A 57,458-nucleotide genomic window follows, 5' to 3' on the forward strand; every position below is an offset into this window, starting at 1 on the left:
AGGCGGTGGCGCGCCTTCGCGCCAGCCTTGAGGCCGGCCGATCACCGGTCTACAAAAAAGACAGTTGCTCCCCGGTGCTCCGGCTTGTTGGCCACCGTCGCCGTCGGGCTCATCATCACCCGCCGGCTTGGCATCAGCGTCGGGATGCCAGGACCACGCGACTTCACGTCCGCGCCATGCCGTCCGTCCACATGCCGAAGCACGCTGCGACACGTCGCGGCCACCGCATCCCGCGCTCCACGTCCGTGACGATCGCGAAGCGCCCCTCCTGTCGAGCACGGGACCAAATCAGCATAGCAGGCTTTTCCGAAAAAGCGAATCCTAAATTCGGCCGCCGGCAACGGCGCCGTCCGGCCCGCCTCCCGGCGCGTCCGCTGGCCGCGGACGGCCCGACCGCCTAAGCTGTCCGCTCCTGCACGCCCGCCGCCCGGAAGAACCGAATGCCCCTCGACATCATCTGTTTGCGTGACCGGCCCGACCTGATCCCGCGCGTGTTCTCGCCCGAGCTCGATGGTCTTTGGCCCCCCTTCATGCGTCAGGACCGGACCGCAATGTTGTACTTCGACCCGCCCGTGTTCGACCACTATTTGGACTGCGCCTATGCGGCGCTGGCCGGTAACGAGGTGGTCGGACGCGGCTTCGCCATTCCCTTCGCCTTTGGCATCGAGGGCCGCCGGACGCTGCCGGATGCGGGCTGGGACGAGGTGATCCGCTGGGGTCACGAGGATCGCCTGCTGGGGCGGCAGCCGACGACGATGAGCGCGCTCGAGATCGCGCTGCTGCCGAAGGCGCGCGTGCCCGGCAGCTCGCTCGCCATGCTGGCGGCGCTGAAGGACGGCGCGCGCGCAAAAGGCTTTGCCGAGCTGTACGCGCCGGTGCGGCCGAACCAGAAGCATCTGGTGCCGCGGACGCCGATGCGCGCTTATCTCGATCAGCGGCGCGAAGACGGCCAGCTCGCGGATTCCTGGCTGCGCACGCACATCCGCATCGGCGGCGAGATCGTCAAGATCGCGCCGTGCTCGATGACCATCGTCGGCACGCTCGCCGAGTGGTCGCAATGGACCGGCGTGACCTTCGATCGATCGGGTGAGATCGAGATCCCCTGTGCTCTCGTGCCTGTGCTCGCGTCGGTCGCGCACGACCATGCCGCCTATGTCGAGCCGAATGTCTGGATTCGACATCCGCTCTAACAGACCGCACGAAAGCCGTCCGCCCGTTGCAGATCGTCCGCGCCATGATCAACGCGCCGGCACGGCGCGTTCGTCGAGAAATCCGATCACTGCATCGAACGCCTGCTGTCGATTCCGTTCCATCAGGACCATGTGCGTGCCCTGGCCGATCTCGACCAGGCGCTTGTACGGCGCGCTCGCGAGTCGAACGAACAGGTCGTGCGCCATCTCGAAGCTGACATCCACATCCCATTCCGCCGAGAGCAGGAGAACCGGGCAGTTGATGCTGCCGGGATCATAGGTCGGCCTGGCCGCGGTCCAATGCGCGCGGACGTCCTGTACCGCGCCCGAGGGCGCGCGGATCGCGTCGGGGTACGGCGAGTCCGGATCGGTCGCGAGCGTCGCCTGCGCCCAGGTCTCGAACCAGCCGTCCGGAATCAGCTTGTCCCGCGCGTGCTCCGGAGCGGCGCCGCGCCATGCCGCCTCGAACGCGCGCGGGGTGACGATCCGATAGGCGCCGAGCGGTCCGCCGGCGTCGATGCGCAGCGGCTCGCTCGACAGCCAGAGCGGCGTCACCAGGATCAGCTTCTCGAGCTTCGCGTTCGCCGCGCTCGCGAACATGCCGGCGATCGTGGCGCCCCAGGACATGCCGAGCACATTGACGCGCGGGATATCGCGATGCCGGCGGATGAAATCCACTGCGGCAGAGAAATCGTCCACGGCGGTCCACGCATTGGCCAATGGAGAACCTTCCTCTGGCGCGCGCGACATCTCCGGCGGCCGGCTGGAGCCGCCGTAGCCGCGCGCGTCGACGGCCCAGACGTCGTAGCCGGCCTGCGCCAGCACATCCATGAAGGAGGCGCCATCGACCGCGACGTCGAACAGGCTCGCAGACGAAAAGGTGGCGCCGTGCATCATCACCAGCGTGCGCTCGGCCGAGAAGCGTTGCAGGTCGTGCCGGCGCTTGTTGATGAGCTGAAGCTGGACGTCGGACACCGGACCTTCGATCAGGCGGCGCTCGGAAACGATGCGCGAGGAGAACGTTGCATTATCGATCATGGCCATCTCGGATCAGGCGAAGTGCCAGGCAAACCGGTCGCCGTCGCGGCTGACGCGCCCGGCCGAGGACTCGGCGAAATGGGTGGTGAACACGAGGGAGCCGGTCTCCGCGGCATGGTTCATCGCCCATAGCCGTGAGGTCCGCGCCGCCTCCGGGAATTCGCAATAGACCGAATTCCAGTCCGGATGCGCGACCTGCATCGGATGATGCAGCACATCGCCCCAGAACAGCGCGCGCTCGCCACGCGAGCTGAAGCTGATGCAGGCGTGATCGATGCTGTGACCGGGGCTCGGCACAAAACGGAAGCCGTCGACGACCTCGCTGCCATCGACCGTGATCTCGCGCGCGAGGCCGGCCTCGACGATCGGCAGCACGCTGTCTTCGTAGACCCCCGGCATCGGTGGATGCAGCATGGGTCCGAGCCCGGCCGCGTCCCTGATCGCGGCGTTCGAGCCGTCGCCAGCCGAGAGGGCGGCGACATAGGCGCGCTCTCGGCCCGAGAAAACGTGCCGGGCGTTCGGAAACACCGGCATCCAGCGGCCATCGGCAAGCTGCGTATTCCAGCCCACGTGATCCGCATGCAAATGCGTCATCAGGACGAGGTCGACATCGTCGGGGGCGACGCCGGCCGCCCGCAATCGGTCGAGGAACGGCTCGTTCAGGCGATGCAGAACGGCCGCGCCGGGCCGCTCCTTGTCGTTGCCGGTGGCCGTGTCGATCAGCACCACGCGCTCCGGCGTCCGCACCAGCCAGCTATGGATGCTCAGGCGCAGCGATCCCGTGCGCGGATCGACCGATCCCGGCCCGAAACGGCCGCGTTCGCGGGCAATGCTGGCGGCGTCCACGCCTGGAAACAGAAACTCGCCCTCGACCGCATCGAGACCGATCTCGAAAATCCTGCTGATGGTGGCGTCCCCGACGCGATAGGTCGTGATGTCCTGCATGTTTGGCGGCCTCGATCCGAACGGTGATCTTGTCTGGGCCGAGATCTACGATTAGGTCATGCATTCCTCAAATCGATCCAACTCATGCAGTCCATCGATCATTTCGATCTTCGCTCCTTCGACCTCAATCTGCTGGTCGCGTTCGACGCGCTGATGCAGGAGCGCAGCGTGACACGCGCGGCGGCGCGCCTGAAGGTGGGGCAGCCGGCGATGAGCCATTCGCTGTCGACGCTTCGCGTGCTGCTGCAGGATGAGCTGTTCGTCCGCGTCGGCACGATCATGCAGCCGACCCCCAAGGCTGCGGTGCTGGCCGGACCGGTTCGGGCGGCGCTGGCCCAGATGCAGGCTGCGTTGCACGCCGCACCGGAGTTCGACCCAGCGACCGAGCAGCGCACCATCCGCTTGGGATTCTCGAGCGAGGTCGAGCTGCTGCTGATCCCCGAACTCACGGCGGAGCTGCGTCGAACGGCGCCCGGCGTGCGGCTTCTCAGCCGTCCGACCGAACGCAACGAGGTGCATCGTCTGCTCGACGAGGGCGCCTTGGATGTCGGCGTCGGCTGCTTCGAGGCGGTGGCGCTGCGGCACCGATCCCAGTTCCTGTTCGAGCAGGCGCTGAGCTGCGTCTACAATCCAAAGCGCATCGCGATGAAAACACCGATCGGCCTGGATGCCTATCTGTCGCTTCCGCACGCACTGGTGACGCTGACCAACAGCCTGCAGGGCTGCCTGGAGGCGGCGCTGGATGAGATCGGCACCGAGCTCAACGTGGTCTCGGCCTCCTCGGATTTCCTCAGCGTGCTGGCGACGGTGGCCGCGTCACCGGTGATCACCACGATCCCGACCCGGATGGCAAGGCTCTACGGACCCCGGTTTGGGCTGGCGCTCTGTCCGGCGCCGTTGAAGTTGCGGCTGCCGGCGGTCTCGATGGTCTGGCCGCTGCAGCTCGATCGTGACGCGGCATCGGTCTGGCTGCGGAACATGGTGGCGGACATCCTGCACACCACCGAGCGCGCCGCCTGTCGCGCGGCTGCCGGATAGCTCCGTCGGGACTCCGTGTGCACGTGAGCAGATCGCGACTGCCCCCCGGCATGATTGCAGAGTCTCTCGCGCGATCGTGAGGCGGCGGGCCACGCGACGCACCTTCAGACGATCGGAAAGCCGGGAGCGGCTTAGGCTCTTGGCCACCCCGTGCGCGTTCGGTTAGAAGGCGATTCAGTCGATCTGCCCGTCTTCGTCCGAAGGTAATCCCATGGCCCTGATGCCGGTCTCCGATGCGTTGTCCGCGGTGCTCGCCGGCACCGAGCCGCTGGCTGAGGAAATGGTCGGGCTGGACGAGGCCTATCACCGCATCCTGGCCCGCGACCTCGCGGCGCTGCGGACGCAGCCGCCCGAGGCGATGTCGGCGATGGATGGCTATGCGGTGCGCGCGGCCGACGCAGCCAAGGCCAAGGCGCGGCTGAAGGTGATCGGCGAGGTCGCGGCGGGACGGCCGTTCGATCGCGTGGTCGGGCCCGGCGAGGCGGCGCGGATCTTCACCGGCGGCGTTGTCCCCGCAGGCGCCGACGCGGTGGTGATCCAGGAGGACACGATCGCCGAGGACGGCCATGTCGTGATCACCGAGGCCGCGATCACAGGCCGGCACATCCGGCCGGCCGGCGTCGACTTCCACCAGGGCATGGTGCTGCTGAAGGCCGGGCGCCGGCTCAGCGACCGCGACCTATCCCTGGCGGCCAGCATGAATCATCCGGCGCTGCCGGTGCGGCGGCGGCCGAAGGTGGCGCTGCTCGCCACCGGCGACGAGCTGGTGATGCCGGGCTCGACGCCCGGCCCGGGGCAGATCGTCTATTCCAACGGCTACGCGCTGCGGGCGCTGGTGCGCAGCGAGGGCGCGACGCCGATCGATCTCGGCATCGCCGCGGATACGATGGCGGCGACGGTCGCTGGAATCCGGCGCGCCCGCGCGGCAGAGGCCGACGTCCTGATCACGACCGGCGGCGCCTCGGTCGGCGATCACGACCTGGTCAAGCAGGCGCTGGAGGCCGAGGGCGTCGAAATGGCGTTCTGGAAGATCGCGATGCGGCCGGGCAAGCCGATGATGCACGGACGGCTCGGCGACATCAGGGTGATCGGACTGCCCGGCAATCCGGTGTCGTCCTATGTCTGCGCCATCCTGTTCATGGTGCCGCTGATTCGGCGCCTGCTCGGCCGCGACGAGGCCGTGATGCCGCGCGAGACCGCCCTGCTCGGCCGCGAGTTGGGGGCGAACGATTCGCGCGAGGACTATCTGCGGGCGCAGCTCGAGGAGCGCGCCGACGGCACGCTGGTAGCCACCCCAGTGAGCCAGCAGGATTCGTCGCTGCTCGGGAACCTCGCGCTGTCGCAGGCGCTGGTGATCCGGCCGGCGTTTGCGCCGAAGGCGCCTGCCGGCAGCCCGTGCGAGATCCTGCGCCTGCCGAACTGAGCCGCTTCCCCGGTAAAGCCCGGTCCGTTCATCATATTTTTAGGATTGCGGAACACACATCGAACATATAGTGTCCGTTCATGATTTGTTTTTAGTATGTTGCGGGCGACGCGATGACGGTCCGACTCCAGGGCGCTCTCAGCCGGCTTGTGCTCAAGGCGCAGCTCCTGGACTCGGACAACAACAAACCGGGGACCAGGTCGAAATGCTGACGCGCAAACAGTACGAACTTCTGCGGTTCATCAACGAGCGGCTCAAGGAAGCCGGCGTGCCGCCGTCCTTCGACGAGATGAAGGATGCGCTCGATCTGCGTTCGAAGTCCGGCATTCATCGCCTGATCACGGCGCTCGAGGAGCGTGGCTTCATCCGCCGGCTGCCGAATCGCGCCCGCGCGATCGAGGTGATCAAGCTGCCCGAGCTGTCGCAGGCCGCGGGCAACCGTCGCGGCTTCACGCCGTCGGTGATCGAAGGCAATCTCGGCAAGGTGCGCACCAGCACTCCCGCGCTAGACGATGGCGAGCGCCCTGTCGCGGTGCCGGTGATGGGCCGCATCGCCGCCGGTACCCCGATCGAGGCGCTGCAGACGCGCAGCCACACCATCAGCGTGCCTGCCGACATGCTCGGCAACGGCGATCACTATGCGCTCGAGGTGCGCGGCGACTCGATGGTCGATGCCGGCATCCTCGACGGTGACATGGCGCTGATCCAGCGCAACGAGACCGCCGACACCGGCGACATCGTGGTGGCGCTGATCGACGATGAGGAAGCGACCTTGAAGCGCTTCCGCCGCCGCGGCGCATCGATCGCGCTCGAGCCGGCCAACACCGCCTACGAGGTGCGCATCCTGCCGCCGAACCGGGTGAAGATCCAAGGCAAGCTGGTCGGGCTGTACCGCAAGTACTGATCGCGAATGGGATCGGTCGATCGGCGGCGGGCGCACGCGCTGTCGCCGCCGAGCGAGAAGCCAGCCAAGCTGGAAGCAGCCAGCAAAATACGCCACACGCGAATGCACTTCATGATGTGCAGCGCGGCATGCTCAAACGCTTGTGATCGGCCGCGGGCACACGCGATGCAGATCAGCGCAGAATTGCCGCGAAGCGCGCGCTAACATCACCATCGATGTCCACTCTGATAGAGGCCTGCGCCTGTCCGGGGGGAGCGTGGGTCGGCTATCTCTCAACGAGGAGCGATCCGATGTGTGACTACAGCCTCCATGCGGTTGCGTCCCGTCCCGCCAAGGTCGGCGAGACGTTGATCTCGATGACCTTCCGTGGCACCGCCACCCGCGGCTTCGCGTTGGAGAGCGAGCCGACCGTCGCAGTCTGCATGCTGCCCGGCACCGAGTTGGCCTTCGCCGAGGACGTCCGCTACGACAGCCGCTGGCTCTGGACCCGGACGATCCGCGAGCGCGTCGCGAAGTTCAACAGCATCGAGACGCACATTCCCGATCGCCATCACGACGCGATCGAGTTCGCCGACGGCCGCCACGTGCTGGTGACCCAGCTCTGCGAGGGCCAGCGCGTCACCGTGCTGCAATTGCCGGTCAGCAAGCAGCCGGCAGAGCGCCGCCCGGACATCGCCGAGGACGTGCCGACGTCGCAGGCCACACCGATTCGCCGCATCAGCATCACCTGAGGGTCTGCGCGTCGGCATTTCTGTCGGTCGTGAGCGCGCTTTCGAAGGTGGGAGACTTGGTCAACTTGGGTTCTGCAAGCGCAAAGTCCTCTCGGGCGAATCTCACGCCCCGGCATCGCATCGGATAGGAACGACATCCCTCGGCCGGCATTGTTTGCCGGGGGAGCTTGCTGCCGTGGTCAACAAGATCGATTGGAACAAGGCCGGCCGATCACCGAGCCCGGCCGCTATATGCTTGCGTTCGGATGGCTGACGGTCACGGCTGATGACGTCGCCATCTGGCAACGCTATCCGGGTGCTGCGTTCACGCTGGTCGAAGGGCCCTCGCTGTTCGATGGACCAGACGACACCGAGTATCATCTCGGCACCTTCGAGCTGCCCGGCGCTCAATCCTGCTCGCCCTGCTCCGTCTCCGGCGGCGTCGCGTCCTGAAGCCGCGCGGCCGGCGCACGCGGCGTCAGCGTCGTGTCGAACTCGCCGGCCTCGGCGGGCGCCGGCCACCATGGGCGGTCGGTGCCGCCGGCACGCGCCGGCGTCACGGCGAAGCCTATGCCCTGCTGCACCAGCAACAAGGCGCCCTGCTGCCGCAGCCGCTCGCGATCGATCACGGCCGCCGCGCAGGATGACGGCGCGGCGCGCGCGGTGACGATCAGCGCGACACGGGCGCAATCGTCGGCGAGCGCCTCAGCGCGCAAGGTCATGGCGGCGAAGCGGCCGTCGGCCATCGCGACCACGCAGCCCGCCTCGTCGCAGGAGACGCCATCGGCGAGCGAGGCGTCCGCCGGCAGCCGGGCATCGGCGTCGGCCGCGAGCCACTCCTTGGTGGCGAACACATCCTTGCCGGCGCGCATCACATGCAGGCGTCCGTCACGGCCGCGCACCGCCACCGCGCGCCCATCGCCGGCGACCAGGACGTCGGGCAGCGGCGTCGCGGCCGCCCAGGCGGTGGCGGCCAAAAGCCCCATGGCGCCCAACCAGCGCAGCGGTGTGCGCAGCAGGCCGATCAGGATGACGCCCAGGCTGGCCAGGATCAGCGGGCCGATGCCGAAGGCCGGGATGCGCCCGACCGCGCCCGGCAGCGCCGCCACCCAGCGCGTCACCGCGATCATCCAGTCGATGCCGAGGCCCATCAGCGACCACCAGACGCCATCCAGGCCGAACGGCGCCGCCAGCAAGCCCATCAGGCCGGCCGGCATCACCAGCGCCGAGACCACCGGCATCGCCGCGAGATTGGCGAGCACGCCATAGGGCGTCACGCGATGGAAATGGAAGGCGGCATAGGGCGTGGTCGCGAGCCCGGCGATCAGCGAGGCCAGCAGCAGCATCGCGAGCTCGCGCCCGCCCCACAGCGCGACGCGCTGCGTCGTGGAGCTGTCCGGCGTCGCGAACAGCCTGGGCAGGCCGAACTGCACCAGCGCGACCAGGCCGAGCGTTGCCGCGAACGACATCTGGAAGCTCGTGGCCGAATTTCTTATCCAGCAAGATATTCAACGACTTAACTAGCCTTACGCTTGGCAGTCTGGGACTTTTTCCGGGACTTTGCCACCGCTTCCACAGCGCTGGCTACGTCCTCGTCGAGGACGTGCGCGTAACGCAGGGTGCTCTTGATATCCCGATGGTTCAGGGCCTTTTGCACGAGCTTGAGGTTGCCCGTCTCGCGCAGCAGCTTGGTCCCGAAGTCATGCCGGTAGTCGTGGAAGCGGAAGTCCTCCACGCCGGCCTTGGAGCGCATGGCCTGCCAAGCGCTCTTGGCGCCGCTGATCGTGAGCGGATAACGATGGCCGCGCACCCGGCCGAGCCCCTTGTGGCCGTAAACGGCCACGTACGTGAATACGAATTCTGGGTGCAGACCCTGCAGAGGGAACAGGATTTCCCGGATCGTGTCAGTGATCGGGAACACCACGCGGCGACCGCCCTTCCCGATCCGCACGATCTGCTTGGTCCCGAAGTTCACCTCCGACCACCGGAGCGTAATGCACTCCTTCTGGCGCAGCCCGCTGGCCGCCACGAACCCAAAGAACGGCACGTAGTCGTCGCGCATGGCGTCATCCAAGGCAGTAGCCTCGTCGTCCTGCAGCTCACGGACGCGCTCCTCGGGCTCCGGCAGTAACAAGTCGGTCCAGACCGGCTCGTTCTTGAACTCGGCGCCCTCCGCCTTCGCGAACGAAAAGAGCCGCTGCAGCACCTTAGTCGTTGATCGGTTGACGGTGGCGTTGGAGATCAGCGGCAAGGCGTCACGCTGTTCCTTGGTAAGCTTGCCGCGCCGGGATACGCGATGCCCGCGACGCCATGCCACCAGCTTCTTGGCGGCCGTATGATCGATCTCGGTGAGCGGCTTGGCCTTGCCGAAGTAGTCCACCAGCCGCGCTAGGTTCGTCTCTGTGGCGTCTGGAGCGGCATCGTATTGGCCCTGCTCGTTCCAGAGCCGATCGGCAACGTCATCGATCAGCAGCGAAGCCGCCGATCGCTTCATGGCCTTGACCAGCTCTTTGGCCTTCTCGCGCTCTACGGCTTCGAAGCGTTCTGCTTCTTTGCGAGTCTTGCATTCCGTTGAGCCGTAAAACCGATGGCCACGGAGCACAAAGTCGAATTGGTAGTACGGACTTTTCTTGACCTTGAAGACGGACACGGAGCTTCCTCGCGCGCACGGCTAGCCTCGATGAACTCATTCAAATCCGCCTCAGTAAAGCGGTAGCGTGGGCGCTTTCTGCCGCGACCGATGTTAACGTATCGCAAGCGGCCGTCATCGACGAGCGCCCGGACGTGATCGACAGAAGCACCGAGCCGCTTCGCTGCTTCTCTGAGATCGAACAACATCCACGACGCATCCCAAAGCTTAACATCGTCACCTTGCAGCGCGCAACCGGCTGTATGCTCAAGGCCGCGGACAAAAGCAGCGCGATGATGCTCGCAATGTCCGAGCTGCTGCAATCCGCGGAATTCGCGGGTCAAGCGACTGACCAGAGCACAAGCCGTTGTCGTTGGCGCGGCGAGGCTCTTTTCGTTCCTCTACCCGTCGCCACTCCATCGACAGCTCGCTCGAACGAAAAACACGATTAAGCGCAGAACGGAAGTCGGAAAGTCGAGCCGTCGTAGTGGAGCGTAGAAATACTTGCTCCGGCCGGTTGGCGCGCATAGCCGACGTGGCCCAAAGCCACGAGCCGGCCGAAAGGCAAAGGATATCCGCTACGGCTCCTGGGCGTATGATGACCGACCGGTTCCTGCCTGGGCGTTTATCGGATATGGATATCAGCCGTGGAGGACGTTGTACTGGGTCTTCGGCCTAACGCTCCTAGGTGCGGCCGTTCTCCGCTTCACGGGAGAGGGACCTAAGAACTAGATGCCGATCGGTCTGGCTTTCAGCTTCGATATGTTGCTTCCGATTATCCGTTTGCGCGAGAAACACTACACGGACGTCGACCTGCGGCCGGGTGTGGCTCAGTATTATTTCTACGGTCACAAAATCATGGGCTACGTCCTCGCCTCGTTCGTGATTGCAGCGCTTGCGGCCCTTATGAAATAGACCCTGCGGAAGATCATTGGCTGCCCGTCAACAACAGGGAGCTGGGGTCGGCTGCTCGCGGGTCCCCGCTCCCGGCGGCTTTCCGATCCAGATCGGATGCGCGACGCCTAGAATATCGCGGCGTGAAACCGGCCCGAAATACCGGCTGTCGAACGAATGAGGATGCGGCCCTAGTAGAACGAATTCGCCCTCGATCAGGATCATGCAGCCTTCCTAGGATGGAAGAGGCCGTCCCTTACGATCCGTCACAAGGACGTTTGCCACCATCTTGCCGTTGAAAGAGATGGTGCCTGCCGCTCTGGAGCGGTAGACTTCATCACCGCCGATCGCAGCGATCTCTTTCACCAATGGCATCGAACCCAGAAGGATTCCGCGTGAGGCGATCATCAACTCGATCGTTGGCGGCAGCAACACCAGCGCGATCTCGCTCGCAAGCGAATCCAGTCGAAGCAGAGTGGCGCGCTGTCCGAGACGTTGTAGACGATGAGCGCCTTGCGAACTCGGTTGCGACCGGCGTTGCGGCGAATGCCGCCGCGATCGTCGCCAGCACAATGATTTGCAACCGCGAGCGGGCTGATTTAACCAGCATCGGAGGTCGACCTCCGCCTGCTCGCCTGGGAGTAATCGACGAGATCCTCGATCTGATAGCGGACGTAGCTGCCGTGCTTGCCGTACATCGGCCCCGGTGCCCTGGACCCTCATGTTTTCCAGCGTGTTCTTGGTGAGCCGGAGCTGTCATCGTCCTGCCCGGCGGCCCGGCCGAACGACAGGGATCGAACCTGTGACCGCACCATGTCAAGGTAATCCGGAACACGAATTCTCGCGCAAAATCAAAGCGGAAGAGCCAGTATCCAACTCGGCCCACGTCCCCGCAAGCAATATCACACCAAACGTTCCGACGGGCACTATCCGCAGCTTTTTCCGAGTGCTCCGCATGTCCTTCATAGATCACTCCCTTAGGGCGCTGCCGACCTAGAAGTTGCCGCCATTGGAATTTTGAATTAGCTCGGAAATATCGTCATGGACAGCAATTCGCTCCATCGCCTCCAAAAGTTCGACCCATTCACTCGTCGGTAATGCACCAGAACAATGCCATCGATTAGCCGAAAAGGGTTCTGCCGCCTTTCGCTCAATCCAAAAATCGGAAAGTAGCGTGTTGTTAGCGAGTGTGAAGGGATCGCCTCGCCATTGCAATCGAAGAAGATTCACGTCCTGAGTAAATTCGTATCGGCTCTTCGCCCGCTCACCCAAGAGCGCCTGCAGCCGCTTCCATCCTCGAAATATGTTCTCGAACTCGGGCGCGAATTCGACTGTGACTTGGCTGAGGAACACGTGTTTTGGTGGCCGAATAAATGGCTTGAATCCAAGATCCGCTTGCGCCCAATTCACGATTTCATCCGAGACCAGCTTGGCGTCATCAGTGTTTGAGCAATCGACAGAAAACCCATCACTGTAGGTTTCGAGCCTTTGTATGGCAATCAAGATGTCGCCAATTACCACCGAGCCATCACCAAACTTCGCAACACTGTCGGGTGGCAACGGAAGCGGCGGCTTGATCTGAAACTGGAATCGATCGGCGATCGCAGAGGCCAATATCGCGGGACTTATGCCATGCACTGGTCGAATTTCTTCCCACGAGAAAAGCTTGAGACACCGACCAATGACCGAAGCGATCAACCTCATGCGGCGACTCCCTCTAATGCTGCGCTACCCTTCATTACACGCTCGCCAAGAATTGATGCTCGCTGGAAAGAAACATCTGTGTTAGCTGCGGCCGACGTCGGCGCACTACTTCCTAACCCGCGTCCCTGCAGCGCCGCTGAACTCGCATGAGCATTGGCCGAAGAACTCGATCCTTCTGTCATGCGCTGTCGGAGTTCAAGGAGTCGATTCGCATCGAAACTTCGCTTGCGAAGTGCGCTAGGTGACACATTAGACATGCGAGACAGCCAATCCTCCCACTCCACAAACTGCACGAGTAGCGGCAGATCGAACGCTACTGCAATTTCTAAGCAAGATTGCAGACTGAGCTTTCCGTAATCAGGGTCTTCCAGACGAGAAATAACGCTTTGTGTCTTGTTCGACGCTTTGGCCAAATCCGCCTGGTTCCAGCGCCGCTGCTCTCTCAATGCGCGAATTTGAAAAGCAATATAGGATCGAACCTGATCCATCATGTACTCGTGGCGAAACTCCTCGTCTGATAGCTCTCGAACGAGTTCGTTACTCCAAGGGCAACCAGAACGGGTGACTTCGCTTAGCATCGCCTTCGATTTCCTTTTTTCTGGTTTCGGCTATACTGGCAGCCCCCTTAGGGACAAACCGTCCGCCCTTCTCGATCGCGCAAAGTACGATGGTGAAGACCATCGACGCGCTGAAAAATCCTAAAGGCCGATGCTCGACGCTATCGGCGTTGAAGCGAATCTCTCCAAGTTCGTATCCATGAAGAAGGTCAAAGGGCTCACGCTTCCAACCCGATCTGGGCGTTTGAGCTAGAAATCGTATTCGCGAAAGGAACTTCGCGCGGCATCGTGCCGTCTGGTTATCGTGCCACTTACGAACTTCATCGACACCACGCTCTGAAACATAAGTCCTGATCGTCCAAAGGACCGGCATTTGAATATCGCATTTTTGTGATTCGGCCACAAGCAGCCTGAGGTGGCGCCAATCGCAATTTTGCGATATTGTGAACGAGTCAATAACAACCCGGAATTGCTTAAATATTACGAGCCTAGCGGGGCTTGGCAATAAAGCGCTTGTCTCCAGCTCTGCTCGTTAAGAAGCACGGTGATCCCTGGAGATCCGCGATAGCCCTTGGACAGGGCCTGTCGGGAAAGTAGTGATAGACTGATCGGCCACGGCTGGAATTGGAGCCTCTCATGCCCGGTACGCCGCCCGACCATCCAATGTGCGCTTGCTCAAGGGGAAGTCCCGGCACGCGCCCAGCGCGGTGCCTGCCGAGCCTACATGTGACAAGGAATGCCTCCGCCGCCAACCCATCTGAGCGCCTATGCTCAGAAGGAGTGGCGCGACATTGCACCCGAGCTGCATCGGCTCAACCTGCTGACCGTTCTCGACGTCGGCCAGCTCGTTGCCTTATTACTGCGCCGCTGGGTCCCGGCATTTAACGTCGTTCCGCTATGGTGCGGCCGTTCTCGACGCCACCAGTCTTGTCAGGGCTCAACCGGGATTGCTGGCGTATGAATGGTCCGTGCCAGATGCCGCGCGCGACGGCGACAGAGGGCAGCGCAGGGTTCCTCGAACACACCGAAAAGGCCAATTGCCACATCGAGGCGAACTTCAAAGGCCATTGACGGTCGCGTCTTGATTGGTTGCGGTGTTCGCCCGATCGGTATTGCAGCTGTCGGAGATGGCCGCCTCGCCACTGACCGCGACCGCACTATGCCCTCGTTTCGCGCCGGCCAGGTCGGCAAGGTGCCTGAGCGCCGAGCGGCTGGGCAGGAAGAAATATCCTCCGGCGCGCACCGTAACGAAGTTTTGCATATCGCCGAGCCGAACCGGGCCGGAGACGGTCGGAATGGTGAACGAGCTCTCTTTCGAATGCCAGGCAACGAGCGGATCGGGCTCATTTCTCAATCCGTGGAATGAGGGCGAGCCCACCCACGTCTGCTGCACGAACTCGAACTGCCGATCCAGGTCTGCACACAGGCAGGTAAACAGCAGGCCCTTCTCGACCTTGTCATCCGTCGGTTTCGGTCGGTAGGTGTAGGTTCTTCCACGCCTCAACAACCGATGACGATTTGTGATCGCTTGCTGAGAAGGATCGTCCGGCTGCATGCTGTCGCGGGGATTGGCCCGGCGGATATGTGCACCAAACGGACAACTCAGGCCCTGGGGATCGTCTATCCCGTAGTTGAAATCGTTGTAGGACATTTCCTTGCTCTTCGCGCCGAACGGTCCCTTGCTCGCTTCCGGACGCTCGACCAGCGGTGTCCCGTTCGGCCATCGCCCCATCATTTTCGCCGCGATCCATTCGGCGGTCACGGGGGTGCCCGTGGCCTCGTCTAGGTTCGGGTAGTCATCCTGAACCTGCAGCACCTTTGCATCGAGGAACTTCTTGAATCCCTCGACATCCTGTTCGAGCTGCCGAATCACAAGGAAACTTCCATTGCGGCCAAAATCGCGCGCGGCCGTGTTGGCTCCCTCGAATGACGGGAAACGGCTTGGAATCTCCTGCAGGACGACCGGAAGCCGTTTGCCCGGATCTGATTCCGCACGAACCGAGGCAGTCGGTGGATAATAACCCTGGTTGTTGCGATAGCCGAGGATGAATTCGCCTGGCTCAAGGACATCGCGGGCCGGCGGACGGTTCAAGAACCGCTTCGTTCCGCGGATGACCGGTTGGGAGATGCCGTCGCGGAAACCAAAATGCTCGAACTTGAGCAGATCACGCTTCTTTTGCGCCTCGCTCTTCTCGAATTCGGTAGGGCTGTGACCTGGCACGTCGTGCCCTTTATAATCATCACTGTCGTCGCCCTTCACCACTTCGAGGGCGGCGCTGCCGTCGCGATAGACAATTCGCTCGGTCAAGGGCTCGGTTACGATCGTATGGAGCAGGACACGGCTCCGGTCGCCCAGCGAATCGAGATGGCAATCCAGTATGTCGTCACACTGCTTACGATCCTTGCCGTAGATGAGCAGGATGGCGTCGGCCGCCTTTCCCGCCCCGCCATCGCCCGTCCCTTGACCATCAATCTCGGCGTCCCGCCAATGCCATCGTAGCGATGGCGACACTTCGTCGTCGCCGAGGCCGCGCCCGCGGTTGGCCATACCCATGTTGAACGCGGCCGAAAACGTCGCCAATCCGTCCTGCTTGTCCGGTCCGCTCAGGCCAAGCTTTGCAAGGCCTTGCGCGGTGAAAGCGACGAATGCGGCGCTACGGGTTTTCTCCACATTGGCCGGGAACATGTGATCGCCAAACGTGATTGCGCACGAAGCGGGTGCGTCGTCGATCAGTTCCGGCACGAGACTCTCGAGCCAGTCGGCGCGAGCATTTCGACCGTCCTCGTCGTCGTCAGGCAGCCTTATCAACGCATAGTTCACGCAGTACAGGTGCCGCTGGGCGCTGAAGACCAGCGATTGGACCTCGTTGCTCTCGATCGAATAGTCCGGTCGAGGGATCGAGCCAAAGCAGTCTAGCCATGCACGCGCCTTCTCTTCGGTCATGGCGCGTGCGAGCCCGTCACGGATCAGCGCGTTGTTGCGAATCTGGTCGGTCGTCAGTTTGGGAAACCGGCTATACCAGAACGGCGCCAGCACCTGCTGGCGCCGCACCCAACGCTTGAAGCGGTCGCCGTCCTGCGCGCCACCGTAGATCAGGAACTTCGTGCGAGGGAATCCGACCCCGTTGCTCCAGGCCGCGGTCTGCCCCTGATGAGCCTTCATGATGAAATCTTCAAGATAGCTTTCCCAGCTACCGTCATAGTTCGCCTGGAAGATCAATTTCTCCTGGCCCGGCAGGCGGAACCATTTTGCATAGTGGATGGTGCCCATGTTCAGCACGAAGCCCGGACGGAACCAATGCAGCACCATCTGCTTGATGACCCAAAGTGACAGCGCCAGGGTCAGTCGCCTGAACCAACCGCGTTTCAGCTCGGTGACCGCCATGAAATGGTTGTGCGCGAACCCTGGTGGGTCTTCGACGCGCGCGACCTTGCGAACCGCCTGCAACGGCGGATCCTTGTCGTCGGGAACGTCATGGAGGTCGTGATAGTGGAGCAGCGCGACGAAGCCGGCCGCGACGATGCCGACCAGCAGGGCCGTGCCGGCGATGCCGCCGGTCGTCGCGAGCAACAATCGGCCGGGAAGGCCAAGCCAGGTCGGGCCGACTGCCCGGGATATTGCGACCGACAGCAGCAAATCGACCACGGCAAGGACAACGGCAAAGCAGAAGAACGTCGGCGACCGAATGAACGCGAAAACCGCATCGCCCTTGGTGCGTGGTGTCCAGTCCGAGATCTTCAACCGGTTGCGGCTCGGTACGATCAGATAATCGGCAAACTCCGCCTCGCGTCCCCCCCATCCCTCCGGATTGCGGAAGTTGGTGGCGCGTTCGCTCATGTCCGCCGGGCGCCGAACGAAATCGCGGACATAAGTCAACGCCTGCATTGCGAGGCTTCCGTAACGGGCGTGAAACGCCATCGACGAATCGAGCGCCGCCCTTGCGAAGGCCGCGAGCTTGTCCTGCATGTCGATGTCGGCCACCGAAAATTCGGACGTGCCCGCGAAGTTGAGTCCGATCGTTCCCCATGGACGGGTTTGCAGGTCGCGCTTGTAACGATTGAGCACCGTTTCCAGCGGCACTTTTCCGAGCGGCGTGTTCTCGAAGATCGCCGTCAGGCTTCCGCCGGCGGCAATGTCAGCCGCGGCAACGGAAGCAATGGCGGCTTCCAGCGATCCGTCGACGTTCATCTCGAGCAGCAGCATCGGACACGGTGACGCCGCATCGCCGGCTTCGATCAGTGCGAGCGATGCGAAATGAACGATGTTGGTCTCATCCAGTTGCTTGCGCAAATTGCCCTCAGCGGGGTTGCCGAGCGTGCCGATTTTCGCCTCGATGGCTTCTCGATATGCGCCGTCTGCAAGCGGCGCGCAGATCGTCACCATCGTCTGCGTGCCGGGCGCCAGGGCCGGAGCAAAATCCATGTCCAGCCAGCGCGGAAATGGCCCAACCCATTTGATGCCGCCCCACCAGCCCCAGTTAGTCTTGCGGCGCCGCAGATTATCCTGCGACAGCAAGACCATGAACAACTCGGTGATTTGCTCGATAGCAAGATACTTGCCCAGGCACTCGTGAATGCCGGTGCCAAACAGGAGATCCGACGATGGCGCCGGGCGATCCGGGTTGAACCAGCCGGGAGATTTGATCTCACGGCCGTCGCGCAGCGCCGACATCGTCGAGACGACCACGGTCGCGCCCGCGGGGACCGAACGGCGAAACACTCCCTTGCCGACCTTGGACTTCTCCTTCGCATATCGCCACTGCCCCGGCGCGAGAGCCGGATTCAGGCGTGCAGCTTCGAGCAAGATGGCCCGCAACGCGTGCCGTTCCGGATGCTTCAGTTTGCCGATCCTCTGCTCGTCCTGTTCATCGGCCTTGCGGGCCGCACGCGCTCTTTGCATGGCGTCCTGCATCGCGAAGGGCCGGCGCAGCAATTCCTGCAGGATCTTGCCCGCAGCCAGGGTATTGGTCGGAATGAATCCGGTTATCAGGCCGACCAGGACGGCGCAGATTTTCTCGTCGGTGACGGCGGCCGGGTCCTTCCGCTGCAGCAGGATCAGCCTGCCAAGGATGGTATCGGAGGTATCGGCCGACGCACTCTTTGCTTTGATGTCGGCAATGGAATTGGCGATTACGAGGCGGATGCGCGCCGCGCCATTGAGCGCCAGACGCCGCGTAGCCCGGTCGCCGGTCGGGTCGGCGAACAGCAACGCCGAAATCGACATCGCCCATTCGGCAAACGCGTCGGGATCCTCGACCTTCAATCCGAAATATTCGATGCAGGTCTCAGTGGCGATCCGCGTAATGTAATCCTTCATCACGTCGATCCGTCCGGCGGACGAACGGATCAGCGCCTTGGCAAACCGGTTGCTGAGCCGGGCGACCAGTTCGGCATCCTCCCTGCGGACGGCGACACGCAGCACCTCGTCCTTCGTATCTAGGACGCTTTTGATGATCTCTCGCTGTTTGGCGTGAGGCTCTCCTTCGAGGCCAAGAACGAAGTTCTCGCCACCGGCGAGCTTCGTCATCTCCGGCCCAAACGGCACTTCGAACATTTCCGGCTGCGTCAGTACCTTGCGGACGTCTTCAGCGCGCGTGACGATGACGAAGGAGCCGATCCTGGCGACAGGCCAGAACGTGCGGAGCAGAAACAGTGCAGGCGGAAGCATGGCACCGATCAGCCAGACCTTGAAGCGGTGACGCCAGCTGTCTGCGCCGATCTCATCGAGATTGAAGGGCGGAAAGCGAAGGCCATCCTCCTGCGGATCTTCAGCTTGGGCCTGCTCGATGGCAGCGTAATATTTGGACTTCAACATCGGCCCCCCGACGACTTTTCAAGTACGAATGAACGAATATGATGCGCATCATGCGTTTGCGCCCTGGTCGTCGTTCGTCAGCCAGCCAACCGGGCTGTCCGGAACGCGCTTCAGGCCTTCCAGAAAATGATCGTTCCAGCGGCGGTCGACGAACGGCAGCCAGTCAATGTAGCGACGGGAAAAGTTCGGCTTCACGCGCAACAACTCTCTCAATGCGTCGCGCGCGGCGTCCAGTTCGCCTGCTCTCGACATCGCATTGATCCGGATCATGTGCGCATACCAATAGGCCGGACGGCGGGCGATGGCGTGGTGCGCATGCTCGATCGCGTCGCTCCAGCGGTCGAGCAGCGTGAAGGAAAGCGCAAGCTCGGCAAGCGTGTAGAAATCGTGAAGGTCGTTGGAGTTCAGGCGCAACGCGGCGTGAAGGTGCGGCAGCGCCTGCTCCGGCTCGGCCGAAAGGTTGAAGCTTCCCCCCAGATGTGCGCGCGCGAGCGCAAGGCTGGGGTTCAGCGCGATCGCGCGCTGCAGCAGCTCTCGCGCGGCGATCGGATGCCGCAGCCACATTTCGGCGATCCCGGCAAGCATGTAACCCCGGCCGTCGTCACGATCGGCATAGATTGCCTCCTGCGCGAGCTTTCTCATTTGCAGGATGCGCTCTTCGGCCTGGCGTTCGGCCCAAATCGCCCAGCCCATTGCGAATGTCGACTGGATCAGGGCTTCCGAGGAATGCGGGTCGAGCTCGCGGGCCTCGGCAAACAGCTTCTGCGCCATTTCCGAGTCGGCGCGCGTCAGCCGGTTCAGATGCCAGCGCCCGCGCCAGATCAGCTCGCTGACCGAAAGGCTATCGTGCCGCTTGCTTCGCGTGCGGACCTGTTCGGCATGATCGATGCGGGTCTCCAGATGCGCAACCAGCTCGGTCACGAATTGCGCGAACGCATCCATCGAGGTGAGCGACTTAAGTTCAAAGCGCTGGGTCCACACCGTATGCCCGCTGGACGCATCGACCAGGCTGGCGGCGATCAGATACGCATCGCGGTCGCGGCGGACGCGACCTTCCAGAAGGTACCGGGCACCGAGACTCTTGCTGATGAGCTTGCGATCGGCGTCATCCGGAAATGAAAAGCTGGAATTGCGCGCAATCACCGGCAGCCAGCGGATGCGGGACAGGCGGTCGATCAGCTCTTCGCTTATGCCCTCCGCCAGATAGTCATATTGCGCGTCGCCGGTCATGTTGAGAAACGGCATCACGGCAAGCGCCGAACTGCCCTCGAACCCGATCGGCAGCTGCGAGGTGTCGACGATATGGGCAGGCAGCGGCGCGGCCGCGGTCGGACCGTCCATGCGGGGATTGGCCGCAGGGAGCGTTTCGCGCCGGTCGCGCGCCGCTCGCGCGAGCGCGTTTCTCTGTTCCCGCAGCCATTCCTCGAAGCTGTCCTCGCCGGCGATATCGAGGCCTTCGAGGAATTCGCTGGCGAGAGCCTTCTCCGGCTCGTGCCAGACGTCGACGTCGATCAGGTCGAGGCGGAGCCTGACCCGGTCGCGCTCGCAGATCAGAATCTCGCTGGAATCGCGGTTGAGGAGCTTTCGCAGGTTCGATAGCTCGCGCCTCAGGCTGCCACGGCCTTCGGTGTGCTGGCGTTTGCCCCAAAGCTTGTCCTGCAGCCAGCCGCGCGTGCGCTCGCCGTCCCTGGTCATGGCGAGCATTGCCACCACCGCAACCCCCTTCTTGCTGGGGATTTCTATGCGCTCACCTTCCGGTCTCAAAAGCCGGAAGGGTCCCAAAAGGCCCAGCGAAAACCTCTTAGCCGCCGACATCATTGCCGAATTCGTCCTCACGCCCAAGGCGAGGATAGCATTTTTCACACCTCCATCACGTTTTTTTCACGAGGCAGGAACCCTTTGCTCGCGATTTGCGAACGGATGAGGGGAACAGTCGGGTCCAACTGAAGCGATCCGGAGCCCGAGGGTCTGGGTCGATACAACAGGGGAGCATGAGATGCGTTTACTTTCGCGATTTCTTCCGCGCTTATTGTCAACTTCCATCCTTGGCCTGATCATTTCCAGCCCTACGCACGCAGCCTATCCCATCATCGATGGGGTTGCCGGGTTGCCGTATCCCGAGCTCATTACCGTCTACCCTGATGACTCCGATCCAAATCTCTACTACTTCGTTCCGACCAGTCTGTCATTCGTCTATGAGAAGAAGGCGGATGGCACGCTCCGGCCGCGACTGGGCGTCCAGTATTGGGGCATCACCGGTCCGGACATCGATGGCGCAGGAGGCAATTTCGCATTCTCGGTTCAGCCGACGATCGATAAGGCCAAGGTCGATGCCGTCGTCACGGAATTGAAGAAGGTCAAGCCGAACGCAAAATTTGCCTATCCGGCGCTCGTCTCCAGCAAGATGGAGCTGATCATCAATGGGCAGTTGGTCGCCGACCATCAAGACAAGTCCTCGCCGACGTCTACGACGGGTGGGACGGTCGATGCCACGCAGGGATTTGCAATCGGTCTGTCGCGGCTGGGAGCCCGCGTATTCGCGCAAGGCGCCGCGGCGGACAGCGATGTCTTTGCGGCAAGGTACACCTACAAATTCACGGGCATCGCCAAGCGTCTGCATGCCAAGATCACCATCTACGACAGGCGGGTCTACGATCACTTCAAGGCATCCTCCAGCGGTTCATGGTGGGGCGGCTTCGTCAAGGCGGCCTGGGCGGCCGACTGGCAGAAGCTGACGACCGATGGCTCAATCAAGCTCGAATACCTGGAAGGCGGCGACACCGACACCGACAATTACATGCTCGAGGTCTTCAAGACGATCGTCAATGCGCGCGTGGGTCAGGAGGGCATGTTCAAGCCGGAACTGAAGGCGGGCGGCGTGCCGAATGCAGAAGCGCAAACGCTCGGTTTTGGATTCTCCGCCAGCGCCGGGTGGGAACACTTGGAGGAAACGCACAACTTCGCGTTCGAAATCAATAAGGCGAAGCTCGAGGACAGGGAATTCAACATCGGGCTCTCGTTCAACGCCGTCTGCGCCAAGTACCCCGACAGCTTCGCCGACATCACCAAGCCACCGGGCAAATGCGTCGACAAGAACAACTTCGGGACGACCGTCAAGGAAATCGCATCCTGCATCAAGAACAAGCTGGCGTTCTTCAAGGGTCTGCTGGATCAGGGGCTGATCAATCAGGCGACTTACGACGCCAAATCGGCAAAGGTTCTCGACGAGCCCTGTTACAAGGACGATGTCGGTCCGAACGCCGTGCAGGATATCGCGGCCGCATTTGCCCCGGTCCTCCAGGGGCTCAACGACGGTCAACTTTCCAGGGCCGACGCGGACCTGATTATTTCCCGGTGGATGGACCGGCCAAGCGCAATCGCGACGCCCGAGATTCGCGATTCGATCAAGGGGCTGACCAATGTCATCATCAACGGTCGTTCGTAAACTGGCTTTGGTTCTGGTGCTTGCGGGAGCGGCCGCCGCCAGCGGCGTCCGCTCCGCCAGGTCGGCCATTCTCGTCAAGATCGATGGCCTGCCATATGCCGAAACCTACGACACGTTTCTGGTTGCGACTGACGTGGCGGGGCTGGCCAATCCGCGGCTTGGCATTGTCCCGAAGGTCCTGGAGTTTGAGCGGGACGCGGTGTCGGGACGACCGAAGTTCGGAGTGCAGTATGATCTGTCCGTCGGCAACACGTCTCCCTTCGTATCGCTGACGGCCTCGCTGCGCTATCGCCAGGACCAAACGGAAATCCGATCGGTCCTGACCGCGGCCGAAACGAAACTCGGCATGGGCAGCGGGACCCTGCAGCCGGCTTCACTCAATGCGTTCACCACCAAGATCTCGTTCTTCGTCAAGCTTGCTGACGGCTCCCTGAAGACCCAGGACCTCTCGCCGTCTCCGAGCGCGCTAAATGCGACCTATCCTGTTGTCGTCGACCTTTCATTTCTCGCGAAGCCGCAATTGAAGGACTTGCTCGCCGGTGCGGCTCCCGCAGGTGGCTTCGTCGGCGAGATCGAGGCCGCGACGCCGGCTTTCGAGCGCAAGAACGATGGCGGCGACTGGGAAAATGTAATCGGCTGGGCAGTCGCGTCCAAGGTGCTATCGATTCGAGACCTGACGTTTCCCGGCAACGACCTGGCGAAATCTCGCGTCGACATCAGGTTGGCCATTGCATTGGCTCTTGGCGCGCCTTCGATCGTTTCCACCGGCTCCAGCTATGTATTCGGCTGGGACACGACGCTTCCGGCTCACAAGGCAAAGCTGCAGAAGCTGGTTGACGATGCGAAATCCAGCGGAGCTTTGACCAAGATAGCCGACAAATATCGAAACGGCAGCGTCATGCCGCTCACGGACCTCTGTTCATCCTTCGGAGGTCAGATTGTTGACATCTCTACCGGTTCGCCGGGCTGTTCAGGATTGGCACCATGAAAATCAAGGCAACATTCCTTCTGGCATTGCTGGGTCAAGCGACGTCGGGCGCCGTGCTCGCAGCCGAGCCGCCTGCCGCCATGATGGATTTCGACCGGCAAATGTCGTTCAGCCGTCCGATGTTCGTGTCGGTATTCCGCGGCTACAACGACGATCACACCTATTACGTGTTGCCGAATTCGGTCACGCTCAAGGAGGCTAATGGAGGAGTTCCAGAGCTTTCCCTGGTCTATGAAAGTATCAAGCAGAGACGGAACGCGTTGCTGTCCGTCAAGGGGACCGTGGCCTATGGCCGGGATTATGCCGAGGCGCTCGACGAAATAAAGAGCATGGATCCCCAGGCCCGGTTTGCAATGCCGCAACCCTATTCATTCCAGTTCAGATTGATGACTCCATCCAGCGACGGCCAAGGCGCCGTCATCGAAGGAAGCAAGATCGGTTCGGCCGGTCAGTTTGAATTGATCGCCCGCGTTTCCGACATCACGTCCCGGATATTGCTCCTTCCCAACTCGTACAAATTCGAGTTCATGTCTGTTGTCTACGCGCCCACCTATCGAGGCATCGTCAGGGACGACGATGGCACGGTAAAGATCCGTGACAGGAGCTTTGAGGTCGGCGTCGTCAGCAACGGCGGTTGCGCCTTCAATCCCGACACCTATGTCGGATGGCCAAGCAACCGCTCCGGCTGCATGTTTCCGAAATATGATCCCGTCCTGGTGCGCGGACTGCAGAAGAACTTGCACCGCCTCGGACTCTACAAGTCCGGGATCGACGGCATTTATGGCCCGGCGACGGGCCAAGCCATTCGAAGCTTCCAGAAGTCGAAGACCCTCCCGGAGGACGGAATCCCAAGCGCGCAATTGCTGGCACTGTTGTCGGAAGCTGCCGCCTGATCTGAGGCAGCGCAGAAGTGGGGAAGTCATGGCCAATGGTGGAACGAGCAGAACCGAAGGTTGGCGGGCGCATGCCTTCCGGACGGCAGGGCTGGGTTTTCTCATTGTGCAGTTGGCCCTGATTCCCGGGTCTAGAAGCGCGGCGGCACAGCCAACAGTCAGCAACTATGCGGACCTTCCCGAACTGCCGGGGCCGTTCTCGGAGCTGGAGGACATGCCGCCGTCCTTGAAACAAGCTCCGATAATGAAGACGCCGACGGGTGATCTTGTTGTCCTTCCAACCACGCTGAGGTTGTACCCGGATGAAAGCGGGCTCCATCTCGAATACAACTTGCTGTCGGCTGCGGGCGCAATGCCGGGGCCGCCGGCTCGGCTCGAGCTTTTCGTTCAGACAACCGTCGATCACCTTGCCTCGATTCTCGCTGACGTCGCGAAGGCGTATCCACTGGCGAAAGTGGGCCGGCCGAAGCTAACGCGACCGATCACGGCGGAATTGGGCGTTGCCGGCCCATTCAGCAATGGTCACAGGGAATCGATTTTGGCGCTGGGACTGGATTTCTCCGTCAGCGACATTGCATTTGTGACGTTCGAGCCCACTCAGCTTTTCATGCGGTTGCCATTCAACGACGGCCCCGATCTGCTTTTCGTCAGGGTTGCCTACGAAATTCCCTACGGGAACGGGGGCAAGCAATATGCGATTGCGACGTCTTTCTCACCCAACTGTCGCACGTCACCGGGGTCATTTCTCGATTTGATGTACGCCAGATATGGCTGTCCGGATGCTGAATCGTGGAAGTTTGCTTCCCCCAACTCGCTGTTGAACGAACTCGTGGCCGACTGTGTCGCGAAAGCTGACGTTCCGTCCTCGATGCCGGAAGCAGTTCTCAGCCGCTTGAAGGAATGGCGGAGAAAGAATTGCGTCATAACCCTGTTCTCGGGTCGCCGCCCGGGCTAGTCGCCCGCGTGCTGGGGGTTGATTGGTCCCCCCGCCCCTGACACGAAGCGTAGCTGTTGCTTACCGAAGTATCTCTGATTGGCCTCCATCATCAACACAAACATTCCAGGAGTTGAAGATGCTCTGTAAGATGCGAAGCGAAGTCGTCACTCCGATCTCGGCGAACCTCCTGGTTGCCGGCGTTCTGGCGATCTCATCGGGCCATGCTGTTGCCGCAGACCATAATTTCATTGTCGAAGCCTTCCCCGATGCGGTTCAGGCCTCGATCGAAATCCACCAAAAGCAGATTGCTGCAGCCGCCCAGGGGGTGACGTCGCTGCCGAATTATCTGATTGTCCCCACACTAAATCGATGGCAGCCCGCCAGCACCGTCAAGGTTGCGTTCAGCGGAGGCGACAACGACCTCAGGTCCAGGATCGAGCGCACCGCAAACGAATGGACCAAGCCGGGCGTTGCGAACATCAAGTTCCAGTTTCGCCAGCCAAATGGATCGTTCCTGGAATGGTCTGAGAAGGATCAGCACTACAGCGCCGATATTCGTGTCGCATTCAACTCGGGCGACAGAGGCGGATACTGGTCTCATGTCGGGCGAAACAGCGTCAATGGCGATCTCGTCGGTGGTCGTCCGAACGAGGGCTCCCTCAACCTGGATTCCTTCGACAAGGCCCTGCCAGGCGATTGGCAGGCAGTCGTGATCCACGAATTCGGGCATGCGCTCGGATTTCAGCATGAGCATCAGAATCCGGTTGGCGGATGCGATTTCCGCTTCGAAGACGATGCCGGTTATATCCCGACCAAGAATGCGGAAGGCTGGTACGTCGTCGACGTAAACGGCCGGCGACCCGGCCTGTACACCTATCTCGGCGGCTACAAGAACTACTGGCCCAGGACGAAGGTCGACGCCAATCTGCGTGCCATTCCGGTCTCGTCCGCATACCTGGTGGGGCAGTTCGACAAGTTTTCGATAATGAAGTACGTCTTCAGCGCATTCATGTTCGTGAGCGGCGAAAATAGTCCTTGTTACACGAGCTCTGAAAACCTGACCCTGAGCGACCAGGATAAGGATGGCGCCAGACAAGCCTACCCGTCCGCGCCCGCAGCTGTTGCCAGCGCTGTCTCGCAGAAGAAGACGTTGTTGAACGAGATCCTTGCGAGCCCGCAAATCTCTGCGCCCTTCCAGGCCAACGTGCGCTCTCAACTCGACCTGCTGAAATAGAGAAATAGAGGAGATAGCGCGTCGGTCGGGGAACACCCGAAGCCGGTGCGAGCGTACGTTTGGCGGCGGCTTGAGGCCATCGTTGCAGCGTGGCTTCCCAGAGCGCAAACGTCCGCTCGACATTTGCAATTCAAGGGAGAGAAGCCGCCCGCACTTCCCCTACCCTGACCTTGCCCCCAAGTTTTATCCAGGTCTGAGTTCGTTCGGGCGGTGGTTTTGAAGTGCTCCCGAAAACTAGGCCAGTCGAGACTGGAATTTTCCGGGTAGCGGCGGGAGCTGGCGCGGAGCCTTCGACACAGCGCAGCGCCAGATCCCGCCGCGGATTGCAGGCGGTGGCGAACTCGGATGGCGTCTTCCATCCGAGCTGGGAGTGCGGCCGAGCGTCGTTATAGTCGGCCAGGCAGCATCGCGACGCGGGCCTGTGCGAGCGGGTCTCGTTCAGCAGTTCATCCCGCAGGCGGCCGTTGAAGCTCTCAATGAAGGCGTTCCGCATAGGCTTCTCCAGTGCGATGTAGTGCCAGGCGATGCGGCTCTGATCGGCCCATGTCAGGATGGCATTGCTGGTGAGTTCGCTCCCGTTGTCATTCACCATCATCCCGGGCTTGCCGCGCTCGGCGACCAGCCGATCCAGCTCCCGAGCGACCCGGGCGCCCAAGAGTGAGGTGTCGGCCACCAGCGCCAGCCATTCGCGGGTGCAGTCATCGACCACGATCAGGATGCGGAGGCGCCGGCCATCGGTCGTCTGATCCGACACAAAGTCGAGCGATCAGCGATCATTCGCGAGCAGCGGCACCGTCATTGCGCTCATGTGCCGAGGGCCCGCTTGCGGCCACCTCTGCGGCGCTCCGTGAGCCGTTCCTCCCGGTACAGCCGGAACAGCTTCTTGTGATTGACCAGGTAGCCCTCCCGCTTGAGCAGCACGTGCAGGCGACGATAGCCGAAGCGGTGGCGCTCAAGGGCGATCGCCCTCATGCGCTGCCGCAGTCCGGCATCCTCGGCCCGCCCCGTCTGATATCTGACCGTCATGCGACAACAGCCGATGGCTTTACACGCCCGCCGTTCGGTCCTCCCGTGAACGCCCGCGAGATGCGCGACAGCTTTCCGCTTGGCCGCGGGCGTTACCACTTCTTTCCCAGGAGATCCTTCAGTGCGGCATTTTCCAGCATGACGTCCGCCAGCAGTCGCTTGAGCCGCGTGTTCTCGTCCTCCAGCGTCTTCAGCCGCTTGGCCTCCGAGACGTCCATTCCACCGAACTTGGCCTTCCACTTGTAGATGCTGCCGTCGCTCACGCCATGCTTGCGGCACAGATCGGCGACCGGACGGCCTGCCTCTCCTTGCAAATCCCGATGATCTGTTCTTCCGTAAAGCGGCTGCGCTTCATGCTCTGGTCCTCGTTGGGGCCAGAACGAACTTCAAACTGGATTGTGCCCGAGGGGCAAGGTCACACCGACCCGCCACTTCTGGTCTACCCCAATCAACGGACATATTCCGATACTGTCCAGATTGAAAACGAGCCGCGCGCGGGCGCGCGTATTTCGAAAGCGCGACCGAGACGCTCCTACAGCGGTCACCTATCGATGGTCTGACTCACCTGCCCCAGCATCTTCGAGCCGCGCGAGCACAGCGTATACGGCCCCTAGCAATATCGCCGATTGACGAAACCTGCGCGAGAGCGCCAGCTTGGAAGGGTTTCGGCAGTTGAATACTTTCAAGGCGCATTCGGACAAGAGGTACCTCAAAGCGCTATTGAACCGTAATAGCTTTTCCGGCTTGTCCGAATCAGTGCAGGCTCCAGAACGCCCCGTTGAGCCCATCCATGGCTGGAGACCTGTCAGGTTACCCAGAACACAATCCGCCTTATCGAGGAGCAGCGGGCCGCCTAAAGTGATGGCCGCGCAGTTTATGGTTCGCATCGGTGCGCATTCATTGCGAGTTGAGCTTGCCGTATAGTGCATCAAAGAATTCGTAGCGATCGCGGTGCAGCTCCCCACGCATGCCGATCTCCTTGCCGAGTTCCATCACCTGCCCGCCGCCGTTCGGCTTGTAAGCGCTCCATCGCGGCAGACCAAGTCCGTTGGGGTCGCCGGTCTTCGCAAAGTTCGCCCAATAGGACAACATGGCATCGGCGAGATGCCGGTCGTCCGTTTCCCACGGCCAGTCGCGCACGCCGAGCGTGTTGAAGACATAGTAGAGCTCTGCGCTGTGGTAGACGCCGGGCGCGGTGAGCGGGCCGATCGACGACAGCGGCGCGCCGGGCGGGCGGCGGATGAAATAATAACGGTAGACAGCGGGCCTGCCAGTGGCCGCGGCCCGCTCCGCCCAGGCCCAGCCGCCATATCCGATGATCTCGTCGCCGAACAGCGCCGCAAAGGCCGCCTTGTGCTCATCGGGCGTCGATCCCGGCGGGTAGAGTTTTAGAACCTGCTCAGCTTGGTCCTTGAACTGGGCGCGGACGCGATCGGCATAGGAGGGGGCGCCCGCCGAAAAGCTGACGCGCGCGGTGAACAACGTCCCCTCATCGGCATTCCAGCTGACCAGGAGCGGCACGTCGTTCTGCCGGCCCTTGGAGAAAGCCTGCGCCGGATGCTCGGTCACCACATGACCGTCGACGACACCGAAGCCGTAGGTGATCGGCTCCTTCAAAATGGCCTCCAACAGCTCGGCGGCCGGCCGTGCGCGCAACTCCGCAAGCGAAGGCTCTCCAAGCGAGGCGACGAAATCGGCACCGTCGCGCTCGCCGGCCGCAAGCGGCTTCGGCCCGAAGGCCTTGATCGGCGTCAGCGCACCGCCGCTCTCGCCGATCGCGCGCGCGAACAGGCCTTTCGCTAGCGGCGAGGTCATCAGCGCGCTGATATCGAGCGAGCCGGCCGATTCGCCGAACATGGTCACGCGGCTCGGATCGCCGCCGAAGACCGAAATATTGTTCTGCACCCATTTCAGCGCCGCGATCTGGTCCAAGGGCCCGGTAATTGCCCGACGCATGCGTGTCGGATTCCTTTGTCAGCTCAGGGGTGGCCAGAAAGCCGAAGATGTCGAGCCGGTAGTTGATCGTCACGACCACCACGCCCTTGCTGGCCAAGCGCGCGCCGTCATACTCGGGCTGGGAGCCCGCGCCGTTGAGATTGCTACCGCCTTGGATCCACACCATCACGGCCAGCTTCTCGGCTGCTGATGTCGGGTTGAATGGATCGATGTCGCCGAGCCGGTTGTTCTGCATGCAGCGCGCGCCCCACCCGGTGGCAGTTGGCAGGTAGATTTCGCTGAACGGAAGAAGCGCGCGATACCTACGACGGAAGCGCCCCTTCAACTTTTCACGAACGCGCGGCCAGACTACACTAAAGCGCAATTACGATCAGCCACCGGCATTTCATCTGCTTCACTGAATCGGTTTTCGCATTGGGATGTGTTTGGCAAATTACCGGCAATGGGAGGTCGATCACGTAAGGCCGCTGTCGTCGGCGCGAACGCTGAGCGAGCTGATTGCTCTGTGCCACTTCACGAATCTTCAACCGCTGTGGCGCAGTGAGAATCTAAGGAAGGGCGGGGCGTAGTGCCCCGTCCTAAAACACGCGTACGCACCTGTCTTTTCGACGTTTGGCGCGCATCCCCTGATTGACAGCAACGCCTTTTACTCGATGATGCCGTCCAAGGACTTGGAATGGGAGGCGGTCAAATGGTTGCCAAACTGGCACGTGTCGCATTGCGGGCGGCGCTCCTCGTAGTCGTATTGGCCGCCATGAGCAGGGTTTCTTTTGCTCAATCCCCTCAATGTATGCCGGGCGGAAGCTGTTGTATCAACGGCACTTGCGGCACGCTAGAACAATTCAAGCGGAACGCGACAATCGTCTGCCTGCAAGCGGATGCAATCGAGAACAAATCTCTTCCGCAAAGCATCGAGTGGGCCGGCCGGTGCACGGCGGCGCAAATGATGGCGGGACGAGTTGAAGAGACGCAACTGGCCAACGCCAAAGAACATCGGCAGGCGCTCGAAGCACAGCGTAGGCTTCGCGAAATGGGCGCACCGATGCCGCCAGAAGACCCTATGGTGATCGCGAAAGACGAGATGGTCGCGGCGATCACTGAATGTAGGAATAAGAGAATTGAAGGCACGTTGAAGACCTTTGTTGCGTCGGCCGAGTGTGCCAATCCTCGCATCATCGAAGCGTTTAGCAAAGCCAAGTACCGCTACATGGACCTCATCGCGGCATTCAATGCGAAGCGCCTTCAAATATCCGAGCGCGTTGACAGAGAGGAACTCGCCGAAGCCGACGCACAAACTGAAAGTCAAAGGCTCTTCGCCAGTATCGTCGAGGCCGAGCGGCAACGCGACGCCATGCGGAAGTGACTGCGCGAGTGAACCACCGTTACCGCTTGCAAACACCATCATAAAGCGTTTCGCCGAGCGTGTCTGGCACGACGGCCGCCCAGCCGCTTCTGCCCTCATAGCTTCCTGTCAAATTGCCTATCCCATCGTAGCTTGCCGACGAAATCGTACGTATCCGCCGCGCGCCGCAGTTTAGTTCGAATTGCTGCACCGAATACGGGCTGTTCTCGTCGCGAGCCTGCTTCACCCAAATGTTTACGGCTTCGCCGCGCTCGTCATTGAACGTCTTCATGTCGATGTAGAGGCGCGCATTTTTCAGTGGGCCGATCTCGCGCCAGCGGTCTATCGCATCGGTAGCGTCGTTATATCCGCGCGCAGCACGCCGGAAGTCGAGTTTGGCGGCGTGCCAATTACCCGCTTTGAGGTTGGCGTCCGAACGCTTGAGAAAAAGGTCGCCGATCACGAAGTTTGGGAAGCCAAAGGAACCATTTCCAGTCAGAAACTTTCCTGCAAAATCTTCATACTTCCAATCCGGGTAGAAGGTCTGCTGTAACTTTCGCGCGACTGCATCGTCCGTTGCTGTCCTATATTCAGGGTAAAGTGCTCGGAATTGACGGATGTTGGCAAGCAGCACTTGCCCTCCTAGTTCAAGGGAAAGTGCAGCTGTTAAATCTCTGACGGACAGGTCCCATTGTCGCGTTTTGATATAAGCATCCGCGCGCGCCTGATAGCTTTCTGAGTGCTGTAGCTGACGCTCCCCCTTCTTGATCACTTCACTGAGATCCAAAATCGCAGCGAAAGTGTCGCCGATCTCGATTTTGGCCAGAGCGCGATCATTGAGGCTAACAAGATCTTTCGGATCGGCCACAAGTGCTCTGTCGTAGTCGGCAATCGCCTGTCGCCACTTCTTCAAGTGAGAATACATCAATGCGCGCTCTTTAAGTGCCCAGACGTTCTCGTTGTCGAATGCCAGAATTTGATCAAGCAAGTTGATCATCGTGTTATTCAGTTGATCGTGTTGAGGATCGTAAATACTCATCATTTGAAAAAAGAATGTTTTGAGAAATACCTCGGCCTTGAAGAGATGCGGCAACGCGGAGGCTGGATTTATCTTGGCGGCCGTATCGAAGTCATCAAACGTGCGGCTGAGTAAAGCTTTCTTCGTGGTCTCATTTTGTTCAAAAAATACGAAGAAGCCGTGATAGAGTCCTCGGAACAAATATGGTCGATAATCGCGGGCGAAGCGTTGCACCAGCTCGTCCAAATCTGTTTCGGTCCAGACGCAGACCGGGCCAGTTTTCTCCGGCTTTACGCCGCCGCTGTTCGAAAATTCTAAAGCCTTGCTGAGATCGGAACGAGTAGCTTGTTCTAGGTCGTTGATCGCGGCGACGTAGTCGCCGTTCAGATATTCGATTTTAGCTCGCGTTGCGAGCAGTGACCCAAACGGCGTTTTTCCGGCTCGAGAACCGCTGACGGATTTGAGGGCGCGGCCCACGTCTGCCGAGATCGCGGCACGATCATTACCGGCATCACAGAGCGCGAAAGCCCGCATAACGTAGCCATCTGAAAAATCGGGATACTGTGCAAGAATCTGATTGAGTGCTGGCAACAGTGTTGATGGCTTGCTGTTGTCGGAGGCTTTCAGCGCGTCGCCAAGCATTCGCTCCGGCGCAGTCAATTCGATTTTTTTGATCGGAAGCGGCTCGACCCGCATCTCTTCCGGTTCCAACACACCGGGTATCAAGACCGGGCTTTGCTGAGCCGTGGCAGTCGGGTTCGTCAAAGCAGAAGTCGCGGCGAAGACGAGCGCTTCCAAACTAGGTATCCAGAATCGACGCATCTAACCGCGCCCCCGTCCCGAAAAGGCGCAACCTAGACGGTCCGCTAAATGTCAGCAAGCGGTTTCCGCCTTTTCGCAATCGCTTCCGCAACCTTGCGCTCCGTTCAAATAAGAAGCCGTCGGCGGATTGGGGGGATAGTTAGTTCAGTTTGAGCTTCGCTCGTAGCTCCCAGATTTTGCTCTACACGTTGATTGAGAGCTTCTTCGTTAATTCCAAGCTTCTCGCGCACCGGTTTGGTCGCTATTCGTACATCTATGTCAAGCTGCTCAAGCGTATCGGCGTCCTTTGATAGTTCAGCGATCATTTCGTCGCGACCGATCTTGGTCATGAATTTTTCGGCGATCGAAGGCCAATAGTGATGCGCCAGGAAATTGCGCCGCAACGTTGCGTCCATAATCCGCTTGCGCAACTCCTCGTCGAATATCGGGTGCTTGGATACCCCCATGTTGAGGGTCCCCATTGTCTTCTTTGCCTGTTTTCGCATAAAGGCGTCCAACTCAGTAGCGAATGCCTTCGGATCGAAGCTCTTTCCATTGTCTTTAATAATCTTTTCGCGCGCCGGTGTAAGAAACTCTACCTGCAAAAGCGTCTGGATCATGCTCAACTCCACGACGTTCGCCATATACATGGCACGTCCGAACCGAGCGAATACTTCAACGATTTGTGGATCATCCTCTTTGTCGATCATTTCGCGCGCTCGCAGCTTTGGAACCTTGAGATGCAGAACACACCTACGCTTCGTCAAAAATTCTCGGCAAACTTTTTCGCGCGGGCATCCTATAGAATTTGGCGCTCGATTGTCCCCCGTGGCCCTCGCTTGATTCGCGTCGCGGCCACAGCTCGGTCACAACGGTCACACCAATTGCGTCTACTTGGACTTGACGTTTGGGAGGGCTTCCCCCTAACCTAAGGTCGTTGATCGCCTGTGTTTTCAGGTACTTTGGAGGCTAAGCACCAAAGAAAAGCCACCCACTGACCGGTTGAGTTGCCCTCCGAAGGCAAAGGTCACACGTTCGAATCGTGTCGGGTGCGCCAATAGATTCAACAATTTGCGCGAATCCTGGCCATCGCGCAAAAATCGAAACTCACCACGGACTCACCAATAAAATTCTGGGTATGGCGTATGATCGGCGACCGACCGTCCGGGGGCGCATGCGCAGATCGTACCCGCAACCCAAGCGGCTGACAGCCTCCCATCTCAGCCGGGAGGCTGAAGCTCGCTCTCACCATCAGCCAACCGGCAACTTCAATGTGGGATGTTCCGCTGCTCGTACATCGATGCCCAGTCACCGGCTTGTCTCGAAAGCTGGGCCAAGGTCCTGAAGGCGGAAAATTGGGCCATCTTCTCTATCGCGCGTCCTACGCCTCCCAGGCCGCGAACTGGCTCCTTCAAAAGAGCCATTGGGTGAATGAAATCACGCCGGAAGTCGAACAGCCGAAGGTTGAGGACGAGATACCCTACTAGCGGAACGCCCCAGTGATCTTTACGCTGGGGCTTTCTGCTGGCGATTCCCTATGACAATCGACGATTTGATCAAAATCACTACCGCGGTGACGGGCCTTCTCAAGACCATTGTGTGGCCCATCGTGGTCCTATGGATCGTTCTGAAGTTTGCGCCGCTCATCCGAGACTTCCTGGCCGACATGACGGAAGGCTCCCTCAAGGCATTTGGGGTCGAAGCCACCGCCAAGCGAAAGGCGGCCATACACCTTGCTACGGCCGAGTTGGTGAAATATACCCGCCAGAGTGACGCGAAAGATACAATCGCGTTCAGAACGGACGATTCCATTCGGTCCGCCGAGACTGCCACCCAAAACCGACTGCTTCACCGCCTGGTGGGTTGCAGAGCCCTCTGGGTTGACGACAACCCCGGAGAGACGTTCTACGAACGCAGCGCGCTGACGAGCCTAGGACTGGAGCTTGTAATCGCAACCGACACACAATCAGCCATAGCGCTCGCGGTCAAAGAGCACTTTGACGTGGCTATCATCCTGCCTCGCCATATCCTCCCGTCCGATGGTGCTGACCGTCTGTTTGAATCCCTACTTGGTTCCAGCGTCCCATACATATTCTACGGCAAGCCCGTTGGGGACGATGCCGTTACCAAAGCAGCGGCTAAATGGTCCATGGCGACGGTAACGCGAGCGTCTAACCTGCCTTTAGCTATAGCAAAGAACATTGGCTATATGACCGGCTCGGACGCGATGCAATCCTATGTTGGATATCGAGAAGACCTAAAGCGGCATTAAGCCATGTTTGGCACAAGGTACCAACTCTGAACGCCGATACTCAGCCCTATAATCCGTCGGGCTTATACTCTGGCTTCTCAAGCCCCTTCTCCAGATAGATCCGATGGAAAAGATTGATGACCCGATTGGTGTAAGCATTGATGTCATTCGCCGCCTCCAGCAGTCTCTCCCGCGTTGAAGAAGCCTGCATCAGCTCAAACTGACCCTCGCCCTTCCGCTCGTACATGCGAAGCGAGAACCTGTGATTGCCCTTCCTGTCGACTTCGAGGTCAGCCCAACCGTGTGACATGAACTTCCTTATGTCGTCGAACTCGGCCAAGCCGTCGCAGACCTCTTCCAGTTCCTTTCGGTAGGCTTCGTATCCCTCGCGTTCAGCGATGCGCTTGGCGGCCTTTAGCCGAGCCGCAACCAAGTAGGGAAACTTCAGCTCCAACTTAACCGCGATGTCGGCGAGCAAGAATTCAACCTGAGAATAGGACGTGATGATCCGACCACGCAGGTAAACGATGTCGTCGACCAGCTTCTTGTTCTCATCCGATACGCCGTCAGAGTTCAGCATTGTTCACCTACAGCAAGCGCGGCACAATCAGAACGAGGAGGACAATCAAAATCGCCGCTCCGATTCGGTAAAGTTAGAGCGCATCGAGCACCCGCGGAATGCCGGCTTCATCATCTTCGACGACGGTCAGGCCAAGCTTAACCGACAACTTCTCTTACCCGACCGGCCTGTCGTCGTTCAGGTCGAAGGGCTTGAGCCCACGGAAGAGCAGATCGAGATGTGCCGCCATCTCTGGGTACGCCTCTATGAGGCGATGGACTTCCCGTCGGCGTCGTTCTGCCCAGTCCTTCTACCCCACCAACGCCGGATCATGACGCCCATCGAGACGATCCCGGCTGCTTAGTACATCAAAAACGCCAGCTATCAATTCAGGCGTGTTAGGTAGACACACTGTAGTCCAAGCATGCGCCTCATTCAGCAGCCTGGCTTTTCAGCTCCGCGAACTTCGCTGCCATCGTTGGATTGCCCCGAGTCAGCTTCTTGATCGTCACGTCCTGTGCCTTGTCGTTCGCAAGGCGCAGGTTGCGGTCCGCGCCGATCAGCGCGTCCTTTGTTTTCTGGAGATGATCGATCGATTTATCAATCTCGGTGATCGCCGTTTGGAAATGCCTGGAGGCAAGATCATAATTCTTCGCGAACCCGCTCTTGAACGTCTCCAGCTGGTTTTCAAACTGTGTGATATCGATGTTCTGCGCCTTAACGAGCGCTAGCTCTGTCCTATACTTCAGCGAATTGAGAGAAGCATTCCGCAGCAGCGTGATCATCGGCAGGAAGAACTGCGGCCGGATGACGTACATCTTCGAATATCGATGGAAAACGTCGACAATGCCCGCGTTGTAGAGTTCGCTGTCAGGTTCGAGTAGCGAGACTAGAATGGCATATTCGCAGCCCTTCTCATTGCGATCCCTGTCGAGCTCCTTCAAAAAATCTTCATTCTTGCTCTTCGTGGTGGTTTTATCGCTCTCGTTCTTCATCTCGAACATGATGGAGACGATTTCCGTGCCGGCGTCATCCGAGTCCCGAAAGATGTAATCGCCCTTGCTGCCGGTCCGCGCGTCGTTGTCTTTCTCGAAGTAGGCCCTCGGAAAAGCCATCGATCGCACCCGGTTGAACTCGGTCTCACAGTGCTGTTCGAGGGTCTCACCAACCATCTTGGTCGAGAGGCGCGCCTTCATATCCTTGAGGCGCTCGATCGAGGCGTCACGATCCTTGATCTGCGTTTCGTACTTGTCCTTGAGCGACTGTTCGGCCAGTTGCTTTTCAAGCTGGACCTGCTTGATGCCGTTTTTCAGCTCATCGCGCTCCTTCTCGATGACGCTAACCGCTTCGGTCATGGCGAGCTTCTTCTCAAGCTCAACGGCCTGAACCTTGGCCTTCAGCTCTTGGATTTCTTTTTCCTTGGCAGCAGTGATTTTATGCTGCTCGCTAGCCAGAAGGGCTTCAGCGAGCTCCGAGGCCACTTTTTTTTCACGCTCGGACTCAGCTAGCGCATTCGCGAGCCTGTCACGCTCCTTTTCGACGGCGCCAAGCGCTTCGGCGACCGCGAGCCTCTGGGCGACGTCACGTCGCTCAAGCTTAGACTTCAACTCCTGGATTTCCACGTCCTTAGCAGCCGCTGTCCTCTGCAGATCGCTGCTCACTTTGGCCTTGGCCAATTCAACAGCGCTCTGCTTCTCCCTTTCGGCCAATTCCAATCGTTCGTGGAGTTGCTGCACGAAATCGGCATCACGGACCTGCTTAAGAATCTCGGCATAGCCGGACTCATCGACCTTGAAGGCCTTCGTACAGTGGGGACAGATGATCTCGTGCATGGTTCCTGTCCGGCTCGGTGCAGCTGTTTTCAATCAAATGGCATTGACCGACAGAGTCGGGACACATGAGAACAAAGATAGAACACATCAAAATGGAAGGTCAAGCCGGGAGCCACAATTTTGCGCACTGTGCGTGGGCAATCCCCATCTTTCGAGCGCCGAAGCAGCCGCACGAGGACGCCTACTGGCAAACGGTACTATTCTGCTTTGGACGTAAAGTCGTATCTGCAGACCCCTACGGGAGGTTGAAAACTCTGTCCTTTTGATGAATTATTTCAACCAAGGGGAGAGAAATGGGGCTGCGCTTCCGTAAGTCGATAAAGCTGATACCGGGCGTGCGCCTCAACATTGGATTGAGGCGCTCCAGCCTCTCGCTTGGAGGAAAGGGCTTCACTTACAACGTGGGCTCAAGCGCTCCCTCACGCCTGACCGTTGGAATCCCTGGGTCCGGCCTATCCTATTCCACGACCGTGCAGCCCCCGGCCCCCTCCGCGTTCATCGCTAGCCCGTTGCCCACGCGCAGACGCTACTCGGCCACACCTTTCGTCATCATCGCTTTCGTGCTCGGGCTGATCTTCATCGTCGTCAGCCGTCCGGAGCCCGTCCCCAGTGAGGCCTCGCTGCCCGTAGCGCCAGTGGCCGAGATCACCGGCCCACTCGCTCAATCTTCCCCCGATCAATATTTCTCCATTGAAGGCTCCATCCCCCTGCCGCGGCCTCGGCCGAAGATGCGGTCGGATAGCGTCGGTCCGCCGCTGCAATTAGCACCACAACAATAGTGAGAGAATCGATGTCAGGATTTGAGCAGGTCGGCTTTGGAAGCGACGATTTTACCAGCAATCCGGAGCCGCGGTGTCCCTGCCTGCTGCTGTTGGATACATCGCACTCCATGCAAGGGCGAGCGATATCGGAATTGAATCGCGGCATAGCGACGCTGAAGGACCAGTTGGCGAATGATGCGTTGGCGATGAAGCGGGTGGAGATCGCTGTCGTCGCCTTCGGTCCGGTCAATATCGAGTCTGGCTTTCAGACCCCCGATTTCTGGCACCCGCCGACGCTGTCCACGACAGGCGATACGCCCATGGGCGCCGCGATCGAGCAAGGCATCGAGCTACTGCGCGAGCGCAAGCAGCGGTACAAGGACAATGGTGTCTCTTACTACCGCCCGTGGATCTTCCTGATTACCGATGGCGCCCCAACCGACAGTTGGCAGCGGGCGGCGCAACTCGTGAAAGACGGCGAGGAAAAGAAGGAGTTCTCGTTCTTTGCCATCGGCGTGGCCAACGCGGATATGGGTATTCTCGCTCAGATCGCGCCGCGTGGCCCCCTCAAGCTAGATGGTCTGAATTTTCGCGAACTTTTCATGTGGCTATCGAGTTCGTTGAGCCGTGTCTCCGCCTCCAACACCGGCGATCGTGTCGCTTTGCCGCCGCCAAGCGGCTGGACCGAAGTCTAGCTCGATGAGCTGGCGGATAGCCGCCACGTCTGCGATCGGCACGTCGCATACCAAGAATGGCCAGCCGTGCCAGGACAGCGTGCGCGTGAGGCTCGTACAGACGCCCAACGGGTCGGTCTTGATTTCTGCAGTTTCGGACGGCGCCGGCAGCGCGGCGCATTCTGAGATCGGCTCACGCGCGGCCGTGACGACCGCAACTTACCTGATTGAGAACTTCCTTGAGGCCGGTGGTTCGGTCGGAGCAATCGAGCGGGGCGGCGTCCTGAGCTGGCTTGCTCAAATACAGATGGCAATTTCGAGCTTTGCATCGGAGGCCCGTGCTTCAACTAGGGAGTTCGCATGTACCCTGCTCGTCGCGGTGATCGCTGCAGAGGAAGCTGTCTTTTTTCAAGTGGGCGACGGCGCGATGGTCGTTCGTGAGGAAGGGGATGAGGGCTGGTCCTACATTTTCTGGCCTCAGCATGGCGAGTACATCAACAGCACGAACTTCATCACCGCCAGCGATGCGGCGGATGTTCTGGAGTTCGCCGCAGTCTCGCGGCGCATCGAAAGCTTCTCAGCATTCTCCGACGGCATTGAGAACCTTGTTCTCCATTATGCAACCAAGAGCGTCCACGATCCTTTTTTCAACAATATGATCGCTCCCGTCCGTCAGGCATTGAACGAAGGGCTAGACGATGAATTGTCGGCCAGTTTGTTGAATTATTTGAACTCGGAACGCGTTTGCGCACGCACTGATGATGATAAATCGCTTGTGCTCGCGACACGGCACGAACCAACCCTCGTCTCCGCCGATGCCACTTCCTGAAGTCGTTGATCTTTCCGGCCGCCAAATTCACCTTGATGCTCTGATCGGTCAAGGCGGAGAGGGCGCGGTCTATGGCATCCGATCCTCTGAAAACCTGGTGGCCAAGGTCTATCATCGGCCACTTACTGAGGAAAGAGCGGCCAAGATCCAGTTCATGTCGTCGCTGTCAAACGGCATGCTGAACCAGGTGTCTGCGTGGCCCACCGGTCTTTTGCTGGCGAAGTCCGGGCGTGCCCCCGTCGGATTGTTGCTGCCCCGCGTCAAAAACGCCAAGGACATCCACAAGCTCTACAGCCCCAAAAGCCGCCTCACCGAATTCACCCGCGCGGATTGGCGCTTCTTGGTCCGTGCCTGCACGAACACCGCGAGGGCGTTCGGCGCCGTACATGCCACAGGCAGTATTATTGGCGACATCAATGAGGGAAGCGTTCTGGTCGCGCCCGATGCGACGGTCAAGCTGATCGATTGCGATAGCTTTCAGATCACGGATCAGGGCAAGCTCTATCTTTGCGAGGTCGGCGTCGAGACGTTCACGCCGCCCGAGCTACAAGGCAAGAACCTTCGTCACACTATAAGAACGGTGAACCACGACAGCTTTGGCCTCGCGGTGATGCTGTTCCTACTCTTGTTCATGGGTAGGCACCCTTTCGCAGGTCGTTTCCTCGGCCGGGGCGATATGCCGATCCCGAAAGCGATTTCGGAACTCAGGTTTGCTTATAGCGCCATGCGCGCGGACGTTCAGATGGAGAGGCCGCCAAACACGCCGCCGCTATCTAGCGTCGGCGACGAAGTCGCGTTTTTGTTCGAGCGTGCCTTCGCGAAGCAGATGATCAACGGTGGCAGGCCGGAGCCGCAGGATTGGGTTCAAGCACTAGTCGGTCTCGAGAAGAACCTTGTCCAATGCCGCACCAATCCATCCCACTGGCACCATAACGCTGTCGCTTGCCCGTGGTGCCCGATGGAAGCGGCCGCCCGGGCCGAGCTGTTCCCGTTCGTTTCCCCCGGGCCCGATTTCAGCGCGTTCGATCTCACGGCGCTCTGGCGCCAGATCGAGGCAATACAAAGCCCCGGCCCCGCCCCGAACATTCAAGCCACGCGGCCGGCGCCCAGCGCTGAAGCCGTTTCGGTCGCGAACTCATTCCGCCGCGCCAACGTGGTGGCCTTTGCGATGGCTCTAGCCATAGGCGGAATTGGTGTGTTCGGCGGCTTGAGCGCGCCGGCCCCTCTACTGTTTCTTATCGCAGCGCTGATCACCTTCTTTGGCGCGCGTAGATGGCTCGACAAGTCCAGCGATGTTTACAAATTCCGGGATGCCGAGGCCAAAGCGCGGGGCACGTGGCTCCGCGCCCAGCAGGAATGGGCCGAACGGGCTGGCTCCGCCGCGTTCGATGGCAAGAAGCAGGAGGTCCTGCGCTTAAGGGCCTTGCTAGATTACCTTCCGACGTTGAGGAAATCGAAGCTTGATCAACTCAGAACTTCAGTGAGGCAGGCTCAGCTGTCGCGCTATCTGGACCAGTTCGAAATCGACAAGGCGAGCATTGAGGGTATTGGCAACGGCCGTAAGCGCACGTTGCAATCGTATGGCATCGAGACGGCGGCCGACCTGTTGAGCACGGCGGTCGAGAACGTCCCGGGTTTCGGACCGAAACTCTGTGGAGCCCTCTACGCATGGCGCCAATCGGTCGAAGCGCGTTTCAAGTTCAACCCGGCGACCGGCGTCGATAAGCGTGACATCGACAAGATCGAGCATGAGATCACGGTGGAGCAGCGAAAGCTGGAACAGGCGGTTCGCAGTGGTTACGAGGAACTGAGACAGCTTCATGCGCGCGTGATCAACGCCAGAACGCAGCTGCAGGGCCCCGTCAACGCGGCGTATGCCGAGTACCTCCAGGCCGACGAAAACTATAAGGCTGTTTCAAGGTGAAGCCGCTTACTCTTTCCAACCGGTAACGATGCCGTTTTCGAGAAAAATGCGGTTGCTGAAGCGGTTTCTGCCGGTTTGCCCGTACTTCCAAGTCTCTTTGGAGACAGACTTCCTGACTTCGTAATCTTTGTCGGCAGGAAGGCCGCGGGACTCAAGCAATTGTTCATCCGTCATTCCCTGCCAGACGACCCGCGCCAGGATACGGTCCGCAACCTCGGCGCCATATTTTGCAGCAAGCCGCTGACGTTCGGCCGTACGTCGTTGCTCCTCTTCCCGGCGTCGGATGTTGTTGTAGACGGCGATCGCGCCGGCAATGGCGCCAATGATGAAAATGAGCACAAGCAGCGGATTTGTGCCGCTTGTCGACTCGGGCGGATTCGGCTTCGGCGCGGGCAATGCGTCAGAGCTTTTTGGCGCAACAGTCGGGGAGGCGACAGGTGGCGCGTCTTGCACTCTGACTTGCGACTGGGGCAATTGGGAGGGTGAGGCTGTCGGCGTAGGGTCGAGACTTATGGGTGGCACCTCAGATAGAGCAGCGATGCGCTCTTTGGTGGCTTCAAGCACGCAAGACCAGACAGCATTGCCGGCTACCGCGCCACACCCCGTGTTTCTTTGTTGTATCCACGACCGCTGACTGTCAATGAGGAACTGGCGATCGGCCGGCTTCCTCAGCCGGAGAGATTGCTGATACTGCTGGCCCATCCGCAGGTCCCACTCCGAAAGAACCGCGTCTCCGCAGATCGCCCGCTCGATTGACGCTGTCGCCATTCGGCAGTCGAAACTCGGCCCAACCTGGGGGACTCTTGACCGGCCCGGTATGGACACCTCGGGAGCGCTGCTCCTGCCCTCCAGGCACTCAATTCGTTCATCGAGGTCCTGGATAGCTACGCAACGAGCGACCCTCCCGGCGTCTTGGGCTGAAGCCGTCCACGCCAAGGCAAAAGAGGCAATGGTAGCAATACAGCCGCCGCGGAACGTACTCTGCGGCCGCATGAATTTTCTTCTATCCGACTCGACAGTTGAAAATAGCACCTTGGGCGACCTCAACCGGGAAAGTCCTCGAAATCGCAACACGGAAATACGAGTTTGCGCAGCCAGACCGCCACGTCAATCTTAACGTGCAAAGATGCGTTCCCGGCTTGCCGACAGCCCTGCCGGCAAACAGGCCATTCCATTCCCCCAGCGCTCAAAAGGAGATATCTGAATGGCTAACATGAACAATTCCGAAATTCGTAAGCTACTTGACCTATAGGGCATTTTCCCGTTGGGCCTCGGTGAACACCAGGCTCTTCTCTTTCGGGCTAGGAAAATCTTGAGCCCCTAGCCTTCTATCTTGCCAAGCATGCTTTTGCGGAATGTAGGTTTCAGGACGGATCGTGTCCCCAAGCGTGGTGTAGCTGGCGGTCCACCGCGTTCGCCGGCTGGAGCCGGGCCTGTCAGCTGGCGATAGCCGTGAGGCTGACGTTCGGATCATCGCTCAATGGCGCGATGGTTTCCAGCGTCATGTAGCGGGCACGTTGGACCGCCCATTCATCGTTCTGTTCGAGCAGGACAGCTCCGATGAGGCGGACGATAGCGTCCTCATTGGGGAAGATGCCGACCACCTCGGTGCGCCGTTTGATCTCGCCGTTGAGGCGTTCGATCGGATTGGTGGAGTGCAACTTGGTCCGATGCTGCGGCGGGAACGTCATGTAGGCAAGCACGTCGGTCTCGGCCTCGTCGAGGAAGCCGGCAAGCTTGGGCAGCTTGGGACGGAGCTGATCGGCGACCTTGCGCCATTGGGTGCGAGCGGCCTCGGCATCGTCCTGGGCAAAGGCCGTGGCGATGAAGGCGGAGACCACGCGCCGTCCGCTCTTGCCGGCATGAGCCAGCACGTTCCGCATGAAGTGGACGCGGCAGCGTTGCCAGCTGGCGTTGAGCACCTTGGTCACGGTGGCCTTGATGCCCTCGTGGGCGTCGGACACCACCAGCTTGACGCCGCGCAAGCCGCGGCGGGCCAGCTTGCGCAGGAAGGCGGTCCAGAACGTCTCGGCCTCGGACGGCCCGATGTCCATGCCGAGAACCTCGCGCCGGCCGTCGCTGTTGACGCCGACTGCAACGATCACCGCGACGGAGACGATGCGCCCCTGCTGGCGCACCTTCACATAGGTGGCGTCGATCCAAAGATAGGGCCAGTCACCCTCGATTGGACGGCCGAGGAAGGCCTTCACTTTGTCGTCGATCTCGCCGCACAACCGACTGACCTGGCTCTTGGAGATGCCGGTCATGCCCATCGCCTGCACCAGATCGTCGACCGAACGGGTCGAGACGCCCTGAACGTAAGCCTCCTGAACCACGGCGGTGAGCGCCTTCTCGGCCATGCGCCGCGGCTCCAGGAAGCCGGGGAAATAGGAGCCCTTGCGCAGCTTTGGGATGCGCAGCTCCACCGCACCGGCGCGGGTCTCCCAGATCCGGTCGCGGTAGCCATTGCGCTGGGCCAGACGTTCGGGGCTCTTCTCGCCATAGGCAGCCCCGGTCTGGCTCTCGACCTCCAGCTCCATCAGGCGCTGGGCCGCAAAGCCGATCATCTCGCGCAGCAGATCGGCGTCTGGGGTCTTCTCTACCAGCGTGCGCAGGTTCATCATGTCTTCGGTCATCGGTGGTTCCTCGGTTGCGTTGGCGTGTCGCAACCCGATCCTACCGGAGAACTGCCGGTGACCACCGCAAAGCCGCCCGCCCGCTACGGCGCTATTTGGGAGCGCGCGTCCGGGCGGCTTTGCTCCACCGAGCTACACCACCTCCGGGGACACGACCTCAGGACGTCGTAGGCCCGATCTCGGCTGAGCCGGTGAACTTGGTGCGCCAGTTGAGCCCCCGGCTACGAGGCGCGATCCAGACGGGCGTCTTTCAGTCAGATCGATTGGCTTGCTTCGCTGCTGCGGAAGTCAAACGTACGCCAGGCTGATCGCCATTACTGAATTCTATTCCTGCCAGCTCCAGTGCGCGACGAAGTTTATCTACCGTCCCGGTGTAGGCCGATATCGGTCCTGGGGTTCGTTCAATCCGTTTGATCGTTTCCAGCGAGACGCCAGATTTCTCTGCAAGGTCGCGCTGTTCGATTCGCAGCATTGCGCGAGCTGCCCGGATCTGTTCGCTAGTCAACATTACGCCCCAAGGGTAAAATTTTGCACCTGAGGTGTTGACACGTCAGGAGCTCTGGATTACTCTAGTAGCGTAACATTGAGCCCCTCTTGGGCAAACCTTGGCGCGCGCCTCCCCCACAGATATCGGCGTCGGCCGGAAGCGTGCTGCCATGCGGTTCACAAACCTGACTGCTCGTGCGACCAAGCGCGTACGGAGTGGCCGATGATCAACCACTCCCGGAAGACCAGCGCTGACGAGTTGTCGACTTGCCCTCCGGCACCTCAATCGCAGGACGCCCCGCTCCTTGCGCTAGAACAGCAATTCACCGAGTTATGCGCGGAGCTGGACGCACTGGAGTCGTTGCCTCGCACTCGAATTCAGGTCGGTAGCGACACACCTGAACAGCCTGAGGGGGAGCTCTCTTTCCGCCAACGCTCTATTGATGAAGCCGCAACAAGCCGAATGGAAGAGCTTCTTCTCCGCCTGTATCCGATCGAGCAGGAGATCGTACAAACTCCAGCATCGACGATCGTAGGATTGGGCGTAAAGGCGCGGCACGCCGCCTATGTTACGTCCCAGTATTGGGAAGAGGACCTTGGCCAACTCGATTGGGACGCGAAGGCGGTTCGCCGCCTGATAGAGGCGGTCTGCGAGGTAGCAGGCGTGGCGTTGCCATTTCATGGTTCTGAAGTCGACGAGTGAGTGCGCATTGTGCCGCGCTTCTACAGCCCACACACGAGAGAGCGAAGCGAATGAGTGTCGTATCGATCATGGCCGCAATACTAGAGGATGAATTGGAAGCGTATGGCGTACTTGGATTAACCCAAGTTGATTGCAGAGCCATCGTTCAAAGCGTGATCGACCGTACGGCTGAACTCGAGGTCAGAAGCAGCTTGACTCGGTCCGAGCACTATCTCGGTGAACACAATTGACGGTGCCGGGCTGAACTTCCCGAAAATGAGAAACTGAATCTATCACGCGCGTCGCGAATCCAGGAGGCGCTCTCGGTCGCCTGTCCCCTCTGTGGTGAGCTAGCCCGTCAAAATGATCGGCGCAAAAGATCGTGCGACACCCTGTCATGGTCACTCTCAAGCACAGTGACAGCTCCTGATCGACGATCGTCGTAGCAGAGAGATTTCCAGGAGCCTCCCTTTTGTATCCCATTGTTCGATGTGCCTTTTCTTCAGTTGAAGTACGTCTCAACGTCTGAGCGAGATCGATTTAGGGGCGATAGTCGGGTGCACCGATAGCTCCGCTCCCTTCTTCCGCTTGCTGACCTTCGGGTGAGCGTTAGCCTTGAAGTCTCTTGGACGCTCCAATAGGGCAGCGAGCTCATTCGCATTCATCGACGATCGCCTCGGCAACTCTGTTGAGGCTATCTCATGACAAGCAAGACAAAACCAATCTCGATCCGTCTCGCCGCGAGCGAAATCGAGCAAATCCGCGCGCGGGCTCACAGGCTTTCGGCAAACATCACCGGGGTCGCCCGTGATCTGATCCGCACCGGCCTTGCCGGCGGGGACAACAAGGCTCTCGCCGATCGGTTGATGCGGGTCGAGCGTCGAATCGCCGCGCTCGAACAGCAAAGCCAGGAAACGTACGCGCGAGTTGAATCGACCGACAAGGCGGCGCGCGACCTGCTTGCGATGTTCGAGGCCTTACTGAAAGCCCTGACGAGCGAAAGCTCCGGGAGGTCAGCATGACCAAGCGTTTGCGGATCATCGGCTTTCTCGCTGCCATGGGTTGCTTTGCGGTCGCGGCGAGCATCTCGTATCTCGGGTTCGAGGTCTGGCCGCCGAGCGCCACGCTGGCAGATGGAAGGATTGCCGAATTCCAGCCCGCAGGCATTCAAGCCTGCATCAGAGGGCGTGGCCTGGCCTGGCTGGCAGACCGCACCGGCGAGGCCTATTGGCAGGCTTGCCGAGACTGGCTCGCGCGATACCAAGCTCTGAGCGGCTTCGAGCTTCGTTTCTGGGGAGTGATCGGGACCAGTCTTGTGGGCCTGCTGGCGCTGTTCGGCTTTGCGCTGAGTCTTCGGTTAGACTCGGTCTCGCTCAAGGTCCTTCGCGGAGCACGGCTGCAAACCGGCCGTCAAGGCTTGAAGGCGTTCGCCCGGGCGGCCGCCGCGGAGTGCCAGGTCCATGGCAAGGGCGTTGAGTTGATGCCATCGGTGCCCCTTGGGCGCGAACGGGAGGCACGGCATTTCCTGATCGTGGGCAGCGTCGGCGGAGGCAAGACGCAGACCATGCTTCACCTGATCGATGAAGCGCTCTCTCGCGGAGATGGCCTCCTGGTGCTCGACACGAAAGGCGACATGATGGGCGGGCTCCCAGCCGATGGGGACCCCCTCCTGGTCGCGCCCCATGATCAGCGGTCTCTGGTCTGGGACGTGGCAGCCGACTGCAGCATCAAGCAGGACGCCCGCGAGCTAGCCGCCCGCTTCATCCCGCCAAGTTCCGATCCGATGTGGTCCCAGGCGGCACAGGAGATCCTCGTCGCCTGTATCGTCTATCTCCAGTCGACCAGGGGCAAGGAGTGGGGGTGGGGTGATCTGCAACGTGTCGTGACCGCTGATGTCGGCACGCTCGCAGCGTACGCCAAGGATCACAATCCCAATGCGCAGCGACTGCTCGACCAGCCGGAAAGCAAGACTACACTCAGCATCCTGACCACCTTCCAGACCCACATGCAGATCGTCTCGGTCCTGGCGGAGGCTTGGTCCGACCCGACGGCCCGGCGGTTTTCAATCCGCAACTGGTTGCATCACCCCACGCGGTTTCGTCCATTGATCCTCCAGCACGACCCCGGGTATCCCGAGCTGTCGCGGATCTGGATCGGCAGCATGCTCGGCCTGCTCGCCTCGGCCGTAGGCAGCCCGACCCTTGCCGAAAGCCGGGAGCGGAGGGTCTGGTTGTTCCTGGACGAATTCCCTCAGCTGCCGCCCATCAAGCAGTTTCCGACCTTCCTCGAGCTTGGCCGCTCGAAAGGCATAGCTGTCGTGATCGGAGCCCAGGACACGGCCCAGATCCGCGCCGTCTATGGACAGGATCAAGCCAAGTCCTGGTTCGGCATGACGGGCACCAAGATCATTACCCGGATCAACGCCAGCGAGGCGGCCGAGGATATCAGCCGCCTCATCGGCGAGCAGGAGGTCGAGCGGAGAACGAAGAGCTCAACTCATTCCGGTGGCAAGTCCAGCGTCACGGAGAGCACCCATCGCGAGATGCGCCGCGTGATCACGGCATCCGAGCTTGGCTCCCGCCTTGGACCGACCAAGGACGGCGTCCGGGTCCTGCTCATCGGTCTCGGCGAAGACGTCTACGAGTTGGAGCTGCCCTATCTCAAGCTGCGTCAATTGCGCGAGCCGATCATACCGGCTGACTGGACTCGCCCTTTGTCCCGGATGAGGCTGTCGGACCGCGCCGACGATGACACTCATCCACCTCCACCCCCTCCCCGCCTGTCAAAGGAGTTGGCGAAGCAAATCCTCAAACGGCGAGAGTGAGCCATGGTGGCCTCCATCTCTGCCCGAGGGAATGCCGCTTCTGCCTCCCGCTACTACGGTCATCTGCAGCGCGACGACTACTACAGCCGCGATGGCGATCCGCCGGGCCGCTGGGCCGGCAGAGGGGCCGCGCGGCTCAGCCTGGACGGACCCGTGACGCGTACCGAGTTTGACGCTGCGCTGCGCGGGATCGATCCAAAGACCGGCGAGCGGCTGGCGCAGCTTTCCGGCCGCAGCCGCGAGCATGCGGCCGGCTGGGACATGACCTTCAGCGCACCCAAATCAGTCTCGGTGCTCTGGGCGCTATCCGAGGCTCCGGAGCGCCAGATCATTGCCCAGGCGCACCGTTCGGCGGTCCTCTCTGCGACCGCCCAGCTGGAGGCCACCGCCGGCTGGGCCAGGCGAGGCCGCGCGGGAACCACCCGAGAGCAGACCGCGGGGCTGCTGATGGCACAATTCGATCATCACACCAGCCGCGAATCCGACCCGCAGCTGCACACCCACACCTTCATTTTCAACCTGGCCCCGCGTCGCGATGGCAGCTGGGGCGCCATCGTCAGCCGTAAGCTCTACAAGGCCCAGAAGCAGGCTGGGGCCACATATCGCCGAGCGCTTGCATCGGAGCTCGAACGGCAAGGTGTTCGGCTGGAGCGGCAGAAGGACACGTTTCGCGTGGCGGCCATCCCGCGCCTCATCGAGCGCACTTTCTCCAAGCGGCGCCAAGCCATTGAGGAAGCCGCGAAGGCCCACGGCTACAGCACGCCAAAGGGGATGGAGCTGGCAACCTTGCGTACGCGGCGCCCTAAGCGGGACGCCAAGCTCAGCGAACTCACCAACCATTGGCAAGCCGAGGCCAAGGCGCTGGGCTTTGATCTCGGCAGGAGCCGCCATCAGATACACACCACGACCACCGGCCGCTCTCACGCGGAGCTTCCAGGACGACAGGACCAAGCCCGCTCGCCGGTGGGCCAACCATCACCGGCTGCAGCGTGGGGCGCTGCCAGAACAACCCAGCATCACAGCGCTGCGCAACTCGGCTCTCGCCTCGGCCAAGTGCTTCGCACGATGGACCAGCGGGCTGGTATGTCTGGGGTTAGGATCAAGCTCCGCCAAAGTGAGCACGAGCAGGATTGACCGAGAGTCGAGAAGACAATGTGGACCTTTTCTCCTGGGCCTGAGGCAGCCCGTGGATCCTTGCAAACGGATTGCCGGTTGGGAGGAAGCCTTGCCCATTGGCAATTGATCCGCGCCCCCTGGCAAGCGATTTGCGAGCCTTCTGTTCAGATCGCGACAGCTGCTCTTTGCGGGCAGCTAAACCTGGGCAAATTCATCACGGCTCATGAGTGAGACCGAAATTTCGTTCGTATACGCGTCCAAGCGACTGCAACTTGTTGACCTACCTTGATCCATTGTTCCTCAGAGAACCCAGTTGTATTCGCTCGATCCCGCTCTCGTAAACACCGCTCAACGGGATCTTCTTATTTGAACCCAATGAGATAGCCGCATACGGCTCGCGAAGCGTCAGCACCACAGGTGCATAGGGTGTGAAAACTCGCTTCCTTCTCTTCCCTACGCCTTTCGTTTCCAGCCGCGCCTTCTGAACGAACCCACTTCAGCCGCAAATTTGCATTGGTCAAGCGATCGACGGGTCGACAAGGCCTCTGTAAAGCTGCCGACTAGCTGGGGAATTTGTGCAGGCTCGTTGCAGAAGAATGACAACGGAGATTCCCCTTCACGGCTGCACCTCGACAAGGATCTCTCGGCAGTCCTGCTGCAGACCGGCTGACTTCTTGGCGCTGGCCAGTGCCGATCATCGTCAATCCGAGACTTGAGCCCGGAGAACGCAGCTTCTCCAACGGCCAAGGTTCAATCCATCTGCAGCGCGCTGAAGGCGGCGCTTCGACTGACTTTCTCCGCAACTACTGCAAATGAGGTAGCGATCATTCGGCAAGCCCTCGGCAGAAACTGAGCGGATGCCCGTCACTGCATGCCGATGTCATAGGCCCACTCTTAGCGCCGTGAAGTCGCGGCAGCCGACAATTTTGCGAGATCGCGCGACCAGCGCAATTCAAAGACGTCGGACGAATTCGTCCGTCCGCTTGGAAGTCGCACCTGTGATCGATTGTTTGACTTTGTGCTGTCGCGAGCCGGGCCGAAGGCCGGCGAGCACCGAACGCGTGCACGCGTCAGCGTCGCCGATCTGGCAAGCCCGGTCAGCGACGCCGCTCAACTCTGTTAAGAGCAGCCGCGCAACTGGTGTCACCCGGTTGCGCGGTTTGTGTTCAGGTGGCGCGCTCCATCAGGCGCCTGGCCTTGCCTTCGAGCTCGAGCCTAGCGTCCTGATGCGCCTTGCTTCGGGCTACGGCGGTGATGCCCTGCACGAAGTCGAAGATGGTCTCCGGCTTGCGGTTCTCTTCACCTAAGACCGCCTCAATGACCTTGGACGTTTCGGCTTTGGAAAGACCGCTCTTGCGCAAAAAACTCTCTCGATCCTCATCCGTGCGGGCGACGATCCGCTGCCGTGCGGCTGCAATGCCGGCGACAAACGGCGCAGGCGAGGAATTGGCAAAGTTCGTCAGCGCCGGTGCGGCCTCATGGGCAAACCGTTGCGCGGCGAACTTCGAATGGCGGATCGTGATCTGCTCCAAATTCTCCACGCCCCAGAGATTGCGGTTCATGCAGACGGCGCGCAGATAGAAGCTCGCAATGCCAAGCGTCTTGCTGCCGACTTCACTGTTCCAGCAGTAGAAGCCCCGGAAATAGACATCCGGCGAGCCGTCCGGCAGCCGTCCCGCTTCGATTGGATTGGTATCATCCACCAGAAACAGGAACACGTCGCGATCACTGGCGTAGAGCGTGGTGGTGTCCTTGGTCACGTCCACGAACGGGTTATGAGTCATGCTCGACCAGTCCAGTACGCCCGGCACTTTCCATCGTGTGTCACCGGTGCCATTGCCGGCGATCTGCATGACGGCGGCAACCAGTTCATGATCCCAGATGCGGCCGTAGTCCGGCCCGGTGACGGCGCGAAGCTCGACACGGCCGCTGTCCGCTTCCAGGGTCTTGACCACTTCGGCACGGTGCGACAGCAAGCCATGTTGCAGATTGATGGCCGACAAGGGCGCGGGCAGTTGCCGAAGGTACGCGGCGGGCGCACCGACAAGCGTGCACAATTGCCCAAAGCTCCAATGCGTCGGCACCACCGGTTCGTCACGTCCGGGAACGATCAGGGCCAGCCGCTCGGCGTTCTCTCGGGCAGCTTCGACGCGAATGGATTGGCTTTCGACGGTGCGGGCCTGTGCGCACGCTGCCCGGCTGCGCGCGGCATCATAGAGGTCCGGCAAACTGAGATATCGCTCGTCATTGGGACGCGCAAACCACTCCGACGACACCCGGCCAATGCGCTGGCCGCGCGAGATGTCCACCCGGAATCCTCCCGAAATCTTCTGCCCGCCGTGGTGAGAAATTGTCACGTTCATCGTCATCTCCTGTCAGGTTGAAGCGCAGCGCTGCGCTGCAACCCTGCCCGTCGGCGAGACCTGGGGTAGCAAGGGCAAGGGCGGCCGGTCGCGGAGGGGGATCACCCGCCTGACAAGGGCGCGCGGGATCCGCGCGCGTCTGCACGCGCCATTCAAGGCGAGACTCTTGTGATCGATGGAGGCGCGGAAGACCGGGGAAACCGCACCGGCCGGCACGTTGTCGTGCTTCACCCTTGCCCGCGCGAGGGCGGAGCCCTTAGCAATCGCTCTTCAGAAAACGAGCCCTGGCCTTCCTTCTAGACGGCGATGAGCATGCAAAAAGCCCCGCCTCCGAAGAGGCGGGGCCGATGATCCCAGGGGATCAGTCGCCGCTGCGGCGCGACCAGATCAGCGTAAAACCGCCGTCGCCGTCGATCTTGACCAGTGAGGCGTAGATCGGCGCGGAGAAGCTCGGATCGTCGAGCTTGACCGAGAGATATTCCCGATCGCTGTCGCGGGCGGTCTTCTTCCAGGCCGCACCGAACTCGATGGTGCCTGCCCAGATGCGATAGTCGGGCGCCTTGTCGTTGTCCTTTTCGGTCGCGACGAACTTGGCCTTGATGTTGAGCGTGAGCGTCTTGATCGAGCCGGTGTAGCCGTTGTCCGAAGCGGTGAAGGTGCCGATGGTGGCCATGGTGGTCTCCGTCTGTTTGCTCGGGCCGCGCCCATCGCGGCCTCGATGGCGGTCTTTGGCCCGGGGAGCGATCGGCCCGCAGCCGTCAGGCCCGCAGCGGAAGCGGAGGACGGTGAGAGCCGGCTTTTTTGACTTCCCGCGAGGAATGCCGCCGCTTGGCGGCAGGGGAAAAAAGCCGGCGTAGCCGTTGCGGGAAGGCGATCGAGGCTTTGGCCGGCCCTCGGGCCCGATCAGCCCATTCGAGGTCGCGTCGGACGCGGCAGTACCGACACACGGACGGGAGACAGCCATGGCGACCCGACCTGACGCCGCATACGGACACGACCAACGCCGCAGCGGTCGAAGAACTTCTGACGTACGCGGAGCAACGGCCATGACGCCGCGTCGAAACCAACGCAAGCCAGACGGTTCAGGTGGCGCCCGCCAGATTGCCGAGGCCCTGGTGTTGCCTGCCCAGCCGATCGGGTCGCTCGACGTCATGGCAACGCCCCGGTCCCGAGACGACAACCATCATCGCTGGTCGAGAGGGGCGGCTACCGATTTGGATATCCGCCGACGCGCGGTCAACGGCTGGTTCGGACTCGCGTTCCCAGGTCACACGAAGGTTGGGCGATTGCGTTACGCCGTCACTGATGTTGCGTGACACCGTCACGATAACCGATCGGCCGTGCGCCGGTCAGGCGCGCGGCCGGAAATCTCAATATTGCGCCGGAGCCGCTCTCGCGGCTCCGGCGCAATTTCTCATTCGGCAGCCACGGGATAGGTTGCGCCGCTCCGCTCGTCAGGCGTTTCGCCTACACGCTCCTGATCGGATTTGGACGTCCGCAACAGCGCCGGCAGCCAGCTGGTCGTGGCCAGCAGCTGCTCGGCGGCCCCCGCCATATCGAGCTTTTTCATATCCGCAATCCGCTCGGCAGCCTCGGCGCCCGCCCCTTCCCGCACGGCGTCCACAATGCGGGCCTTGGTGACACGGCCGAGATAGCTGCGCGCCGTTGGCCGCCAATATCCGGTCATATCCAGTTCAACTGCTTCCGCCAGCCGGTCGGCCGTGGCCAGGGCGCGCGGCCTTCGCTCCCATGGCAGCTTGACGGCATTGACGGTCAGCGCAACGCAATGCGCGAGAAGGGCCATGCGGCTGTCGTGATTGAGGTCGGCCACAAAGCTCCACAGGCCGGCAACGTCGCGCGGCATCTGCCTTGCCCAATTGGCGTGCCGATCCGCCCAGGCCCTGCCGGCCGGGGTATCCTCGATCCCATCGGCATGTGAAGCCAGATCGCTCTTGACCGGCTGGATGCCGACGACATGGGCATTGGCGCCGATGTAGAAGATTTGCGCGGCCAGCGCATGGGTCGCAGCGACAATGGCGGTTTCCGGCTGTTCGCTCAGATTGAGCCGCAGCCCCAAGGTGCGGTGCGCGGTGAGGTCACGGACAAGCAGGTCCGACAACGGACAGTCCTCATCCTCCTCGTCGCTGTCGCTCTCCTCGCCCTCGCCCTCCCCATCCTCAGCAGCTTCGGCAGCTGCGCCTTCGGCCTCAAGCGGCTCCGAGGCATCGCCACCCTGCTCCGGTTGCGATCGCGGCTTCTCATCCTCAGGCCGGATGAAGCCGCGTTCGATGCGAAGGTCGCCATCATGGTTGAGGATTACGAAGGCGCCACCGCGCGCGATATCATCCGGGTCGTAGGCCTGCCGTTTTGCCTCCAGCCGGTCGATCTCCGCCTCAAGCTCGCAGAACCGGACATCCACATGATCAGGGATTTCGTCCGTGGTCTGATGCCATTCGGACAGCTGGTCAATCTGGTTCCGCGCGGCCTCCAGTGCCGCCTGATCCTCGGCCGACAGCTCGACCTGATGCGGGTAGACCCGCCGCAAGCCATGCGCGTGCGGGAAATCAAGATGGGCTTCCGTCCATTTCCAGCCCTCAGCCGCCCGCAGCCTATCGGCTTCGCGGCCAAGCTGTGCCATCACCAGCAGATCGAGCAGCGCCACGTCTTCCAGATAGCCGCCGCGATCCTCCGTAAACAGGTCACGCAGGACGGTCCCGCCCGCCTCCACATAGGCTTCGATCCCGACAAAGCGCGCGCGGCGATCCGTGGCAGGCACATGCGTTTCGGTGAGAAGACGGCGGATGGTGCTGGCGTCGCGGCTGTAGGACAGCCGGTCAAAGACAGCCTCCTGACGCGCGTGGTCCTCGGTGAGAGCAAACGCCATCAACTGCTCAAGAGTCAAATCGCCAACGCGATACACCTGCATCAGCTTTGGCGAGATTACAGCCAATCTCAGCCGCTGCCGCACCACCTGGGCGGTCACGCCAAAGCGGGCCGCGATCTCCTCTGCGCCAAACCCGCGCTCGTCGGCAAGCCTCTTGAAGGCCTCGAACTGGTCGGCGGGATGCATGTTCTCCCGGGTGACGTTCTCGTCGAGGCTGATCTCGTGGGCATCGTTAGCGGTGTCGACGATGCAGCGGATCGGCTCGGTCTTCTTGATCTCCTTCCGCTTCACGCGCAGGATCTGGGCCAACCGCCTGCCCTCGCCGATGGTCACGAAATAGAACCCGGTCGCGGCACCTTTCGCGTCAAACTCCGGTTCGACGACCAGGTTCTGCAGGATACCCTTGGCTGCAATGCTCGCCGCCAGGGCCTCGACCGCCGCCTCGCTGTGCGGCGTCTTGCGGGCGTTCTTCGGGGACTTCTTGAGTTTGCTGAGTGGAATGAAAATCTCCGTCCCGCTCTCCACAACAGTTTCCACTGATTTGGCCGACATGATCGATCTCCCTTCTCTCGCTTGATGGGCACAGCGCGTACTCCGCGCCTGCGCCCCTGCCCGTCGGCGAGACCGGGGGTAGCAAGTGCCAGGGCGATCCGAGCGGAGGGGGATCACCCGCCATTGAGGGCCGCTCGAAGAGCGGGTCTGCACAAGCGCATGACTGGCCGCGACGATTCAGGACGTGAGGGAGCGCGGAAGACCGGGGAGACCGCTCGGGGCGGCGCCGGCATTTGCCGGCGCTTTACCCTGGTGCGCGCGAGGGGCTGAGCCCCTTAGGTCTTCAACAACGACGAGAAGCGTATGGGCGGAGCGCGAGCGCAGACCACTCGCGGGTCGCAAGACCGGTTAATAGGGCAGCCGCAGGAGCGTCAGCATAGCGCCGCCGAAGGCGGGACGCGGGACCGACTGCCCCCGGCGAGCGACTCAAGAGCATTGCGACGTGTTAGAATCAATTTTGCATTTATGATTTTATGTTATCGTCTCATCGTTGAGCATGTCGATGCACGACGTGCGCACGTTCACTGAACGAGAGTCTCATAGAGGACGACATGGCCAAGAAAGCGAAGAAAGCAAAGAAGACCGCCAAGGCAGCCACCAAGAAGGTGGCTAAGAAGACTGCCAAGAAAAAGAAGTAGTCGCATCCACGGATGAGAGATTGCGCCTCCGGGCCGCAACCCGTACGCAATGCGAAACCCCTCCCAGAGGATCTGAAACATCCTTTGCAGCCATACGGTTTCGCGGCAACGTAAGATAAGGCCGGACCTTTGTGCAGGTGGCTACTGCATAAAGGTCCGGTTTTTCGTTTCTACCCCGAAGGGCATGATCCGCTCTTGCGCAAAGGATCGATGCCGCCAGGCCGCGACGCTCTTGCGGCGCGGTTCACGAGAGCCTGGTCCGCGAATGCGGACGCGCCGCTACCGAGATTTATTTTGCTGCAACCAGATCCAGATTCGCCGTTGGCGCAGCGGTTAGCGATCAAATCTCGCGCCGAAGCCGCCGCTTATCTGCAACATGATGTGCTGGGACCGCACCTCGTCGAATGCACCCGGCTTGCCGTCGTGGCCAGCGACAAATCAATTACCTATATTCTCGGGTCGCCCGACGACATGAAGTTTCGATCGAGTATGACGCTGTTCGACGCGGTCTCGAAGCAGCTGATCTTCACCGACGCTATCGCGGCCATTTATCCGGAAGGCAAAGATCGGCGACCCTGTCGATACTTCAGCGAAGCGAAGCTCGTTGACCGCGGTCCTGCAGAATGCGGGACGGCACCGTGTGCCTCGTGGCGGGCTGCGGACGATGCCTCGCACCGAAATCAGTCGGCTTTCCCTAAGTGAGGCTGATTCGGGCATTGTCAATATATAGTATCGAACAGACTTTAATTATCAACATCTTGAACATTGAACACGAAAACACCATCTGGCGGAATACCCAGACGCTATTGGGGAAACAGTAGCGCGCATCGAGGGGCAAGTGCAGGTCCTGAGACGAAATCCGCGCGTTCGCGCGCAATTCGGCGTCAAGATACTCGCCCGCGTGACCACCGCGCGAATGGCGGACATCGGCTGCTGGGCAAGCTCCTCGCCTGCTTCGAGTTTGGTTCCTGCATGGCTCGATTCCGCCGGAGCAAGCAAGTGGTTTCATCCGCTTTCGAGCGATGACGCTCCGGCCCGCATCACTTCGCGGAGTGCGGCATGAAGGCTGCAGCCGCTGAGAACCGCGAGCACCGACCGGCGCGGGTGTCACGCGCGGCGAAGCGAAAGGCGTTGCCCAAGAAGATTGAGAACGTCGTATGGGCGCGGGCGGCTGGCCGTTGCCAATATGCGGGGTGTAACAAGCTTCTCATCGGCGATCAGATCTCGGGCGCAGCGAACGCGAACACGGCCTACATCGGACACATCGTCGCCGACTCTCCCGACGGCCCACGAGGGGATCCCATCCGCTCCCCTCTTCTGGCCCACGATCCCGACAACCTGATGCTCGTCTGCGATGTCCACCACCGGGTTTTCGATCGCGAGATGGTCGCCGAGCATCCGGAGCAAGTTCTGACGGCGATGAAGCGCCGCCACGAAGCACGCATCCGGACCGTCACCGCCATCGACGAGAATCTCGGCAGCCACGTCATCCGGTACGCGGCTCGGATCGGGACGAATGAGTCTCCGGTCGCCAAAGGCGACCTGAAGTGGGCGATGATCCCAGACCGTTATCCGTTAGACGACGGTTGGATCGACCTCGACCTCGCGACGCTCGATCTGCCCGACCACGATCCCGACTACTGGCGCACCCATGTACGCAATCTCCGGTCCGGCTTCGCCGAGAAGGTCCGCGGCCGCATGGAGCGCCAGGAAATTCGACGGCTTGCCGTTTTCGGTCTGGCGCCGATCCCGTTGTTGTTCGAACTCGGTCGCCTGATCTCCGACATCGCGACGGCCGACGTTCGACAACTCCTGCGCAGCCCTAAGGGGTGGAAGTGGGATCCAGATGGGCGGCCGATCGAGTTCGACGTTAAGCGACCGCCGCGCACCGACGGTGCCGTGGCGCTGAAGCTCGAGGTGAGTGCCCCCGTTGCCGACGACCGCATCGTATCGGTCCTCG

At 61.0% G+C, this 57,458-nt stretch carries 46 protein-coding genes, 1 tRNA gene and 4 pseudogenes (1 of these 51 running past the window's edge); 27 read left to right on the plus strand and 24 right to left on the minus strand.

What is annotated here, in order from left to right; genetic code table 11:
* Positions 1-530 precede the first annotated feature (530 nt).
* Positions 531-1,190, plus strand: coding sequence for a hypothetical protein (locus ACQR1H_RS31125; RefSeq protein ID WP_316181556.1), 660 nt, complete (start codon positions 531-533; stop codon positions 1,188-1,190).
* Positions 1,191-1,238: 48 nt separating this feature from the next.
* Here ACQR1H_RS31125 and ACQR1H_RS31130 read toward each other — a convergent pair whose 3' ends face one another.
* Together ACQR1H_RS31130 and ACQR1H_RS31135 are read right to left on the minus strand one after the other, a co-directional pair.
* Positions 1,239-2,228, minus strand: coding sequence for an alpha/beta hydrolase (locus ACQR1H_RS31130; protein ID WP_434887156.1), 990 nt, complete (start codon positions 2,226-2,228; stop codon positions 1,239-1,241).
* A gap of 12 nt (positions 2,229-2,240) precedes the next feature.
* A complete protein-coding gene (locus ACQR1H_RS31135; RefSeq protein ID WP_316181285.1) occupies positions 2,241-3,173 on the minus strand; it encodes an MBL fold metallo-hydrolase in 933 nt (310 codons plus the stop codon).
* Positions 3,174-3,257: 84 nt separating this feature from the next.
* On the opposite strand from ACQR1H_RS31135, the gene ACQR1H_RS31140 reads away from it, so the two are divergent.
* The 5 genes and pseudogenes from ACQR1H_RS31140 to ACQR1H_RS31160 all read left to right on the plus strand — a co-directional run bounded on the left by ACQR1H_RS31140 (position 3,258) and on the right by ACQR1H_RS31160 (position 7,701).
* A complete protein-coding gene (locus tag ACQR1H_RS31140) occupies positions 3,258-4,211 on the plus strand; it encodes a LysR family transcriptional regulator (protein WP_316181287.1) in 954 nt (317 codons plus the stop codon).
* A gap of 211 nt (positions 4,212-4,422) precedes the next feature.
* Positions 4,423-5,634, plus strand: coding sequence for a molybdopterin molybdotransferase MoeA (locus tag ACQR1H_RS31145; protein ID WP_316181289.1), 1,212 nt, complete (start codon positions 4,423-4,425; stop codon positions 5,632-5,634).
* A gap of 205 nt (positions 5,635-5,839) precedes the next feature.
* A complete protein-coding gene (lexA, locus tag ACQR1H_RS31150; RefSeq protein ID WP_006611089.1) occupies positions 5,840-6,538 on the plus strand; it encodes a transcriptional repressor LexA in 699 nt (232 codons plus the stop codon).
* Positions 6,539-6,828: 290 nt separating this feature from the next.
* On the plus strand, positions 6,829-7,269 hold the full coding sequence (locus ACQR1H_RS31155; RefSeq protein ID WP_315799749.1) for a hypothetical protein: 441 nt from the start codon (positions 6,829-6,831) through the stop codon (positions 7,267-7,269).
* 175 nt (positions 7,270-7,444) lie between these two features.
* Positions 7,445-7,701: pseudogene (locus ACQR1H_RS31160) on the plus strand (hypothetical protein).
* Here the strand turns inward: ACQR1H_RS31160 and ACQR1H_RS31165 are convergent.
* The 3 genes and pseudogenes from ACQR1H_RS31165 to ACQR1H_RS31175 all read right to left on the minus strand — a co-directional run.
* Positions 7,656-8,726: pseudogene (locus ACQR1H_RS31165) on the minus strand (ComEC/Rec2 family competence protein); the annotation flags it as partial. The pseudogenes ACQR1H_RS31160 and ACQR1H_RS31165 sit on opposite strands and share 46 nt — an antisense overlap.
* A gap of 38 nt (positions 8,727-8,764) precedes the next feature.
* Positions 8,765-9,850 (minus strand): tyrosine-type recombinase/integrase, encoded by a 1,086-nt coding sequence (locus tag ACQR1H_RS31170; protein ID WP_434885918.1) that lies wholly within the window; start codon positions 9,848-9,850, stop codon positions 8,765-8,767.
* Entirely contained in the window at positions 9,775-10,086 is a 312-nt protein-coding gene (locus ACQR1H_RS31175; RefSeq protein ID WP_434885919.1) for a helix-turn-helix domain-containing protein, read from the minus strand. Before ACQR1H_RS31175 ends, ACQR1H_RS31170 begins: the two co-directional genes overlap by 76 nt.
* Between ACQR1H_RS31175 and ACQR1H_RS31180 the strand changes: the two genes are divergently transcribed.
* Together ACQR1H_RS31180 and ACQR1H_RS31185 are read left to right on the plus strand one after the other, a co-directional pair.
* Positions 10,033-10,329 (plus strand): hypothetical protein, encoded by a 297-nt coding sequence (locus ACQR1H_RS31180; RefSeq protein WP_434885920.1) that lies wholly within the window; start codon positions 10,033-10,035, stop codon positions 10,327-10,329. The genes ACQR1H_RS31175 and ACQR1H_RS31180 overlap by 54 nt on opposite strands.
* Positions 10,330-10,609: 280 nt before the next feature.
* Positions 10,610-10,792 carry a hypothetical protein gene (locus ACQR1H_RS31185; protein WP_434908676.1) on the plus strand — a complete coding sequence of 61 codons (183 nt, stop codon included), beginning with the start codon at positions 10,610-10,612 and terminating at the stop codon, positions 10,790-10,792.
* Between the two features lie 27 nt (positions 10,793-10,819).
* Here ACQR1H_RS31185 and ACQR1H_RS31190 read toward each other — a convergent pair whose 3' ends face one another.
* The 6 genes from ACQR1H_RS31190 to ACQR1H_RS31215 form a co-directional block, all read right to left on the minus strand.
* Positions 10,820-10,996: a S26 family signal peptidase gene (locus ACQR1H_RS31190; RefSeq protein WP_434885892.1), complete on the minus strand. Its 177-nt coding sequence runs from the start codon at positions 10,994-10,996 to the stop codon at positions 10,820-10,822.
* A 9-nt stretch (positions 10,997-11,005) separates the two neighbouring features.
* Positions 11,006-11,206, minus strand: coding sequence for a hypothetical protein (locus ACQR1H_RS31195; RefSeq protein WP_434885893.1), 201 nt, complete (start codon positions 11,204-11,206; stop codon positions 11,006-11,008).
* 558 nt (positions 11,207-11,764) lie between these two features.
* The gene (locus tag ACQR1H_RS31200) at positions 11,765-12,475 is read right to left on the minus strand and encodes a hypothetical protein (RefSeq protein WP_434885894.1); all 711 of its coding nucleotides are present in this window, start codon (positions 12,473-12,475) and stop codon (positions 11,765-11,767) included.
* The gene (locus tag ACQR1H_RS31205; protein WP_434896525.1) at positions 12,472-13,053 is read right to left on the minus strand and encodes a helix-turn-helix transcriptional regulator; all 582 of its coding nucleotides are present in this window, start codon (positions 13,051-13,053) and stop codon (positions 12,472-12,474) included. The genes ACQR1H_RS31200 and ACQR1H_RS31205 overlap by 4 nt, the downstream gene beginning before the upstream one ends.
* Before the next feature lie 1,036 nt (positions 13,054-14,089).
* Positions 14,090-18,847 (minus strand): cytochrome P450, encoded by a 4,758-nt coding sequence (locus ACQR1H_RS31210; RefSeq protein ID WP_434908677.1) that lies wholly within the window; start codon positions 18,845-18,847, stop codon positions 14,090-14,092.
* Between the two features lie 48 nt (positions 18,848-18,895).
* Entirely contained in the window at positions 18,896-20,665 is a 1,770-nt protein-coding gene (locus ACQR1H_RS31215) for a hypothetical protein (protein WP_434885897.1), read from the minus strand.
* Between the two features lie 178 nt (positions 20,666-20,843).
* Between ACQR1H_RS31215 and ACQR1H_RS31220 the strand changes: the two genes are divergently transcribed.
* From ACQR1H_RS31220 to ACQR1H_RS31240, 5 genes are all read left to right on the plus strand, one after another.
* Positions 20,844-22,292, plus strand: coding sequence for a hypothetical protein (locus ACQR1H_RS31220; RefSeq protein ID WP_434885898.1), 1,449 nt, complete (start codon positions 20,844-20,846; stop codon positions 22,290-22,292).
* Positions 22,267-23,280, plus strand: a complete 1,014-nt coding sequence (locus tag ACQR1H_RS31225) for a hypothetical protein (protein WP_434908678.1) — start codon at positions 22,267-22,269, stop codon at positions 23,278-23,280. Before ACQR1H_RS31220 ends, ACQR1H_RS31225 begins: the two co-directional genes overlap by 26 nt.
* Positions 23,277-24,173: a peptidoglycan-binding domain-containing protein gene (locus ACQR1H_RS31230; protein WP_434885900.1), complete on the plus strand. Its 897-nt coding sequence runs from the start codon at positions 23,277-23,279 to the stop codon at positions 24,171-24,173. The genes ACQR1H_RS31225 and ACQR1H_RS31230 overlap by 4 nt, the downstream gene beginning before the upstream one ends.
* Before the next feature lie 28 nt (positions 24,174-24,201).
* Positions 24,202-25,128 carry a hypothetical protein gene (locus tag ACQR1H_RS31235; protein ID WP_434885901.1) on the plus strand — a complete coding sequence of 309 codons (927 nt, stop codon included), beginning with the start codon at positions 24,202-24,204 and terminating at the stop codon, positions 25,126-25,128.
* Between the two features lie 118 nt (positions 25,129-25,246).
* A complete protein-coding gene (locus ACQR1H_RS31240) occupies positions 25,247-26,344 on the plus strand; it encodes a hypothetical protein (protein WP_434885902.1) in 1,098 nt (365 codons plus the stop codon).
* 183 nt (positions 26,345-26,527) lie between these two features.
* Here ACQR1H_RS31240 and ACQR1H_RS31245 read toward each other — a convergent pair.
* The 3 genes and pseudogenes from ACQR1H_RS31245 to ACQR1H_RS31255 all read right to left on the minus strand — a co-directional run.
* Positions 26,528-27,725, minus strand: a pseudogene (locus tag ACQR1H_RS31245) (IS3 family transposase).
* Positions 27,726-28,267: 542 nt separating this feature from the next.
* Positions 28,268-29,326: a carboxylesterase family protein gene (locus ACQR1H_RS31250; RefSeq protein WP_434908679.1), complete on the minus strand. Its 1,059-nt coding sequence runs from the start codon at positions 29,324-29,326 to the stop codon at positions 28,268-28,270.
* A gap of 43 nt (positions 29,327-29,369) precedes the next feature.
* Positions 29,370-29,561 (minus strand): annotated as a pseudogene (locus tag ACQR1H_RS31255) (carboxylesterase family protein); the annotation flags it as partial.
* A 456-nt stretch (positions 29,562-30,017) separates the two neighbouring features.
* On the opposite strand from ACQR1H_RS31255, the gene ACQR1H_RS31260 reads away from it, so the two are divergent.
* A complete protein-coding gene (locus ACQR1H_RS31260) occupies positions 30,018-30,689 on the plus strand; it encodes a hypothetical protein (RefSeq protein WP_434908680.1) in 672 nt (223 codons plus the stop codon).
* Between the two features lie 19 nt (positions 30,690-30,708).
* Here the strand turns inward: ACQR1H_RS31260 and ACQR1H_RS31265 are convergent, their stop codons facing one another.
* On the minus strand, positions 30,709-32,484 hold the full coding sequence (locus tag ACQR1H_RS31265; RefSeq protein ID WP_434908681.1) for a tetratricopeptide repeat protein: 1,776 nt from the start codon (positions 32,482-32,484) through the stop codon (positions 30,709-30,711).
* A 128-nt stretch (positions 32,485-32,612) separates the two neighbouring features.
* Positions 32,613-33,197 (minus strand): hypothetical protein, encoded by a 585-nt coding sequence (locus tag ACQR1H_RS31270; protein WP_434908682.1) that lies wholly within the window; start codon positions 33,195-33,197, stop codon positions 32,613-32,615.
* A 263-nt stretch (positions 33,198-33,460) separates the two neighbouring features.
* Here ACQR1H_RS31270 and ACQR1H_RS31275 point away from each other — a divergent pair.
* Together ACQR1H_RS31275 and ACQR1H_RS31280 are read left to right on the plus strand one after the other, a co-directional pair.
* Positions 33,461-33,544: transfer RNA gene (locus ACQR1H_RS31275), tRNA-Ser, on the plus strand.
* 480 nt (positions 33,545-34,024) lie between these two features.
* Positions 34,025-34,759, plus strand: coding sequence for a hypothetical protein (locus tag ACQR1H_RS31280; protein ID WP_434885907.1), 735 nt, complete (start codon positions 34,025-34,027; stop codon positions 34,757-34,759).
* A 46-nt stretch (positions 34,760-34,805) separates the two neighbouring features.
* On the opposite strand, the gene ACQR1H_RS31285 is transcribed toward ACQR1H_RS31280, so the two are convergent.
* The gene (locus tag ACQR1H_RS31285; RefSeq protein ID WP_434908683.1) at positions 34,806-35,216 is read right to left on the minus strand and encodes a hypothetical protein; all 411 of its coding nucleotides are present in this window, start codon (positions 35,214-35,216) and stop codon (positions 34,806-34,808) included.
* 49 nt (positions 35,217-35,265) lie between these two features.
* Here ACQR1H_RS31285 and ACQR1H_RS31290 point away from each other — a divergent pair, with 49 nt between their 5' ends.
* Positions 35,266-35,661 carry a hypothetical protein gene (locus ACQR1H_RS31290; protein WP_434885909.1) on the plus strand — a complete coding sequence of 132 codons (396 nt, stop codon included), beginning with the start codon at positions 35,266-35,268 and terminating at the stop codon, positions 35,659-35,661.
* 67 nt (positions 35,662-35,728) lie between these two features.
* Here the strand turns inward: ACQR1H_RS31290 and ACQR1H_RS31295 are convergent, their stop codons facing one another.
* Positions 35,729-37,129 carry a DUF2130 domain-containing protein gene (locus ACQR1H_RS31295; protein ID WP_434885910.1) on the minus strand — a complete coding sequence of 467 codons (1,401 nt, stop codon included), beginning with the start codon at positions 37,127-37,129 and terminating at the stop codon, positions 35,729-35,731.
* Positions 37,130-37,422: 293 nt separating this feature from the next.
* Between ACQR1H_RS31295 and ACQR1H_RS31300 the strand changes: the two genes are divergently transcribed.
* The 4 genes from ACQR1H_RS31300 to ACQR1H_RS31315 are packed head-to-tail and all read left to right on the plus strand — an operon-like array spanning position 37,423 to position 41,317.
* Positions 37,423-37,908 (plus strand): DUF4236 domain-containing protein, encoded by a 486-nt coding sequence (locus tag ACQR1H_RS31300; protein ID WP_434885911.1) that lies wholly within the window; start codon positions 37,423-37,425, stop codon positions 37,906-37,908.
* Between the two features lie 11 nt (positions 37,909-37,919).
* A complete protein-coding gene (locus ACQR1H_RS31305) occupies positions 37,920-38,585 on the plus strand; it encodes a vWA domain-containing protein (RefSeq protein WP_434885912.1) in 666 nt (221 codons plus the stop codon).
* A gap of 4 nt (positions 38,586-38,589) precedes the next feature.
* Entirely contained in the window at positions 38,590-39,393 is an 804-nt protein-coding gene (locus ACQR1H_RS31310; protein WP_434908684.1) for a PP2C family serine/threonine-protein phosphatase, read from the plus strand.
* Positions 39,380-41,317: a hypothetical protein gene (locus ACQR1H_RS31315; RefSeq protein WP_434885914.1), complete on the plus strand. Its 1,938-nt coding sequence runs from the start codon at positions 39,380-39,382 to the stop codon at positions 41,315-41,317. The genes ACQR1H_RS31310 and ACQR1H_RS31315 overlap by 14 nt, the downstream gene beginning before the upstream one ends.
* Before the next feature lie 6 nt (positions 41,318-41,323).
* Here ACQR1H_RS31315 and ACQR1H_RS31320 read toward each other — a convergent pair whose 3' ends face one another.
* The 3 genes from ACQR1H_RS31320 to ACQR1H_RS31330 form a co-directional block, all read right to left on the minus strand.
* Positions 41,324-42,310, minus strand: a complete 987-nt coding sequence (locus ACQR1H_RS31320) for a lysozyme inhibitor LprI family protein (RefSeq protein ID WP_434908702.1) — start codon at positions 42,308-42,310, stop codon at positions 41,324-41,326.
* A gap of 443 nt (positions 42,311-42,753) precedes the next feature.
* Positions 42,754-43,953, minus strand: coding sequence for an IS256 family transposase (locus tag ACQR1H_RS31325; RefSeq protein ID WP_315714240.1), 1,200 nt, complete (start codon positions 43,951-43,953; stop codon positions 42,754-42,756).
* A gap of 250 nt (positions 43,954-44,203) precedes the next feature.
* A complete protein-coding gene (locus ACQR1H_RS31330; protein WP_434885916.1) occupies positions 44,204-44,461 on the minus strand; it encodes a helix-turn-helix domain-containing protein in 258 nt (85 codons plus the stop codon).
* A 201-nt stretch (positions 44,462-44,662) separates the two neighbouring features.
* Between ACQR1H_RS31330 and ACQR1H_RS31335 the strand changes: the two genes are divergently transcribed.
* From ACQR1H_RS31335 to mobF, 4 genes are all read left to right on the plus strand, one after another.
* Positions 44,663-45,142, plus strand: coding sequence for a hypothetical protein (locus tag ACQR1H_RS31335; protein WP_434908685.1), 480 nt, complete (start codon positions 44,663-44,665; stop codon positions 45,140-45,142).
* 680 nt (positions 45,143-45,822) lie between these two features.
* Positions 45,823-46,143 carry a hypothetical protein gene (locus tag ACQR1H_RS31340; RefSeq protein ID WP_434885829.1) on the plus strand — a complete coding sequence of 107 codons (321 nt, stop codon included), beginning with the start codon at positions 45,823-45,825 and terminating at the stop codon, positions 46,141-46,143.
* Entirely contained in the window at positions 46,140-47,945 is a 1,806-nt protein-coding gene (locus ACQR1H_RS31345) for a type IV secretion system DNA-binding domain-containing protein (RefSeq protein ID WP_434885830.1), read from the plus strand. The genes ACQR1H_RS31340 and ACQR1H_RS31345 overlap by 4 nt, the downstream gene beginning before the upstream one ends.
* 3 nt (positions 47,946-47,948) lie before the next feature.
* Positions 47,949-49,079: a MobF family relaxase gene (gene mobF / locus ACQR1H_RS31350; RefSeq protein ID WP_434885831.1), complete on the plus strand. Its 1,131-nt coding sequence runs from the start codon at positions 47,949-47,951 to the stop codon at positions 49,077-49,079.
* Positions 49,080-50,227: 1,148 nt separating this feature from the next.
* Here the strand turns inward: mobF and ACQR1H_RS31355 are convergent.
* The 3 genes from ACQR1H_RS31355 to ACQR1H_RS31365 form a co-directional block, all read right to left on the minus strand.
* Positions 50,228-51,424 (minus strand): DUF932 domain-containing protein, encoded by a 1,197-nt coding sequence (locus tag ACQR1H_RS31355; protein ID WP_434885832.1) that lies wholly within the window; start codon positions 51,422-51,424, stop codon positions 50,228-50,230.
* A gap of 361 nt (positions 51,425-51,785) precedes the next feature.
* Complete coding sequence (locus tag ACQR1H_RS31360; RefSeq protein WP_434885833.1) at positions 51,786-52,097, minus strand: DUF736 domain-containing protein; 312 nt, start codon at positions 52,095-52,097, stop codon at positions 51,786-51,788.
* Between the two features lie 741 nt (positions 52,098-52,838).
* The gene (locus ACQR1H_RS31365; protein WP_434885834.1) at positions 52,839-54,860 is read right to left on the minus strand and encodes a ParB/RepB/Spo0J family partition protein; all 2,022 of its coding nucleotides are present in this window, start codon (positions 54,858-54,860) and stop codon (positions 52,839-52,841) included.
* Between the two features lie 833 nt (positions 54,861-55,693).
* Between ACQR1H_RS31365 and ACQR1H_RS31370 the strand changes: the two genes are divergently transcribed.
* Both ACQR1H_RS31370 and ACQR1H_RS31375 read left to right on the plus strand, forming a co-directional pair.
* Positions 55,694-56,200, plus strand: coding sequence for a DUF1810 family protein (locus ACQR1H_RS31370; protein ID WP_434908686.1), 507 nt, complete (start codon positions 55,694-55,696; stop codon positions 56,198-56,200).
* Positions 56,201-56,557: 357 nt separating this feature from the next.
* A protein-coding gene (locus ACQR1H_RS31375; RefSeq protein WP_434885836.1) for an SAVED domain-containing protein crosses the window boundary here: on the plus strand, positions 56,558-57,458 show its 5' portion. 293 nt of this gene lie beyond the right edge of the window; only the first 901 of its 1,194 coding nucleotides appear in the window; its start codon is at positions 56,558-56,560; the stop codon falls past the right edge of the window.

Source organism: Bradyrhizobium sp. HKCCYLRH2015 (genome assembly GCF_051168215.1).
Taxonomy (GTDB): Bacteria; Pseudomonadota; Alphaproteobacteria; order Rhizobiales; family Xanthobacteraceae; genus Bradyrhizobium.

What these genes read in the sequence shown, in the direction of transcription:
- ACQR1H_RS31125 (WP_316181556.1), top strand. Translation starts at nt 531, where the DNA reads ATGCGTCAGGACCGGACCGCAATGTTGTACTTCGACCCGCCCGTGTTC.
- ACQR1H_RS31130 (WP_434887156.1), bottom strand. Translation starts at nt 2,228, where the DNA reads ATGATCGATAATGCAACGTTCTCCTCGCGCATCGTTTCCGAGCGCCGC.
- ACQR1H_RS31135 (WP_316181285.1), bottom strand. Translation starts at nt 3,173, where the DNA reads ATGCAGGACATCACGACCTATCGCGTCGGGGACGCCACCATCAGCAGG.
- ACQR1H_RS31140 (WP_316181287.1), top strand. Translation starts at nt 3,258, where the DNA reads ATGCAGTCCATCGATCATTTCGATCTTCGCTCCTTCGACCTCAATCTG.
- ACQR1H_RS31145 (WP_316181289.1), top strand. Translation starts at nt 4,423, where the DNA reads ATGGCCCTGATGCCGGTCTCCGATGCGTTGTCCGCGGTGCTCGCCGGC.
- lexA (WP_006611089.1), top strand. Translation starts at nt 5,840, where the DNA reads ATGCTGACGCGCAAACAGTACGAACTTCTGCGGTTCATCAACGAGCGG.
- ACQR1H_RS31155 (WP_315799749.1), top strand. Translation starts at nt 6,829, where the DNA reads ATGTGTGACTACAGCCTCCATGCGGTTGCGTCCCGTCCCGCCAAGGTC.
- ACQR1H_RS31175 (WP_434885919.1), bottom strand. Translation starts at nt 10,086, where the DNA reads ATGTTGTTCGATCTCAGAGAAGCAGCGAAGCGGCTCGGTGCTTCTGTC.
- ACQR1H_RS31185 (WP_434908676.1), top strand. Translation starts at nt 10,610, where the DNA reads ATGCCGATCGGTCTGGCTTTCAGCTTCGATATGTTGCTTCCGATTATC.
- ACQR1H_RS31190 (WP_434885892.1), bottom strand. Translation starts at nt 10,996, where the DNA reads ATGATCCTGATCGAGGGCGAATTCGTTCTACTAGGGCCGCATCCTCAT.
- ACQR1H_RS31200 (WP_434885894.1), bottom strand. Translation starts at nt 12,475, where the DNA reads ATGAGGTTGATCGCTTCGGTCATTGGTCGGTGTCTCAAGCTTTTCTCG.
- ACQR1H_RS31205 (WP_434896525.1), bottom strand. Translation starts at nt 13,053, where the DNA reads ATGCTAAGCGAAGTCACCCGTTCTGGTTGCCCTTGGAGTAACGAACTC.
- ACQR1H_RS31210 (WP_434908677.1), bottom strand. Translation starts at nt 18,847, where the DNA reads ATGTTGAAGTCCAAATATTACGCTGCCATCGAGCAGGCCCAAGCTGAA.
- ACQR1H_RS31215 (WP_434885897.1), bottom strand. Translation starts at nt 20,665, where the DNA reads ATGATGTCGGCGGCTAAGAGGTTTTCGCTGGGCCTTTTGGGACCCTTC.
- ACQR1H_RS31220 (WP_434885898.1), top strand. Translation starts at nt 20,844, where the DNA reads ATGCGTTTACTTTCGCGATTTCTTCCGCGCTTATTGTCAACTTCCATC.
- ACQR1H_RS31225 (WP_434908678.1), top strand. Translation starts at nt 22,267, where the DNA reads ATGTCATCATCAACGGTCGTTCGTAAACTGGCTTTGGTTCTGGTGCTT.
- ACQR1H_RS31230 (WP_434885900.1), top strand. Translation starts at nt 23,277, where the DNA reads ATGAAAATCAAGGCAACATTCCTTCTGGCATTGCTGGGTCAAGCGACG.
- ACQR1H_RS31235 (WP_434885901.1), top strand. Translation starts at nt 24,202, where the DNA reads ATGGCCAATGGTGGAACGAGCAGAACCGAAGGTTGGCGGGCGCATGCC.
- ACQR1H_RS31240 (WP_434885902.1), top strand. Translation starts at nt 25,247, where the DNA reads ATGCTCTGTAAGATGCGAAGCGAAGTCGTCACTCCGATCTCGGCGAAC.
- ACQR1H_RS31250 (WP_434908679.1), bottom strand. Translation starts at nt 29,326, where the DNA reads ATGCGTCGGGCAATTACCGGGCCCTTGGACCAGATCGCGGCGCTGAAA.
- ACQR1H_RS31260 (WP_434908680.1), top strand. Translation starts at nt 30,018, where the DNA reads ATGGTTGCCAAACTGGCACGTGTCGCATTGCGGGCGGCGCTCCTCGTA.
- ACQR1H_RS31270 (WP_434908682.1), bottom strand. Translation starts at nt 33,197, where the DNA reads ATGATCGACAAAGAGGATGATCCACAAATCGTTGAAGTATTCGCTCGG.
- ACQR1H_RS31280 (WP_434885907.1), top strand. Translation starts at nt 34,025, where the DNA reads ATGACAATCGACGATTTGATCAAAATCACTACCGCGGTGACGGGCCTT.
- ACQR1H_RS31290 (WP_434885909.1), top strand. Translation starts at nt 35,266, where the DNA reads ATGTCGTCGACCAGCTTCTTGTTCTCATCCGATACGCCGTCAGAGTTC.
- ACQR1H_RS31295 (WP_434885910.1), bottom strand. Translation starts at nt 37,129, where the DNA reads ATGCACGAGATCATCTGTCCCCACTGTACGAAGGCCTTCAAGGTCGAT.
- ACQR1H_RS31300 (WP_434885911.1), top strand. Translation starts at nt 37,423, where the DNA reads ATGGGGCTGCGCTTCCGTAAGTCGATAAAGCTGATACCGGGCGTGCGC.
- ACQR1H_RS31305 (WP_434885912.1), top strand. Translation starts at nt 37,920, where the DNA reads ATGTCAGGATTTGAGCAGGTCGGCTTTGGAAGCGACGATTTTACCAGC.
- ACQR1H_RS31310 (WP_434908684.1), top strand. Translation starts at nt 38,590, where the DNA reads ATGAGCTGGCGGATAGCCGCCACGTCTGCGATCGGCACGTCGCATACC.
- ACQR1H_RS31315 (WP_434885914.1), top strand. Translation starts at nt 39,380, where the DNA reads ATGCCACTTCCTGAAGTCGTTGATCTTTCCGGCCGCCAAATTCACCTT.
- ACQR1H_RS31320 (WP_434908702.1), bottom strand. Translation starts at nt 42,310, where the DNA reads ATGCGGCCGCAGAGTACGTTCCGCGGCGGCTGTATTGCTACCATTGCC.
- ACQR1H_RS31325 (WP_315714240.1), bottom strand. Translation starts at nt 43,953, where the DNA reads ATGACCGAAGACATGATGAACCTGCGCACGCTGGTAGAGAAGACCCCA.
- ACQR1H_RS31330 (WP_434885916.1), bottom strand. Translation starts at nt 44,461, where the DNA reads ATGTTGACTAGCGAACAGATCCGGGCAGCTCGCGCAATGCTGCGAATC.
- ACQR1H_RS31335 (WP_434908685.1), top strand. Translation starts at nt 44,663, where the DNA reads ATGATCAACCACTCCCGGAAGACCAGCGCTGACGAGTTGTCGACTTGC.
- ACQR1H_RS31340 (WP_434885829.1), top strand. Translation starts at nt 45,823, where the DNA reads ATGACAAGCAAGACAAAACCAATCTCGATCCGTCTCGCCGCGAGCGAA.
- ACQR1H_RS31345 (WP_434885830.1), top strand. Translation starts at nt 46,140, where the DNA reads ATGACCAAGCGTTTGCGGATCATCGGCTTTCTCGCTGCCATGGGTTGC.
- mobF (WP_434885831.1), top strand. Translation starts at nt 47,949, where the DNA reads ATGGTGGCCTCCATCTCTGCCCGAGGGAATGCCGCTTCTGCCTCCCGC.
- ACQR1H_RS31355 (WP_434885832.1), bottom strand. Translation starts at nt 51,424, where the DNA reads ATGAACGTGACAATTTCTCACCACGGCGGGCAGAAGATTTCGGGAGGA.
- ACQR1H_RS31360 (WP_434885833.1), bottom strand. Translation starts at nt 52,097, where the DNA reads ATGGCCACCATCGGCACCTTCACCGCTTCGGACAACGGCTACACCGGC.
- ACQR1H_RS31365 (WP_434885834.1), bottom strand. Translation starts at nt 54,860, where the DNA reads ATGTCGGCCAAATCAGTGGAAACTGTTGTGGAGAGCGGGACGGAGATT.